Source organism: Ferruginibacter sp. SUN002, from assembly GCF_050611725.1.
GTDB lineage: Bacteria > Bacteroidota > Bacteroidia > Chitinophagales > Chitinophagaceae > Ferruginibacter.
On the sequence record NZ_JBODJB010000001.1, the window covers coordinates 2,987,812 to 3,045,482 of the forward strand.

Annotated in this window: 60 protein-coding genes, 1 tRNA gene and 1 other RNA gene (2 of these 62 only partly in view); 22 read left to right on the top strand and 40 right to left on the bottom strand. The window is 36.0% G+C overall.

Annotation, left to right across the window (positions count from 1 at the left end; all coding sequences use genetic code 11):
* Positions 1 to 1,075 carry the 3' portion of an acyl-CoA mutase large subunit family protein gene (locus ACQ33O_RS12695; RefSeq protein ID WP_430995964.1) on the top strand. It extends 488 nt beyond the left edge of the window, so only the last 1,075 of its 1,563 coding nucleotides appear in the window; its start codon lies beyond the left edge, outside the window; it ends in the stop codon at positions 1,073 to 1,075.
* Positions 1,076 to 1,081: 6 nt separating this feature from the next.
* Here the strand turns inward: ACQ33O_RS12695 and ACQ33O_RS12700 are convergent, their stop codons facing one another.
* The 4 genes from ACQ33O_RS12700 to ACQ33O_RS12715 all read right to left on the bottom strand — a co-directional run bounded on the left by ACQ33O_RS12700 (position 1,082) and on the right by ACQ33O_RS12715 (position 5,157).
* Positions 1,082 to 2,143 carry a hypothetical protein gene (locus ACQ33O_RS12700; RefSeq protein ID WP_430995965.1) on the bottom strand — a complete coding sequence of 354 codons (1,062 nt, stop codon included), beginning with the start codon at positions 2,141 to 2,143 and terminating at the stop codon, positions 1,082 to 1,084.
* 134 nt (positions 2,144 to 2,277) lie between these two features.
* Positions 2,278 to 3,576, bottom strand: coding sequence for a radical SAM protein (locus ACQ33O_RS12705; protein ID WP_430995966.1), 1,299 nt, complete (start codon positions 3,574 to 3,576; stop codon positions 2,278 to 2,280).
* A gap of 10 nt (positions 3,577 to 3,586) precedes the next feature.
* Positions 3,587 to 4,114, bottom strand: coding sequence for a hypothetical protein (locus tag ACQ33O_RS12710; RefSeq protein ID WP_430995967.1), 528 nt, complete (start codon positions 4,112 to 4,114; stop codon positions 3,587 to 3,589).
* Positions 4,114 to 5,157, bottom strand: a complete 1,044-nt coding sequence (locus tag ACQ33O_RS12715) for an arginase family protein (protein WP_430995968.1) — start codon at positions 5,155 to 5,157, stop codon at positions 4,114 to 4,116. Before ACQ33O_RS12715 ends, ACQ33O_RS12710 begins: the two co-directional genes overlap by 1 nt.
* A 104-nt stretch (positions 5,158 to 5,261) precedes the next feature.
* On the opposite strand from ACQ33O_RS12715, the gene ACQ33O_RS12720 reads away from it, so the two are divergent.
* The 6 genes from ACQ33O_RS12720 to ACQ33O_RS12745 all read left to right on the top strand — a co-directional run bounded on the left by ACQ33O_RS12720 (position 5,262) and on the right by ACQ33O_RS12745 (position 12,410).
* Complete coding sequence (locus tag ACQ33O_RS12720; protein WP_430995969.1) at positions 5,262 to 5,666, top strand: cytochrome c maturation protein CcmE; 405 nt, start codon at positions 5,262 to 5,264, stop codon at positions 5,664 to 5,666.
* A gap of 105 nt (positions 5,667 to 5,771) precedes the next feature.
* Positions 5,772 to 8,345, top strand: coding sequence for a cytochrome c biogenesis protein CcsA (gene ccsA / locus ACQ33O_RS12725; RefSeq protein ID WP_430995970.1), 2,574 nt, complete (start codon positions 5,772 to 5,774; stop codon positions 8,343 to 8,345).
* A 12-nt stretch (positions 8,346 to 8,357) separates the two neighbouring features.
* Complete coding sequence (gene bshB1, locus ACQ33O_RS12730) at positions 8,358 to 9,086, top strand: bacillithiol biosynthesis deacetylase BshB1 (RefSeq protein WP_430995971.1); 729 nt, start codon at positions 8,358 to 8,360, stop codon at positions 9,084 to 9,086.
* Positions 9,087 to 9,155: 69 nt separating this feature from the next.
* The gene (locus ACQ33O_RS12735; RefSeq protein ID WP_430995972.1) at positions 9,156 to 10,223 is read left to right on the top strand and encodes a fatty acid desaturase family protein; all 1,068 of its coding nucleotides are present in this window, start codon (positions 9,156 to 9,158) and stop codon (positions 10,221 to 10,223) included.
* A 73-nt stretch (positions 10,224 to 10,296) separates the two neighbouring features.
* A complete protein-coding gene (locus ACQ33O_RS12740) occupies positions 10,297 to 10,710 on the top strand; it encodes a DUF1003 domain-containing protein (protein ID WP_430995973.1) in 414 nt (137 codons plus the stop codon).
* 50 nt (positions 10,711 to 10,760) lie between these two features.
* Entirely contained in the window at positions 10,761 to 12,410 is a 1,650-nt protein-coding gene (locus tag ACQ33O_RS12745) for a glutamine--tRNA ligase/YqeY domain fusion protein (RefSeq protein ID WP_430995974.1), read from the top strand.
* A gap of 54 nt (positions 12,411 to 12,464) precedes the next feature.
* On the opposite strand, the gene ACQ33O_RS12750 is transcribed toward ACQ33O_RS12745, so the two are convergent.
* Positions 12,465 to 12,887: a hypothetical protein gene (locus tag ACQ33O_RS12750; RefSeq protein WP_430995975.1), complete on the bottom strand. Its 423-nt coding sequence runs from the start codon at positions 12,885 to 12,887 to the stop codon at positions 12,465 to 12,467.
* Between the two features lie 128 nt (positions 12,888 to 13,015).
* Positions 13,016 to 14,293, bottom strand: coding sequence for a DEAD/DEAH box helicase (locus ACQ33O_RS12755; protein ID WP_430995976.1), 1,278 nt, complete (start codon positions 14,291 to 14,293; stop codon positions 13,016 to 13,018).
* A gap of 280 nt (positions 14,294 to 14,573) precedes the next feature.
* Between ACQ33O_RS12755 and ACQ33O_RS12760 the strand changes: the two genes are divergently transcribed.
* Genes ACQ33O_RS12760 through ACQ33O_RS12770 form a run of 3 tightly spaced genes read left to right on the top strand, consistent with a single transcriptional unit; the run spans position 14,574 to position 15,966 of the window.
* Entirely contained in the window at positions 14,574 to 14,909 is a 336-nt protein-coding gene (locus ACQ33O_RS12760; RefSeq protein WP_430995977.1) for a GNAT family N-acetyltransferase, read from the top strand.
* 51 nt (positions 14,910 to 14,960) lie between these two features.
* Entirely contained in the window at positions 14,961 to 15,326 is a 366-nt protein-coding gene (locus ACQ33O_RS12765; protein WP_430995978.1) for a hypothetical protein, read from the top strand.
* A gap of 28 nt (positions 15,327 to 15,354) precedes the next feature.
* Entirely contained in the window at positions 15,355 to 15,966 is a 612-nt protein-coding gene (locus tag ACQ33O_RS12770; RefSeq protein ID WP_430995979.1) for a hypothetical protein, read from the top strand.
* A gap of 81 nt (positions 15,967 to 16,047) precedes the next feature.
* Here ACQ33O_RS12770 and ACQ33O_RS12775 read toward each other — a convergent pair.
* Positions 16,048 to 16,118: transfer RNA gene (locus ACQ33O_RS12775), tRNA-Cys, on the bottom strand.
* Between the two features lie 72 nt (positions 16,119 to 16,190).
* Between ACQ33O_RS12775 and ACQ33O_RS12780 the strand changes: the two genes are divergently transcribed.
* The 5 genes from ACQ33O_RS12780 to ACQ33O_RS12800 all read left to right on the top strand — a co-directional run bounded on the left by ACQ33O_RS12780 (position 16,191) and on the right by ACQ33O_RS12800 (position 20,442).
* A complete protein-coding gene (locus ACQ33O_RS12780) occupies positions 16,191 to 17,072 on the top strand; it encodes a nucleoside phosphorylase (RefSeq protein ID WP_430995980.1) in 882 nt (293 codons plus the stop codon).
* 1 nt (position 17,073) lies between these two features.
* Positions 17,074 to 17,856 carry a diaminopimelate epimerase gene (gene dapF / locus ACQ33O_RS12785; protein WP_430995981.1) on the top strand — a complete coding sequence of 261 codons (783 nt, stop codon included), beginning with the start codon at positions 17,074 to 17,076 and terminating at the stop codon, positions 17,854 to 17,856.
* Between the two features lie 126 nt (positions 17,857 to 17,982).
* Positions 17,983 to 18,918, top strand: coding sequence for a magnesium transporter CorA family protein (locus tag ACQ33O_RS12790; RefSeq protein ID WP_430995982.1), 936 nt, complete (start codon positions 17,983 to 17,985; stop codon positions 18,916 to 18,918).
* A gap of 1 nt (position 18,919) precedes the next feature.
* Positions 18,920 to 19,381: an NUDIX domain-containing protein gene (locus ACQ33O_RS12795; protein WP_430995983.1), complete on the top strand. Its 462-nt coding sequence runs from the start codon at positions 18,920 to 18,922 to the stop codon at positions 19,379 to 19,381.
* 98 nt (positions 19,382 to 19,479) lie between these two features.
* The gene (locus ACQ33O_RS12800) at positions 19,480 to 20,442 is read left to right on the top strand and encodes a cytochrome c (RefSeq protein WP_430995984.1); all 963 of its coding nucleotides are present in this window, start codon (positions 19,480 to 19,482) and stop codon (positions 20,440 to 20,442) included.
* Between the two features lie 56 nt (positions 20,443 to 20,498).
* Here ACQ33O_RS12800 and rnpB read toward each other — a convergent pair.
* Positions 20,499 to 20,861: RNase P RNA component class A (rnpB, locus tag ACQ33O_RS12805), an RNA gene on the bottom strand.
* Positions 20,862 to 20,967: 106 nt separating this feature from the next.
* Here rnpB and ACQ33O_RS12810 point away from each other — a divergent pair.
* The 4 genes from ACQ33O_RS12810 to arsB are packed head-to-tail and all read left to right on the top strand — an operon-like array spanning position 20,968 to position 23,490.
* Entirely contained in the window at positions 20,968 to 21,300 is a 333-nt protein-coding gene (locus ACQ33O_RS12810; protein WP_430995985.1) for an ArsR/SmtB family transcription factor, read from the top strand.
* 17 nt (positions 21,301 to 21,317) lie between these two features.
* Positions 21,318 to 21,788, top strand: a complete 471-nt coding sequence (locus ACQ33O_RS12815) for a DUF6428 family protein (protein ID WP_430995986.1) — start codon at positions 21,318 to 21,320, stop codon at positions 21,786 to 21,788.
* Between the two features lie 11 nt (positions 21,789 to 21,799).
* Complete coding sequence (locus ACQ33O_RS12820) at positions 21,800 to 22,411, top strand: hypothetical protein (RefSeq protein ID WP_430995987.1); 612 nt, start codon at positions 21,800 to 21,802, stop codon at positions 22,409 to 22,411.
* A gap of 5 nt (positions 22,412 to 22,416) precedes the next feature.
* Positions 22,417 to 23,490: an ACR3 family arsenite efflux transporter gene (gene arsB, locus ACQ33O_RS12825; RefSeq protein WP_430995988.1), complete on the top strand. Its 1,074-nt coding sequence runs from the start codon at positions 22,417 to 22,419 to the stop codon at positions 23,488 to 23,490.
* Positions 23,491 to 23,505: 15 nt separating this feature from the next.
* Here the strand turns inward: arsB and hisIE are convergent, their stop codons facing one another.
* The 21 genes from hisIE to gldL all read right to left on the bottom strand — a co-directional run bounded on the left by hisIE (position 23,506) and on the right by gldL (position 44,079).
* Positions 23,506 to 24,102, bottom strand: coding sequence for a bifunctional phosphoribosyl-AMP cyclohydrolase/phosphoribosyl-ATP diphosphatase HisIE (gene hisIE / locus ACQ33O_RS12830; RefSeq protein ID WP_430995989.1), 597 nt, complete (start codon positions 24,100 to 24,102; stop codon positions 23,506 to 23,508).
* Positions 24,092 to 24,271: a hypothetical protein gene (locus ACQ33O_RS12835; RefSeq protein WP_430995990.1), complete on the bottom strand. Its 180-nt coding sequence runs from the start codon at positions 24,269 to 24,271 to the stop codon at positions 24,092 to 24,094. The genes hisIE and ACQ33O_RS12835 overlap by 11 nt, the downstream gene beginning before the upstream one ends.
* Positions 24,268 to 25,026 carry an imidazole glycerol phosphate synthase subunit HisF gene (hisF, locus tag ACQ33O_RS12840; protein ID WP_430995991.1) on the bottom strand — a complete coding sequence of 253 codons (759 nt, stop codon included), beginning with the start codon at positions 25,024 to 25,026 and terminating at the stop codon, positions 24,268 to 24,270. Before hisF ends, ACQ33O_RS12835 begins: the two co-directional genes overlap by 4 nt.
* Before the next feature lies 1 nt (position 25,027).
* Positions 25,028 to 25,744: a 1-(5-phosphoribosyl)-5-[(5-phosphoribosylamino)methylideneamino]imidazole-4-carboxamide isomerase gene (hisA, locus tag ACQ33O_RS12845; RefSeq protein WP_430995992.1), complete on the bottom strand. Its 717-nt coding sequence runs from the start codon at positions 25,742 to 25,744 to the stop codon at positions 25,028 to 25,030.
* The gene (gene hisH / locus ACQ33O_RS12850; RefSeq protein ID WP_229760742.1) at positions 25,744 to 26,331 is read right to left on the bottom strand and encodes an imidazole glycerol phosphate synthase subunit HisH; all 588 of its coding nucleotides are present in this window, start codon (positions 26,329 to 26,331) and stop codon (positions 25,744 to 25,746) included. The genes hisA and hisH overlap by 1 nt, the downstream gene beginning before the upstream one ends.
* Positions 26,331 to 27,473, bottom strand: coding sequence for a bifunctional histidinol-phosphatase/imidazoleglycerol-phosphate dehydratase HisB (gene hisB, locus ACQ33O_RS12855; RefSeq protein WP_430995993.1), 1,143 nt, complete (start codon positions 27,471 to 27,473; stop codon positions 26,331 to 26,333). The genes hisH and hisB overlap by 1 nt, the downstream gene beginning before the upstream one ends.
* Entirely contained in the window at positions 27,470 to 28,525 is a 1,056-nt protein-coding gene (hisC, locus tag ACQ33O_RS12860; protein ID WP_430995994.1) for a histidinol-phosphate transaminase, read from the bottom strand. The genes hisB and hisC overlap by 4 nt, the downstream gene beginning before the upstream one ends.
* Positions 28,526 to 28,543: 18 nt before the next feature.
* Complete coding sequence (locus ACQ33O_RS12865) at positions 28,544 to 28,903, bottom strand: four helix bundle protein (protein ID WP_430995995.1); 360 nt, start codon at positions 28,901 to 28,903, stop codon at positions 28,544 to 28,546.
* 29 nt (positions 28,904 to 28,932) lie between these two features.
* Complete coding sequence (hisD, locus tag ACQ33O_RS12870) at positions 28,933 to 30,228, bottom strand: histidinol dehydrogenase (protein WP_430995996.1); 1,296 nt, start codon at positions 30,226 to 30,228, stop codon at positions 28,933 to 28,935.
* A gap of 36 nt (positions 30,229 to 30,264) precedes the next feature.
* Entirely contained in the window at positions 30,265 to 31,116 is an 852-nt protein-coding gene (gene hisG / locus ACQ33O_RS12875; protein WP_430995997.1) for an ATP phosphoribosyltransferase, read from the bottom strand.
* 202 nt (positions 31,117 to 31,318) lie between these two features.
* Positions 31,319 to 32,335 carry a dipeptide epimerase gene (locus ACQ33O_RS12880; RefSeq protein WP_430995998.1) on the bottom strand — a complete coding sequence of 339 codons (1,017 nt, stop codon included), beginning with the start codon at positions 32,333 to 32,335 and terminating at the stop codon, positions 31,319 to 31,321.
* Between the two features lie 83 nt (positions 32,336 to 32,418).
* Entirely contained in the window at positions 32,419 to 35,112 is a 2,694-nt protein-coding gene (locus tag ACQ33O_RS12885; protein ID WP_430995999.1) for a 4-alpha-glucanotransferase, read from the bottom strand.
* A 370-nt stretch (positions 35,113 to 35,482) separates the two neighbouring features.
* The gene (gene tpiA / locus ACQ33O_RS12890) at positions 35,483 to 36,244 is read right to left on the bottom strand and encodes a triose-phosphate isomerase (RefSeq protein WP_430996000.1); all 762 of its coding nucleotides are present in this window, start codon (positions 36,242 to 36,244) and stop codon (positions 35,483 to 35,485) included.
* Positions 36,241 to 37,281, bottom strand: coding sequence for a putative sugar nucleotidyl transferase (locus ACQ33O_RS12895; RefSeq protein ID WP_430996001.1), 1,041 nt, complete (start codon positions 37,279 to 37,281; stop codon positions 36,241 to 36,243). The genes tpiA and ACQ33O_RS12895 overlap by 4 nt, the downstream gene beginning before the upstream one ends.
* Before the next feature lie 86 nt (positions 37,282 to 37,367).
* Positions 37,368 to 37,619 (bottom strand): type B 50S ribosomal protein L31, encoded by a 252-nt coding sequence (locus ACQ33O_RS12900; protein WP_430996002.1) that lies wholly within the window; start codon positions 37,617 to 37,619, stop codon positions 37,368 to 37,370.
* Positions 37,620 to 37,722: 103 nt separating this feature from the next.
* Positions 37,723 to 38,214: a YajQ family cyclic di-GMP-binding protein gene (locus ACQ33O_RS12905; RefSeq protein WP_430996003.1), complete on the bottom strand. Its 492-nt coding sequence runs from the start codon at positions 38,212 to 38,214 to the stop codon at positions 37,723 to 37,725.
* Positions 38,215 to 38,271: 57 nt separating this feature from the next.
* Positions 38,272 to 38,598: a DUF6370 family protein gene (locus ACQ33O_RS12910; protein WP_430996004.1), complete on the bottom strand. Its 327-nt coding sequence runs from the start codon at positions 38,596 to 38,598 to the stop codon at positions 38,272 to 38,274.
* Between the two features lie 32 nt (positions 38,599 to 38,630).
* Positions 38,631 to 39,746: an acyltransferase family protein gene (locus tag ACQ33O_RS12915; protein WP_430996005.1), complete on the bottom strand. Its 1,116-nt coding sequence runs from the start codon at positions 39,744 to 39,746 to the stop codon at positions 38,631 to 38,633.
* A 102-nt stretch (positions 39,747 to 39,848) separates the two neighbouring features.
* Positions 39,849 to 41,966: a hypothetical protein gene (locus ACQ33O_RS12920; protein WP_430996006.1), complete on the bottom strand. Its 2,118-nt coding sequence runs from the start codon at positions 41,964 to 41,966 to the stop codon at positions 39,849 to 39,851.
* A 30-nt stretch (positions 41,967 to 41,996) separates the two neighbouring features.
* A complete protein-coding gene (locus ACQ33O_RS12925) occupies positions 41,997 to 43,508 on the bottom strand; it encodes a GldM family protein (protein ID WP_430996007.1) in 1,512 nt (503 codons plus the stop codon).
* A gap of 70 nt (positions 43,509 to 43,578) precedes the next feature.
* Entirely contained in the window at positions 43,579 to 44,079 is a 501-nt protein-coding gene (gene gldL / locus ACQ33O_RS12930; protein ID WP_430996008.1) for a gliding motility protein GldL, read from the bottom strand.
* Between the two features lie 450 nt (positions 44,080 to 44,529).
* Here gldL and ACQ33O_RS12935 point away from each other — a divergent pair, with 450 nt between their 5' ends.
* Entirely contained in the window at positions 44,530 to 44,697 is a 168-nt protein-coding gene (locus ACQ33O_RS12935; protein ID WP_430996009.1) for a hypothetical protein, read from the top strand.
* 71 nt (positions 44,698 to 44,768) lie between these two features.
* Here ACQ33O_RS12935 and ACQ33O_RS12940 read toward each other — a convergent pair whose 3' ends face one another.
* Complete coding sequence (locus tag ACQ33O_RS12940) at positions 44,769 to 46,103, bottom strand: prolipoprotein diacylglyceryl transferase (RefSeq protein WP_430996010.1); 1,335 nt, start codon at positions 46,101 to 46,103, stop codon at positions 44,769 to 44,771.
* Positions 46,104 to 46,248: 145 nt separating this feature from the next.
* Positions 46,249 to 46,665, bottom strand: a complete 417-nt coding sequence (locus ACQ33O_RS12945; protein ID WP_430996011.1) for a BrxA/BrxB family bacilliredoxin — start codon at positions 46,663 to 46,665, stop codon at positions 46,249 to 46,251.
* Positions 46,666 to 46,972: 307 nt separating this feature from the next.
* On the opposite strand from ACQ33O_RS12945, the gene ACQ33O_RS12950 reads away from it, so the two are divergent.
* Positions 46,973 to 47,413, top strand: a complete 441-nt coding sequence (locus ACQ33O_RS12950; protein WP_430996012.1) for an Hsp20 family protein — start codon at positions 46,973 to 46,975, stop codon at positions 47,411 to 47,413.
* An 89-nt stretch (positions 47,414 to 47,502) separates the two neighbouring features.
* On the opposite strand, the gene ACQ33O_RS12955 is transcribed toward ACQ33O_RS12950, so the two are convergent.
* The 3 genes from ACQ33O_RS12955 to rpmI form a co-directional block, all read right to left on the bottom strand.
* Positions 47,503 to 48,900, bottom strand: coding sequence for an arginine decarboxylase (locus tag ACQ33O_RS12955; RefSeq protein ID WP_430996013.1), 1,398 nt, complete (start codon positions 48,898 to 48,900; stop codon positions 47,503 to 47,505).
* A gap of 114 nt (positions 48,901 to 49,014) precedes the next feature.
* Positions 49,015 to 49,359 carry a 50S ribosomal protein L20 gene (gene rplT / locus ACQ33O_RS12960; RefSeq protein ID WP_430996014.1) on the bottom strand — a complete coding sequence of 115 codons (345 nt, stop codon included), beginning with the start codon at positions 49,357 to 49,359 and terminating at the stop codon, positions 49,015 to 49,017.
* 50 nt (positions 49,360 to 49,409) lie between these two features.
* Positions 49,410 to 49,607: a 50S ribosomal protein L35 gene (gene rpmI / locus ACQ33O_RS12965; RefSeq protein ID WP_430996015.1), complete on the bottom strand. Its 198-nt coding sequence runs from the start codon at positions 49,605 to 49,607 to the stop codon at positions 49,410 to 49,412.
* Positions 49,608 to 49,844: 237 nt separating this feature from the next.
* Between rpmI and ACQ33O_RS12970 the strand changes: the two genes are divergently transcribed.
* A complete protein-coding gene (locus ACQ33O_RS12970) occupies positions 49,845 to 51,869 on the top strand; it encodes a M13 family metallopeptidase (RefSeq protein WP_430996016.1) in 2,025 nt (674 codons plus the stop codon).
* A gap of 35 nt (positions 51,870 to 51,904) precedes the next feature.
* On the opposite strand, the gene ACQ33O_RS12975 is transcribed toward ACQ33O_RS12970, so the two are convergent.
* From ACQ33O_RS12975 to recN, 6 genes are all read right to left on the bottom strand, one after another.
* Positions 51,905 to 52,165, bottom strand: coding sequence for a SemiSWEET family sugar transporter (locus tag ACQ33O_RS12975; RefSeq protein ID WP_430996017.1), 261 nt, complete (start codon positions 52,163 to 52,165; stop codon positions 51,905 to 51,907).
* Positions 52,166 to 52,220: 55 nt separating this feature from the next.
* A complete protein-coding gene (locus tag ACQ33O_RS12980) occupies positions 52,221 to 53,378 on the bottom strand; it encodes a tail fiber domain-containing protein (RefSeq protein WP_430996018.1) in 1,158 nt (385 codons plus the stop codon).
* 4 nt (positions 53,379 to 53,382) lie between these two features.
* Entirely contained in the window at positions 53,383 to 54,507 is a 1,125-nt protein-coding gene (locus ACQ33O_RS12985; RefSeq protein ID WP_430996019.1) for a tail fiber domain-containing protein, read from the bottom strand.
* Positions 54,508 to 54,516: 9 nt separating this feature from the next.
* Positions 54,517 to 55,698, bottom strand: coding sequence for a tail fiber domain-containing protein (locus tag ACQ33O_RS12990; protein ID WP_430996020.1), 1,182 nt, complete (start codon positions 55,696 to 55,698; stop codon positions 54,517 to 54,519).
* Between the two features lie 100 nt (positions 55,699 to 55,798).
* Entirely contained in the window at positions 55,799 to 56,611 is an 813-nt protein-coding gene (locus ACQ33O_RS12995; RefSeq protein ID WP_430996021.1) for an enoyl-ACP reductase FabI, read from the bottom strand.
* Positions 56,612 to 56,780: 169 nt separating this feature from the next.
* On the bottom strand, positions 56,781 to 57,671 hold the 3' portion of the coding sequence (gene recN / locus ACQ33O_RS13000; protein WP_430996022.1) for a DNA repair protein RecN. Its footprint extends 765 nt past the window's final position; 891 of the gene's 1,656 nt are visible here — the last part of the coding sequence; its start codon lies beyond the right edge, outside the window; it ends in the stop codon at positions 56,781 to 56,783.

Genomic DNA, 57,671 nt, shown 5'->3' on the forward strand with positions numbered 1-57,671 from the left:
AAATGACATTCTGAAAGAATACGCTGCCAGAGGCACTTACATCTATCCGCCAAAACCTTCTATGCGTATCATTACAGATGTATTTGAATGGTGTGCAAAAGAATTACCAAAATGGAATACCATTTCTATTTCGGGTTATCATATCAGAGAAGCAGGCAGTACTGCGGTACAGGAAATTGCTTTTACTTTAGCTAACGGAAAGGCATATGTTAAATCTGCGTTGGAAAAAGGAATGGACATTAATGTATTTGGCAAACGACTTTCATTCTTCTTTAATGCTCATAACAATCTTTTTGAAGAAGTAGCCAAGTTCAGAGCTGCCAGAAGAATGTGGGCAGGTATCATGAAAGAACTTGGTGCCACAGACCCAAAAGCTATGATGCTTCGTTTTCATGCACAAACAGGTGGTGCAACGCTTACGGCGCAACAACCTTTAAATAATATTTCAAGAGTAACCATTCAAACATTGGCGGCTGTATTGGGTGGCACACAAAGTTTACATACCAACGGATACGATGAAGCATTAAGTCTGCCAACAGAAGAAGCTGCAAGAATTGCGTTGCGTACACAACAAATTGTAGCATTCGAGAGCGGCATTCCGGATACTGTTGATCCACTTGCAGGCAGCTACTTTATTGAATCGCTTACCGATGAAGTTGAAAAAGAAGCTTTGAAATTAATTGAAAAGATAGATGCAATGGGTGGCAGTGTTGCAGCCATTGAACAAGGCTTTATTCAAAATGAAATTGCTAAAAGTGCCTATGAATATCAACGACAAATAGAAAGCCAAGAAAAAATTATTGTAGGCGTTAATAAATTTAAGGTAACGAATGAAGATGCTGTACCCGGTTTTAAGATAGATGATAGTATCCGAACCACACAGAGCAATAAACTTAAAGCGCTTAAAGCCAAACGTGATCAATCAAAAGCTGCTAAATGTTTACAGCAAATACACGAAGCAGCCATCAACAATAAAAATTTGATGCCGGTTGTAATTGAGGCAATTGAAAACTATTGTACGCTTGGTGAAATTTCTGATAAATTAAGAAAAGTTTTTGGAGAATACAAGGGATAAGCATATCTACAACACTTCTTTTACTTTTTTCCCGTTTCGATAAGTGTAGATATAAAAAGTAGCTCCCAGATCATGATAACGATCCTCTACCTGTTTTTTAATTTTAAGATACACTCTCCGCTGAGGATAAGCTGGCACCATCATTTCATCAAATGCCCATTGCCTGACATTGATCATGCTTGAATTACTGTCGCAAGGTGATTTACCTTCATCGGAATATCTGTTTAGAGGAACATCTTTATTTATCGGCAAACAGATATAAAGATCTGTTGGTCGGCTACTGAATAAACTGGAAGACAAAAAATAATCCCACCCGCCAAACAAACTAAAAAATGGCATGATACCAAACAAAACCACGATCAAAGGATTCCGGTTCAATTCCAGAATTTTAAACGATAATTTTTCTTTAATATCATCCGATAATAGAAAAATAAAATAAGCGATCATCGCCACATTCCACGGCCATATCACATGATCGTAATTTAATCCGAATGGACCAAATATGACGAGGATGATCAAATGCATCACAATTAATAAAATTGCCGAATGTTTTCGGGTACGCTTTGATAAAAGTCCCAGACCCAAAACAATTTCTATCAACCCCAATAAATAACCGGCGTTATAAATAAATGGATTGTGCCCCAGATCATAACTAACACCAAATTGTTTTGATAAGAGCAGAGTATACCAGATCGATTGAAGAAATGCAGGATTTATTTTTCCTAGTCCGCTATAAAAATAAATGCTTGCCAGTAAAAAGATGAACACGGGCTTTATATCCTTTTCATTCTTTTTGTTGAACATAAAGATCAACAGTGTAAAAATATATTGGTATTCCCATGGCTGCCAGCGATTCTGATCCAGCAAGCAGGAAGCCACTTCTATTGTGATCAATGCTATTTGAAAAAATCTATTTCGTGGATATCGAAGCAATAACAGTAAAGCAACAATAGAAGCCCCGAAAAGATCGGTATGTATGAAAGCCGGAAGGCGAAGAAAATCAAATGGAGGAACCAAAGGGAATAATCTATCTGCTAGCCATAATTTCCAACAGATCAGCTTTGCCATGATCCAAAATAAACAGGTAAGCCTTATAAGCTGGTTGTTTTTTTCGATAAGGAGTATCCTGGTGGGGGGCATAGTTGTGGTATATCAAATATAATGATTTTATTTGATGTAACAATTGCGACAACCTGAAAATTCTAGTGAGCAAAATCAACATCAAAATCTCCTTTGATGCGTTCCATTGATGGATTGAAATAGCCAAACTTAACATTCGGGAACTCTTCATGTATCAGTTCCATAAATTGTTTTACACCCATGCACTCGCCGGTATCGGTAACCCCGATCTTACCAAGATACCAATCGGGATCAATATTAAAATTACGCCATTGGATCATACAGAGGTCTGTTTCTCTGATCAGTTTTCTCAATGCTTCATACTCTTCAACACTATCCGTCATACCGGGAAAAACAAAATAATTGATACTTGTCCAGCCTCCATAGCTACGTACTATTTTCAAACTTTCAAGCAGATCTGAAAAAACATAATTATTCGGACGGTAATATGGATTGTAGATATGTTCTCTTGCAGAATTCAAACTAACCCTCATACTGTTCAACCCTGCTTCACACAAAGCTTTTACCGCATCGGGCTTACTGCCGTTGGTATTGATATTGATACTTCCTTTAGAAGTATGCTTTCTTATCTCAATGATACTATCTCTTATGGTTTCCCACATCAGCAAGGGCTCACCTTCACAACCTTGTCCAAAGCTCACCAACGGATAAGGTGCCGTTTCCAAATGCGGTACCGTAAATTCAACGATCTCTTCTGAGGTAGGCTTAAACGTTAGTCTATCTTGTGTGCTCACAATGGTTTCATCCTGTGGTTGAAAACTGATACAACCGATACAGTTTGCATTGCAGGCAGGAGACGCCGGAACAGGACACTCCCATCTGCCCAAGGCAAAATTCCTTGCAGCCGGACAAGTGTATGTCATGCAGCAATTTTCCATCAAATGTTTTACCAAACGGTTATGCGGATACGCTTCTAACAAATTAGCAGCACCTTCTTCAATTTTTTCATCATCATATCCTTCACATTCCTGACGAATATCTTGTTCGATTCTTACAGCAGGCACATAAAATTTATCATCTAACCAACCAGCTGCAGTGTAACAAAACAATGGTAAGGTTGGAGCATCTTCTTTTGTTTCATAAGCTGCAATGTATAGCCCGGTATGTGCAGGCGGAATGAACGCCGCAACGGCCCATCCTTTTTCACATAAACGCATTTCCCCTGTTTCAACATCAATACCAATACCTCTTCTACCGGGCAATTCATACAAATTACCACCGAATGGCAGTTCGATCCAATCCTCTACAGCAACAGGCACTGCATCCCATCCGCTACGACCGGTTACATACAGTGATGTATCTTCAAAAATATTTCCTTCTCCGTCGGAATATAGAATGTATGGCGATTGTGTTATTGACATATAATGCAAGTTAACTTTTGTTCACTAAATGCTGAGCACAATATTGATTAAACTTTTGTTCATCAACCGCAGCTTCTGCATTTATTTCTGTTTGAATAAAATGATTATCGGTCAAACTGATGGTAAGCAATTCATCTTTTAAAACAATATGCTCAATTGCAACCCAGGCATAATTTTTCTTTGTCATCGATTTCTCCAGTACTACACCAGATTCATTGACCAGTATCACTGTATTTTTTCCAAATATTTTTTCAAGAAGAAAATACAATATAAGAATGAATGCAAAATAAAATGTTTGTGTTGCCAAGCAAAGCATCACAATACCTATTATCAAAAATACATGTCTATGTATATTGAATGACTGTTTGATCTTTTTTACAAAAATTGAAATAGCTGCAAATAATAATCCTGCGGCAATTGCCAGTACACCGTAATTATATGTTTGCAAAAAAGCAGCAGTTGCAGCTGCTGCAAACAATACCCTGATAAAAATTATATCGAGGTCTATCTTATTATTTTTTAAGGGGAAAGAATACATTAACTATTACTTGCCATCAACAAATTACAAAGATCAAAGAGCACCCTTGCTCCTACTTTTTCATCCCACTCATCTCTGCTGATACCGATCTCATTCAAATTGAAACCGATTATCTTCCGGCCGCTTTGTAAAACACGATTGAATAAATAAAATACCTGTGCCGCCTCAAAGCCACCATAAACCGGTGTACTTGTATTCGGACAAAGCTTTGGATCCAATCCATCTATATCATAGCTCAATACAACTTTATCGGGTAATTGATCTACGATCTCATCTGCTATATTTTTCCAGTTCTCCCCTTCAGCCAATTTGTTTTTAATAGATACATCAAGAAAGGTTTTGATCCTACCATTAGAATCTGAAATATAATCCCACTCTGCTTCGCAAAAATCTCTGATACCAACCTGCACTAATTTTTTAATACTCGGTATCTCTTCCAAAGCATTATACATTGCCGAAGCATGAGAATAACAAAATCCTTCATATGCTTTTCTTAAAGAGCAATGTGCATCTATCTGTAAAATGCCAAATTCCCCTTGCGCACTTGCCAGTGCTTTATAATAACCGATCGATGTACTTAAGTCTCCACCCAGTAAACCAACCAGCTTGTCAGAAGCAAACAAGCTTTTTGTATTGTCGTGTACCCAGTTGTTGAGCATCAGGCTACCTTCGTTGATCTCTCTGATGGTTTTACACATGAATTTATTTTCTGTCAACACCCCGCCATCTGTAATATAATTGATGTAGAGCTCTGCCTCTTTACGCAGATAATCGCTTTTAAGCAAGATCTTTCTGTCAGGTTCAAGCATGTGATAACCCTTACGCCATTGATCTTTAAATGTGGTATCGAACAATTCCACCAAAAGGCTGCTTCTGAAAATATGCTCGGGAGCCCTCGCTGTACCCTCGTGCCGGCTTACCGTAACCTCCCAGGGAACGGGTAAAATAATCAACTTGGCGTCTTCTTTTGTAAAGGGTAATCCAAAAATATTATTATTGGGACTGCTTACTGCATTGGGGTCAAAAGTGGATAGATCTGTCATTATTACTATAAAAGGAAAGCAAATATACTAAATGTGAAAAAAGGTTCAACAATTCTCTTGTTAACACAGTTTTGGAGTAACTTTGCGTCGAAAAATAAAACGTTATGAAACGTACACATATTGTGCTGTTGGTAGCTATTGCCATTGCAATTGGGGCATTGATAATGACTTCGGTAGATTTCTCTACTTACGATACCATTGCTTCCGCCAAAGAAAAGCAAGGTAAATTCGTTCACCTGATCGCCAAATTAGACAAAACTGCTCCTCAGGATTACGACCCTGCCAAAAATCCTAATTATTTTGCTTTTACCGCCACCGATAGTTTAGGAGGAAGCACAAGAGTTGTTTACCACAATACTAAGCCTGCTGAATTTGAACACAGTGAAAGAATTGTGTTGAAAGGGAAAATGCAGGGAGAGGTTTTTGAATGCAGTGAGATACTTTTAAAGTGCCCGAGCAAATACAAAGACGATAAGAAGCAATTAGAGAAAACAGTAAACCAGAACTAATAGTTTAAAAGGTTTAAAACGTTAAAAGGTTTAAAACGTTATTAACCAGGTAAAGCTTCAACTTATTGAACCTATTAAACGTATAAAACTTATTAAACAAACTCTATGCAATTTGACGGCGAACATTTGTGGATTGGAAAGATCGGACATTTTTTTGTACTGCTTGCCTTCATTACTTCACTACTCAGCACTGTTGGGTATTTCATTGCTTCTAGAAAAAATGATATTCTTGAAAAAAAATCATGGATCAATTTTGCAAGGACAGGCTTTTACATTCAGGTTGTTTCTTTATTAATTGTTTTCGGATGTATCTTTCAAATATGCTCCAATCATTACCTCGAATATTTGTATGCTTATAAGCATACTTCCAAAGAACTTGAATTTAAATATCTGCTGGCTTGTATCTGGGAAGACCAAAGCGGCAGTTTCTTACTATGGTCTATCTGGCATTGCATACTCGGCATCATACTTATCAGAAAAACAAAAGAATGGGAAGCACCTGTAATGACAGTAGTGAGTATTGCACAGGTTTTTCTTGCCATGATGATCATGGGAGTTTATATCCTAGGAACGAAGATCGGCAACAGCCCGTTTGTACTTACGAGGGATGAAATTCCCGGTCCATTGTTTGGACAGAAAGATTATCTGATAAGTCTTGCGAATATACATGCCGAAAAGAAAATGGGATTAAATGTATTACTCCGTAATTATTGGATGGTAATACATCCGCCAATATTATTCCTTGGCTTTGCATCTACCATTATTCCTTTTGCTTATGCATATGCAGGTATTCAAACAAAACGTTTTGGTGATTGGGTAAAACCGGCACTTCCATATGCGTTGTTCAGCGCCGCAGTTTTAGGCGTTGGCATTATGATGGGTGGAAAATGGGCCTACGAATCATTATCATTCGGCGGTTACTGGGCATGGGATCCGGTAGAAAATGCATCTTTGGTTCCATGGCTGATACTTGTTGCAGGCCTGCACACAATGGTCATCTACAAAGCAACGGGACATTCACTTAGAGCAAGTTATCTGTTTGCCATACTCACATTCGTATTTATCCTTTACTCTACTTTTTTAACCCGTACCGGAATATTAGGCGACACATCTGTACATGCATTTACGGAAGCAGGTAATGCCATGAACAATTTAATAAAAACCTTTTTATGGTTTTTCACTTTGGGTTCGCTTGCCTTGTTTTTTATCAATTATAAAAAAATACCGGCACTGCATACCGAGGAAAAAACAAGCTCAAGGGAGTTTTGGATGTTCATTGGTTCATTGGTATTTTTTCTTTCTGCTATTTTCATCATTGGGTTAACATCTTTACCTGTGTATAACAAGATATGGGGCTTAAAAGATCTGATCATAAAGATCAATGGTGGACCGCTTGCTTTACCCGAAGATCCCGAATTTGCTTACAACAAAGTAATGGTAATGGTCGCCATCATCATAGGCATACTAAGTGCAATTACACAATACTTCAAATACAAAAACTCTACAACAGAATATGTTATTAAGAAACTTGCATTGCCTACATTAATAGCTGCAGGAATAACAATTTTATTGTCTGTAGTATACCCTATTACTTACTACAAGCAAGGGCCGGGCTTTTTAGGTGCTGTTTATTTTGCTTTGTTTGCAACAATTTATGCTGTTGTTGCAAACGGCGGATACATCATAAGTGGATTGAAAGGAAAATTCAAGAGTGCAGGTGGTTCTGTTGCACATATCGGCTTTACATTAATGATAGCGGGTATGCTGATATCATCGGGCAATAAAAAGATCATCAGTGAAGACAGGTTTAAAAACTTTGTCATTCCAATGGGGATCGATCCGTTGACAAAACAGCAAGACAATGCCATGGAGAACATGAACCTTGTAAGACAGGTTCCTTCTAAAATGGGGCCTTACGAAGTTACCTATCTGCATGATAGTATTGGTCACGAAAGCAATAGAAGATTTTACAATTTATCTTTTGTAAGAAAAGACAGTGCCACAAAAAAAATTACTGAATCATTTTTACTGACTCCTGATGTTTATCTGATGAAGGATAACAACATGAGCAGTAATCCCGATACAAAAAATTATTTAACACATGATGTGTTCACTTATATTTCTTATGCATTGAATCCCGAAAAAAATCAAGACACTGCTAAATTCAACATCAGTGAAAAAAGGATCGGCGATACCATTTTTTATTCAAAGGGGTATATGATTTTGAATGATGTTGTTAAAAATCCTGAAACAAATAAATTCAAGATCGAACCTTCCGGACCCAGTGTACTTGCAGATATTACGATCGTAGCAAAAGACAGTACAAAATACCGTTCAACACCAATGCTGCTGATAGATGAAACAAACCCTAATAATCCGAGTATAAAGCAGGTAGACGATACCATTTATGCACAAAATATTTTTGTAAGATTTGCAGGTGTTACCGACGATAGAAAAATAAAGATCGGCGTAAAAGAATCTGAAAACATGATTGATTTTGTATCGATCAAAGCCTATATCTTCCCTTACATCAATTTAGTGTGGATAGGATTAATCGTTATGGCGATCGGATTAGTGATGAGTACCATCCGTAGAGCAAATCTTTCTTCTTTGGCAGGGAGTATAGCCCTAACCGTTATTTCAATTGCATTATTTTATATGTTCTTATTGGCTAATTAAAATCTATCGTTCATGAAACTTGATATACTTGCTTTTGCCGTACATCCCGATGACGCAGAACTTTCCTGTGCCGGGACACTTATTACCGAAAAAAAGAACGGTAAAAAAACCGGCATTGTAGATCTTACTCAAGGGGAATTAGGCACAAGGGGTACTGCCGAAATAAGAAAACAGGAAGCTGCCGCTGCTGCCAAAATACTGGGTGTTGATATCAGAGAAAATCTTCAACTGGCAGATGGCTTTTTCGCTAACGATAAAGCACACCAGCTTAAAGTAATTGCCGCTATCAGAAAATATCGTCCGGAAATCATTTTGTGCAATGCACCTGAAGACAGACATCCTGATCATGGCCGAAGTGCAGAACTTGTAAACGATGCTGCTTTTCTGTCCGGATTAAGAAAAATAGAAACATTTGATAATAATGTTGCTCAGGAGGCATGGCGACCAAAATATGTCTTTAATTTCATTCAGGACAGATACCTGCAACCTGATTTTGTTGTTGATGTAACGGAGGCATTCGAACAAAAATTGGAATCGATCAAAGCCTATGGAAGTCAATTTTATAACCCGGCATTGAACGAACCACAAACCTATATATCCACTCCGGATTTTTTAGATAGTGTTATTTACAGGGCCAAAATGTTCGGAAAAATGATCGGCGTAAAATATGCGGAGGGCTATATCAGCAAAAAAATGCTGGGAATCAATAGTTTTGATGTGTTAATCCGACAAGACACTTGATAAGTAGTGCATTACTTTTAACATCTAAACCCATAAAATTAATGTACCTTGCAGCCCTAATTTAAAGGCATGTCAACACCAAAGTTTATCCATAATAAAACCCACTTCCATCAGGACCTTAAGAAAAGGGTTAACCAATATTTTATAGATAGAAAAAAAGCAGCCACAGGCAATTTTGGTTTACATTTTAAGGCACTCTTCTTTTGCTTAAGTTATATAGCGTTATATTTTCATTTAGTATTTTTCACGCCGCCTGTATGGTGGGCCGTTTTTGAATGCGTTTTAGTAGGTTGTTTTACTGCAGCTATCGGTTTCAATGTGATGCATGATGGCGGCCATGGAAGTTTCAGCAAACATAAATTTGTAAATAGAATTGCCGCCTTATCTGTGAATTTTTTAGGCGCCAGCAGTATTATGTGGGCTTCAAAACATAATGTGATCCATCATACCTATACAAATATTGATGGTATTGATGATGATATTGAAGCAAGACCTTGGTTACGTTTATGTGAAACACAAAAAAGATACAAAGCACATAAATTCCAGCATTTGTATTTTTGGGTGCTATATTCTTTACTTCACATTCTTTGGATATTCTTAACTGACTATCAGAAATATTTTAAGAAAAAAATTGGCACCGTTCCTTTACGTCCACTTAAAAAAAGAGAACACATCGCTTTTTGGGCAGCTAAGATCGGCTACATTGCATTCTTCGTAGTAATCCCCATCATTCAGGTTGGTTGGCTGTATTGGTTAGTTGGATTTTTAATTGCTACAATGGTTACAGGTCTTTTGATCAGTATTGTTTTCCAGTTGGCACATACAGTTGAGCATACTCATTTTCCTTTACCTACAGATGAGAATAAAATTGAAAACGATTGGGCCATTCATCAAATAGAAACAACTGCAAATTTTGCTACAAGAAATAAATTGATTTCATGGCTGGTTGGCGGTTTGAATTTTCAAGTAGAACATCATTTATTTCCAAAAATTTCTCATGTACACTACCCTGCTATCAGCAAGCTGGTAAAACAAACCTGCGAAGAATACGGACTAAAATACATTGAGTATCCAAAAATGAGACATGCCATTGTATCACATGTACATTATTTAAAAAGATTGGGTCAGGCTGACTAATAAAAACATAAACTTGAAAAAGGCTTTTGTAATACACAAAAGCCTTTTTTGTTACTTTTAAATAAAAAATACAATGACTAGTACATGGCACGATAAACACGTAGAAACTTTAAGCGCAGGTGATAAAATAGCCGATCTAGTTGCTACGGGCATGGGATCCTGGAAATTCATCATCTGGCAAACAATAGTCGTATTAATTTGGATGACTTTGAACGTGATCGGTTTTGTCAGACATTGGGATGCATATCCTTTTATTTTACTGAACCTTATTTTTTCTACTCAAGCGGCTTATGCAGCTCCTATTATCATGATGAGCCAAAACAGACAAAGTGCTAGGGACAGAATACAGGCGCAGGATGATTATCAGACAAATATTGATGCCAAGAAAGAAATTGAAGCGTTACAAATTCAGTTAAATAAATTGGAAACAGAAAAATTGGATAAAATAATTCAAATGATTGAGCAAATGAAACAATCGAAAGCATAATCATAATATAATATCTTACCGTAAATTTGTCCCATAACCAGAAAACTAAGATGAGCGAAGAAAAAAGTTTAAACTTTATTGAAGAAATTATAGAAGAAGATCTAAAGAATGGCAAATACAAAAACATTCTTACCCGCTTTCCACCGGAACCCAATGGATATTTACATATAGGACATGCGAAAAGCATTTGTCTCAATTTTGGATTAGGATTAAAATATGGCGGTCAAACAAACCTACGTTTTGACGATACCAATCCCGTAAAAGAAGATACAGAATACGTTGATAGCATAAAAGAAGATGTGAAATGGCTCGGCTTCAATTGGGCCAACGAATATTATGCAAGTGATTATTTTGATCAGTTGTATGATTTTGCTCTACAACTTATTAAAAAAGGATTGGCTTATGTAGATGATTCTTCCGCAGAAGAAATTGCCGCCCTAAAAGGTACACCTACCGAGCCCGGAAAAGATAGTCCGTATAGAAGCAGAAGTATTGAAGAAAATATTTCATTGTTTGAAGAGATGAAAGCCGGAAAATATAAAGACGGCGAAAAAGTATTGAGAGCAAAGATCGATATGGCTGCAACGAATATGCACATGAGAGATCCGCTGCTATATCGCATCAAACATGCACACCATCACCGTACAGGAGATGCATGGTGCATTTATCCGATGTACGATTTTGCTCACGGGCAAAGTGATAGCATTGAAAATATCACACATAGCATTTGCACATTAGAATTTATTCCGCACAGAGAATTATACGATTGGTTAATAGAAAAATTGGAAATTTTTCCTACTAAACAATATGAATTTGCCCGTTTGAACATGACCTATACGGTAATGAGCAAACGCAGATTATTGCAATTGGTAGAAGAAGGACATGTAAGTGCCTGGGACGACCCTCGTATGCCTACTATCAGCGCTATGCGTCGTAGAGGCTTTACACCTGAAAGCCTTCGTAATTTTTGTGAGAAGATCGGCGTAGCTAAAAGAGAGAACATGATTGACTTCAGTTTACTGGAGTTTTGTGTAAGAGAAGATTTGAATAAGTCTGCTTTGAGAGCTATGGCTGTATTGGATCCATTAAAGCTAATCATCACCAATTATCCCGACGGACAAACAGAAGAACTGATCAGTGAAAATGGGCCCGATGAAGCTTATGGCACCAGAACCGTTCCGTTCAGCAAAGAACTTTGGATAGAACAGGAGGACTTCATGGAAGTACCTGCAAAAAAATGGTTCCGCTTTGCACCGGGTGCAATGGTTCGTTTAAAGAGTGCTTATATTTTGCGTTGCGATGATTTTGTGAAAGATGCCAACGGAAAAGTAACCGAGATCAAATGCACTTATTTCCCTGAAAGTAAAAGCGGTAGCGATACCAGCGGACTATCTGTAAAAGGCACCATCCATTGGGTAAGTGCACAACATGCGGCTCAGGCAGAAATAAGATTGTACGACCGTTTATTCAATGTAGAAAACCCATCGTCTGAAGAAGGTGATTTTAAAGATTATATCAATCCCAATTCTTTACAGGTAATACCAAACGCATACATTGAGCCTTCTTTGAAGACTGCAGCTATTGGTACACGTTATCAATTCTTACGCAAAGGATATTTTTGTTTAGATAAAGATACTACTGCAGATAAATTAGTGTTCAACAGAACTGTTACTTTGAAAGATGCATTTGTGAAAAAATAGAAACACTAATCAAGCAAATTTATAAGGATCAATACGGATTTTTATACGCTACAATCAGCTCATATCAACCTGATCCGTGTCTCTATTTTCCCTCAATTTCAAATCAGGAAACACAGCAGCAGCAAGCATTAGAAATACAGACACCACCATTAAGTAAATCCCAATTTTCTTCTCAGGGCAATAAGCCATATAACAAGCTGTAAATAACACATATGTTTTAAGCGCATAGCCCACACACAAAGCACATAAAAATAAATTGGCCCTACGTGCCCATACTTTCGGCAACAACATAAAAACAAATATTATTGATGTAAGCAAGATCAATAACTTACCGGGTCTTCCATACCTGTTTTCGAAACTGAATAAACCCGTAAAAGTTTTATCAATATCAGCATAGTATGCCCAAGGCAAAAAACATGATACAATCAAAGTAATACAAGCTACTAATCCAAGCCAATGCAAAATTTTAGGGATCATATGAGGTTAAAATATTTAATTATTGAGCACTGTTTCAATTTGGAAATTTGAAGATTTGGAAATTTGAAGATGCAAGATTACTTGAAATCTACATCATTCTCAAATTATCAAATCTTCAAATTATCAAATTATCCTTTCGGTCTTGTTCTGCCGCCATAACTCGGTCTGCTAGCTCTTTCAGCATTATGAAAACTTCTTTTAGAAGGTTTCTTAGCACCAAAACCTCTCCCACGTTTAGGGCCACTGTTGCCGGGAAGCGGTGTAGAAACAGTAACTTGAGCCGGGTACGGATGAGCATCACTAACAGGAATGGTTTTGCCAATTAATTTTTGAATATCCTTCAGTAAGTCTCTTTCATCCGCATCGCAGAAAGACATAGCAATACCACTTGCCCCTGCTCTACCTGTACGACCAATTCTGTGTACATAAGTTTCAGGCACTTCAGGTAATTCGTAATTAATTACATGTCCTAGTTCATCAATATCAATTCCTCTTGCAGCAATATCTGTTGCCACCAATACTCTTAACTTACCATCTTTAAATTGATTCAATGCATGCTGACGGGCATTCTGCGATTTGTTACCATGAATGGCTGCAGCAGTAATATGTTCTCTGTGTAAGAATTTTACAATTTTATCTGCTCCATGTTTGGTACGTGAAAAAACCAATACGGTTTCAATAGCAGGATTTTTTAAAAGATACAACAACAACAAAGGTTTGTTCGTTTTATCTACATAAAATAAATTCTGCTGAATGATATCAACTGTTGAAGACACAGGTGTAACCTCTACCTTACTTGGATTCGTCAACAATACATTTGCCAGTGTTTGAATTTCAGGTGGCATAGTTGCAGAGAAGAAAAGTGTTTGTCTCTTTGCAGGCAATTTGATGATCACTCTTTTTACATCATGTATGAAACCCATATCCAACATCCTATCTGCTTCATCTAACACAAATATTTTGATGTGTTGCAAGCCAATAAAACCTTGATTGATCAGGTCCAGCAATCTGCCGGGTGTTGCTACCAAAATATCTACACCTGCCTTCAATGCGTTTACTTGATGCATTTGCGATACACCACCAAAGATCACAGTATGTTTTAATCCGGTGTATCTGCCATAAGCTGCTAAACTTTCGTCTATCTGTATCGCTAACTCACGGGTAGGTGTAAGTATCAATGCTTTTATTTTTCTTATGCCGGTTTCTTTTTCTTTCGATAAAAGTTGTAAGATAGGAATAGCAAATGCTGCAGTTTTTCCTGTTCCGGTTTGAGCACAGCCCAACAAGTCTTTTTGTTGCAATACTATCGGAATAGATTGTTGTTGTATAGGTGTGGGTGTTGTGTATCCTTCTTCCGTTACGGCTTTGAGGATCGGATCTATTAGATCTAATTGATTGAATGTCATTATATATTTTTATGACTTTGAAGCTGAGGAGACGTTGTACTTTCTAAAACAGCGGGAAAATTATTTATTCCACATCGGCTTACAACCTGCCGTAATTATTGCTCTTTGAATGAGCTCTTATTGAGAGTGGAACACAAAGGTAGGCTTTTATTATTTAATGGGATATTTAAGTGTTTATTGAACCAGAAAGACACAAAATTACAAAGGGGCACTAAGACTTTGTATTTATTCGTGTCTTTGCACCTTCGTGGTTTAACTTTAATACAAGATTTGGTTTTTCATGGCGGCATCAAAAAAATATTTTTCTATCTTCAACAAAACAAAACCCATGGATATACAACATAAAGAAGAAGGCCATAAAGGCTCTTTTTACATAGAACAGGAAGGTAAACAAGTGGCTGAAATGGTTTATTCACTTTCAGACGCTAACTTGCTGATCATTGAGCACACAGAAGTAGATGATATATTAAAAGGTAAAAACATTGGAGCTCAGTTAGCGCATGCCACTGCCGAATATGCAAGAGAAAAACATTACACTATTATTCCTTTATGCCCTTTCGCCAATGCATTCTTTAAAAAAAGACATGAGGCATATAAAGATGTTTTGAGAAGCTAGCGAATATTAAAAATAAAAACTTACTTAACATTGTAATAATAAACCTCAACTATGGAAGCATTATTTCCGGCAATGATGCAGACACTTACAGAAGCTTCAAAAAAACTGGATAATGGAGAGTTGGATAATGTACGAATGGATACACTTAATTTTTTACATGCAAGGATCTTACAACTCAATGGTGTTTTAAAATTTGAACATGATTTTACAAATAGATTGATACCCGACATCATTGATTATGCTTACCTGCTTCAAGAAAATGAACAAGCTTGTAAAGAATTCATAGAGTTTCAATTCTACAGGCCTACCATGTTCGGTGAAGAAGATGCGTACACAAAATACGAAGCGCTTTTTCTGCAAGAAGTAATACAAGGCATCATTGACAACAGTAACGATATTATTCATCCTCCTGCTTAATTGTTATCTTTATTTAAAGACATCCATCATGAAAAAAATAACTGCATCATTTATTTTGACCTTTATTGCATTGTTTTCGTATGCTCAAAAAAACATAGTATTAATAAAACCAGGCGAAAGTGTAGGTGAACTTAAACTTGGCATGAGCCCTGCTCAAACATACAATATTTTAAAAGGAAATATTACATGGAGAACATATCAGGAAGAACTTAGCATATTTACTGAATATGCTGCCAGAAAAATTTCAACCGATAGCCTTCCTCAATTCATTATAGGCTTTGATAGTTGTGCCGCCTACATGGGTGAGGCTCCAGAAAACTTGCCTGTATATAAACTTTATTTCAAAAACGGGCAATTGATCTATTTCATTATTACTTCTTACGAACCATGGATAATACCCGAAGAAAAGAAAATCACACAAAAAAATAGGGTTGGCTTATTTACCGGCGTGTTGGAATGTGCAGAGAAAATGAACAGCGATTATATTTCTCTTAAGTGTGGTGATTATGATGGCGAATACATTTACTATAAAGAAGGAATTCAATTCATCTTTGATGAACAAATTATAAGAACCATTTGTGTATTTACTCCATTACCCGATTACAAAAAACTGGTGGCAGATAAAATATCCAAACAGTAAGCTACCGGAAATCTTCCTAAACTCATTTTGATCTTTTACGGGACTAATAAAATCAAAACCCTCTTAAAAAAGAGGGTTTTGAGGTCCCGAGCGGATTCGAACCGCTGTGGAAGCTTTTGCAGAGCTCTGCCTAGCCACTCGGCCACAGGACCATTTTGTTTTTTAGAGTTGCAAAAATAAGGTATTTTTATGCATAATTAAATTCTTAACGTAAAAAATGCTGTATGAACCGAATTGCAGATTCTGAACTGATTATCAATAAAAGAGGTGCTATTTATCATTTAGATGTACGCCCCGAAGAACTGGCAGAAACTATTATTACCGTTGGTGATCCCGATAGAGTGAAAGAAGTGAGCAAACATTTCGATAAAATAGAATATAAGAACCAACACAGAGAGTTTATTACCCATACGGGATATATTGGTAAGAAACGCATCAGTTGTATGAGTACGGGTATTGGGCCGGATAATATTGATATTGCCCTGAATGAAGCCGATGCTTTGGCCAATATCGATTTTGAAACAAGAACCATTAAAGAAAAGCATACTGCCCTAAACATTATCCGCTTTGGCACTTGCGGTTCTTTACAAAGACATGTATCGGTTGATACTTTTGTGGCAGGTACACATGGGCTTGGATTAGATAATGTACTGCACTACTACCGAATGGAAAACAATGAAGAAGAAAGACAATTATTGCATGCGTTCAATACACATACACAATTGGCAACCGGCCCCGTTGCTCCTTACATTTCTATGGCAAGCGGTAAGTTGTTGAAAAATTTTACTGATAAATATCATCAGGGAATTACAGTTACTTGCCCGGGTTTTTACGGACCGCAAGGAAGGGTTTTAAGAATGGGGTTGGCATATCCCGGACTGATAGACAAGTTGACAACTTTTGAATTTGGCAATCATCATATTGCAAATTTCGAAATGGAATCTTCAGCCATTTACGGTTTAGGAAAGATAATGGGACATCATTGCGTTAGCTTAAATGTAATTGTTGCTAACCGCATTGCTAAAGAGTTTTCAAAAGATGGTGCTGCCGCAGTAGAAAGTCTGATCAAACATTCATTAGGTATTATTGCAGATTCAAGTATATAAAATGAAAATTCAATTCTTTAAATATCAGGGAACCGGAAACGATTTTGTAATCCTGAATAATATGTCAAATCAAATTACTGATCTATCAACTGAACAGATCAACTTTTTATGCGACAGAAAATTTGGCATTGGTGCAGATGGGCTAATGTTATTAAGTAAAAAAGAAGGCTATGATTTTGAAATGATATATTACAATGCTGATGGTAATGAAAGCAGCATGTGTGGTAATGGAGGCAGATGTCTGGTGAAATTTGCTTACCATCAGGGTATCAATAAATCTGAGTATCATTTTATAGCTATTGACGGAGAACATGAAGCAGAAATTGACATGGATGGTACCGTTAGCTTAAAAATGAAAGATGTAGATGAAGTTGAAGAATACGGACACCATGCCGTTTTAAATACCGGTTCACCGCATTATGTAAAATTCAGCAGTAATGTAAAAACAAAAGATGTATTTACAGAAGGTAAAGAAATTCGTTATAGCAAAGAATATGCGGAAAAGGGCATTAATGTGAATTTTGTAGAAACAATAGACGACGGAACCATTTATGTACGTACTTACGAAAGAGGTGTAGAAAACGAAACACTTAGTTGCGGTACCGGCGTAACAGCGGCTGCATTGGTAAGTGCACACAATGAAAATGGTTTCAATGAAGTAAAAGTAAAAACTCCCGGAGGAAATTTATCTGTTGAGTTTGATAAAATAGATGATACACATTTTAAAAACATCTGGCTTTGCGGACCGGCAGAGTTTGTGTATAGCGGAGAAATTGACATATAATTGCTGCATTTACGATTTGAGATTTTGGATTTACGATTTTGTTCAAATTGTTAGAGTATGTCTATTATTGAGTAAGATAACATGCAAAAGAAATCGTAAATCGTACATGCCAAATCGTATATACAAATGATACAATACTTCAAAAACTTAGATAGCAAAACGATTGAGATTGATAAACCCGAAACGGGTACTTGGGTAAATGTTTTACCTCCGTTAAAACAGGAAGAATTTACTGAACTGAGTGAGTCGCTGGATATACCTTTAGATTTTTTGAAAGACTCACTGGATATAGATGAAAGAAGTCGTTATGAAATTGACGACAATGTAAAATTGATCGTTATAAAAACGCCTACTGAAAACAACTCTTTCAACGACAGCGACGCCTACTATATTACGATCCCTATTTGTATCATACTTACGCACAATCAAATTGTAACGGTAAATTCATTCGAGAACGAAGCCATTAAAAAATTCCTGAATACTTTTCAAAACAGACATCCTGATAAAAAGAATATGATGGTCTTGAAAATATTTGAAAAGATCACTACCAATTTTCAGGATTACTTGAAGGAAATTAATCTTAGAAGAAACACACTTGAACAAAAACTGTACGATGCTAACAGAAATGAAGAATTGCTTCAATTAATGAGGATACAAAAAAGCCTGGTATATTTTATTACCGCATTACGTAGCAATGAATTGCTAATGATGAAACTGGCCCGAACCAATGTAATGCAGTTGAATGAAGAAGAGAAAGATATTTTGGATGATCTGATCGTAGAAACCAGTCAGGCATTGGAAATGGCCAACACTTACACTAATATTCTGAGCAGCACTTTAGATGCATTTGCAAGCATCATCAGCAATAACCAAAACGAAGTTTTAAAAAGATTAACAACACTCACTATATTTTTAAGTATCCCTGTATTGATTGCCAGCATTTATGGCATGAATACACCTATTCCATATAAAGACAATCACCTTACATTTTGGATACCGGTAAGCATTTCATTTATCATTTTGATATTTGTGGTATTAAATTATTTAAAAAGAAGAAAATAAAATGATCACTCTTAGAGTTTACGGCATTTTGATAAATGAATTGAAACAAGTGCTGGTTAGCGATGAATATATACGTGGAAACTATTTTACAAAATTCCCTGGTGGCGGATTGGAATTTGGCGAGGGAACAAGAGATTGTCTGCAAAGAGAGTTCATGGAAGAAATGAATTTGAAAGTAGAGATCGGCGATCACATTTACACAACCGATTTTTTTCAAATAAGTGCATTTAATACCGCTCAGCAAATAATCTCCATTTATTATTTTGCAAAGGCATTAGAACCAATCTCAGTTCCGTTACGCACTACCCCATTCGATTTTGATGAGCTGCAATTAAAAGTATATAGCGAAATACAACAAACTGAAACATTTCGCTTTGTAGATTTTAATACCTTTTCTGAAGAAACGGTATCTCTCCCTATTGATAAGATCGTTGCTAAGCTTATTAAAGAAAAGTACAGTTGATAGACCTACCTCGATTGTTATAAAATTCTTGCCAAAAAATTATTAGAATTAAAAAAAAGTTGTTTCCTTGTAGGATAATTAAACCAAAACCTTGTCTTATGTTCAAAAAGATCCTCAAATGGATAGGCATTATTTTGTTGTTTATCATTATCGGACTAACCATAACGGTAATGCTTAGGCAAAATATACAATTCGATGCTCCATATCCGTCTATACATGCTGTAAAAGACAGTGCTGTCATAGCTCGTGGGAAATACCTAGTATATGGTCCTGCACATTGTGCCGATTGCCATGGTGCTGTAGGCTCCGAAGCTCAAGTTAATGCCGGAGTAGAAGTTCCCCTTTCAGGCGGATATGTTTTTCAAATACCGCCGGGTGATATCCATGTACCTAATATTACACCTGATAAAACTGGTATCGGTAAACTAACTGATGAACAAATTGCCCGTTCGTTGCGTAACGGAGTTGGGTATGACGGAAGAGCCATTTTCGATTTTATGCCATTCCATAATACCAGTGATGATGACCTAACAGCTATTATATCTTATTTGCGTACAACCAAACCTGTTAGCAACGATGTTCCCAAACATAGTTTTAGTCTTTTAGGTAAGATATTAAAAGCACTGGTAATTAAACCAACAGGACCTACAGGTGATGTTCCAAAATCCGTTACGCCTGACTCTTCTATTGAATATGGAAGATACCTTGCAACAAGTGTAGCAAACTGCAGAGGCTGTCATACAGAGAGAGACTTGAAAACAGGTGCGTTTGTAGGACCCGATTACGCCGGTGGATTTGAAATTGAATCTCCTGTAGATAAAAAATATATTTTTCATACGCCCAATATTTCGCCTGATAAAAAAACAGGCCATATAGTTGATTGGACCGAAGAAATGTTCATTAGTCGTTTTAGAAAAGGAAAATTAATTCCGCAATCACCAATGCCATGGGGGCCTTTCGGCAGAATGACCGATATGGAGTTAAAAGCCATTTACAAGTATTTAAAAACCGTTACCCCTGTTGAAAGAAAAATTGAAAAAATACTAGAAGTAAAAAAATAACGGTCGGATCTGGATCAAATAAAAATGTCACATCGTTAGGTGTGACATTTTTATTAAAAAACCATCAGCCTGTAAGCCGGATTCTGTTCCCCCAACAAGTTAGGGGTGGTTATCATTTATCTGGCTGCAACATTACTGTTGCAATCTTGCTGCCTACCCTTCAACTCGGACGAGCCGCCCTCAAACGCTGATATACGTGGCATTACAGCACATAAGGTTTACCCGTTACTATGGTTACCCATAATGACTGTGAGCTCTTACCTCACATTTTCACCCTTATCTCGCCTAAGGCGAGACGGTAATTTTCTGTGGCACTTTCTCCCCCAACAAGTTGGGGGCCGGCCATTAACCGGTATGTTGCCCTTTGCTGTCCGGACTTTCCTTCCCGCCTTAGGCGGGACGATAACCCGGCTGATAGTAATGCAAAGGTAGTTTTAATTTATTTTATGGTTGTTTTAAGGATAATTAAGAAAATATTTGTCGTTTTAAATCTTTATCGTAATATTGCAATATACAATTAAAGATATGGGAGCAACGAAGACAGATTTTTTTTCAGAAAAACAAAATGAAATAGCCAATATCATGAAAGCTTTGGGCCATCCTGCAAGGGTAGCCATCATTGATTATTTGTTGACTGTAAATACCTGTATTTGTGGAGATATAGTAAATGTTTTGCCCCTTGCACAACCAACAGTATCGCAACATCTCAAAGAATTAAAAAATGCCGGTTTGATAAAAGGTAATATTGAAGGCAATGCAATCTGTTATTGCATCGACGAAAAAACCTTTGTGAAATTTCAAAAATATTTAGGCGACATTTTCACGAAAATTCAAAAACAAAAAAGCAATTGTTGTTAAATTAAAATATATAAAAAATGAAACTATCTGAAATTAAAAATCATCTGGCCACTGCTACATCAGTAAATTTTAGTCTTCCAAATGGAAGTTTCGTGCCGGAACATTTTCATGTCACAGAGATAGGCATTCTTACTAAACACTTTATTGATTGTGGCGGTACCATTCGTAAAGAAGATAAAGTAAATTTTCAATTGATGGATGCTAATGATTATGACCATCGCTTGAAACCACAAAAATTGTTAAACATCATCGCTTTATCTGAAAAGAAATTAGGCATTGAAGATCTTGAAATAGAAGTAGAATACCAGGCTGATACGATCGGTAAATATGGATTGGACTTTAATGGTACTAATTTTGTACTAACCAATACCAATACGGCTTGTCTTGCGAACGACCATTGCGGTATTCCTCAAGGAAAACAAAAAATAAACTTAGCTGAATTAAAAAACGAAGCGGCTTGCTGCACACCTGGCGGTGGTTGCTGCTAATAAAATAAAATATGTATAAAGAGATCGAAGAACATTGCAACAAACTCATCAATCAATTTGATGAGATATCAGAAGAGCGAAAATTAATATTGCAAAAAATAGCTGCACACATACAAACTAAGCTTGATAAGAACGAAGCTGTTCAATTGGTATATGTGTGTACACACAATTCCCGTAGAAGTCATTTTGGCCAAGTCTGGGCTGCTGTTGCAGCCGATTTTTATGGCATAAAAAATGTCTACACTTTTTCAGGAGGAACGGAAGCTACAGCATTCAACCCGAATGCAATCAATGCATTGGTAAGAACAAAATTCATTGTAAGTAAAACCACAGAAAGCAATAATCCGATCTACAAAGTGCAATTTGGAGAAGATAATTTTGTTACTTGTTTTTCAAAAACATATAACGATAAAGAAAATCCGGCAAATAATTTTGTTGCGGTAATGACCTGTTCTGATGCGGATGAAAATTGTCCATTTATTACCGGCTGCGACTTAAGAATAGGAACGACTTATGAGGATCCGAAAAAATTCGATGGCACTCCCTTACAAGATGAAAAATATCTTGAAAGAAGCAATCAAATTGCAGTAGAGTCTTTATACATTTTTTCTTTGATCAAATAATTATTATGAGTGGCGACAATTGTGCTCCTGCAAAAAGAAATCAATTAGGTTTTATAGATAGATATCTCACTCTGTGGATATTTTTAGCAATGCTATTGGGTGTAGCTGTAGGATATTTATTTCCATCATCAGCCAATTTTATCAATTCATTTTCTACTGGTACAACTAATATTCCTTTAGCAATAGGATTGATATTAATGATGTATCCACCTTTTGCAAAAGTGAGATACGATAAGTTAAAGGAAGTATTTAAAAATATAAAAGTACTCGGTGCATCTTTATTGCTGAATTGGGTAATTGGTCCGATATTGATGTTCTTCCTGGCTATTATTTTTCTTCATGGATACCCGGAATATATGGTGGGACTGATTCTTATAGGGCTTGCCCGCTGTATCGCTATGGTTATTGTATGGAATGAATTAGCAGAAGGCAGTCGTGAATACGCTGCAGGTTTAGTTGCATTGAATAGTATCTTTCAGGTATTGTTGTACAGCGTATACGCATATGTTTTTGTAACTGTGCTTCCTCCAATATTTGGCATTAAAGGTGCTGAAGTAAATATAACGATCGGGCAGATTGCACAAAGTGTTGCTATCTATTTGGGCATTCCTTTCGTGGCCGGTTTCATAACCAGATATATTTTAATAAAATTGAAAGGAGAAGAATGGTATCAAACAAAATTCATCCCTCTGATCTCTCCTATTACATTGATTGCATTATTGTTTACTATTCTGATCATGTTTAGCTTAAAGGGGGAATTAATTGTACAGATACCTTTTGATGTGTTACGAATTGCTCTACCCTTGGTGATCTATTTTGCAATTATGTTTGTAGTAAGTTTCTTTATTGGTAAAAAGATGGGAGCAGATTATTCAACCAATGCGTCAATAGCATTTACTGCTGCCGGCAATAATTTTGAATTGGCCATCGCTGTTGCTATTGGTGTATTCGGAATCAATAGTGGCCAAGCTTTTGCCGGGGTAATTGGCCCACTGGTAGAAGTACCGGCATTGATTGCGCTGGTGAATGTTGCTTTTTGGCTACGCAGAAAATACTATTCAAAAAATCGGCCGCAATAACAGAAGATTTTTTAATTACTTTTTATGCCTACTCTTCAATACATCGATCACATCTTTTAACTGAAAGCCTTTGGCTTGCAGTAATATTAAATAATGGAACATCAGATCAGCAGCTTCGCCTAGGAATAATTCTTTGTTATCGTCCTTCGCTTCAATAACGATCTCCACAGCTTCTTCGCCAACCTTTTGAGCTATCTTATTAATTCCTTTATTGAATAAAGATGTCGTGTATGATGCGTCAGAAGGGTTATTCTTTCTGTCTTCAATTATTTTTTCTAATTGAAATAAAAAATCATTAGAAGTATTCGTTTCACCCCAGCAAGTATCAGCACCTGTGTGACACACAGGCCCAACAGGCGTAGCTTTGATCAGTAATGTATCGTTATCACAATCTGTTGTTATATTTTTCAACAATAAGAAATTGCCACTCTCCTCACCTTTTGTCCATAAGCGATTTTTACTGCGACTAAAAAAAGTAACTTGCTTCAATTCTTGCGTTTTTGCTACAGCGGCTTCATTCATGAAGCCAAGCATTAAAACTTTACCTGTAGTATCGTCTTGCACAATTGCAGGAACTAGTCCGTCAGCATATTTAGAATAATCAATTTTCATCGTTGGTATTATTTACAGTTGAATCTTTTTTATTTTGTAGCATTTCAATCAGCTCATCTTGCTTTTGCTGCAACCGTTCTCTTCTTTCATCATTTCTATTCGCTTGCCTGTTACGCATATACGCAAACAACATTAGTGACAAACATCCTAGAAATATGTATAAGATCATAATCTTATATTAACCTTTTGTTGAGACAAATAACTTTTCAATTCAGGAATTCCAATTTCTTTATAATGAAAAATACTTGCTGCTAATGCCGCATCAGCTTTTCCCCCTTCAAACACATCTTTAAAATGTTCCATTGTTCCTGCACCACCCGATGCAATGATCGGAACAGGCAATAATTCCGACAGCGCAGATGTTATGTCTAATGCAAAGCCTGCTTTAGTGCCATCATTATTCATAGAGGTCAATAATATTTCTCCGGCTCCCAGATCAACCGCTTGTTTTGCCCAATCTATTGTTCTGGTTTCTGTCTTGGTTCTGCCACCGTTTAAATATACATACCACTCTCCATCTTCTTCCTTCTTTGTATCAATTGCTAAAACAATACATTGGCTACCAAACTCCTTACTCATATCAGAAAGTATCTGCGGATTTTTATAAGCTGATGTATTAATTGAAACTTTATCTGCTCCATTCTTTAATAAAACTGATACATCTTCTACAGTACTGATACCCCCACCAACAGTAAAAGGAATATTAATTGCAGCTGCTACTTTTTTTACCAGTTCTACTAATGTTTTTCTTTTTTCTACCGTTGCGGTAATATCTAAAAATACTAATTCGTCTGCTCCTTGCTGTGAGTATAACAAAGCCAACTCCACCGGGTCTCCTGCATCACGTATATCAACGAAGTTTACGCCTTTTACAGTTCTTCCTTCTTTAATATCCAGGCAAGGTATAATTCTCTTGGTTAACATGTTAATTGATTGCCGCTAATTGTTTCAAAGTAATTTTTCCTTCATAAATCGCTTTTCCAATGATAGCACCACCACAACCGATCTCTTTTAATCGTAATACATCATCGAAATTACTTACACCACCACTTGCTATTAGATTAATTTCAGGATGTTGTTCCATTATTTTTTTATACAAATCGATAGAGGGGCCCTCCATTACACCATCTTTAGAAATGTCGGTGCAAAAGATATGTGTTGCACCCAGGCTCAATAGTTTCCCTATGAAATCATAAATATTTAAGCCGCTATCTTCTAACCATCCGCCGATTTTTATTTTTTCATCTAACACATCTGCGCCGATCAAAAATTTATCAGCTCCAAACTCCATCAACCATTCTTCAATTACCTGTGGTTGCTTCACCGCCAAGCTTCCGATAGTTACTATATCTCCACCTGCATTTAAAATATCCGATACATCAGAAATCGTTTTTACACCCCCACCAAAATCAATGATCAAATCTGTAGCTTCAGCAATTGATTCTAATACTTTGAGGTTAATGATCTTCCCTGCTTTAGCTCCATCTAAGTCAACAACATGCAAGCGTTTAATGCCTGCTGCTTCAAATTCTCTTGCTACTTCTGCAGGATTTTCGTTGTAGATCTTTTTCTGTGCATAATCACCTTTTGTAAGGCGAACACATTTTCCATCTATGATATCTATTGCAGGAATGATCTCCATTATTTGATATTTATAAAGTTTTTCAAAATTGTTTCTCCAACAGTTCCCGATTTTTCAGGATGAAACTGTACTGCATAAAAATTATCTTTTTGTAATGCCCCGCTGTAAGGAATAATATAGTCTGTTGTTGCTACTGTAGCATTGCACAATGCTGCATAATAACTATGCACATAATACACAAAAGCATTTTCCGCCAACCCATTAAAAAGAACAGATTTATAATCGTAAATATTATTCCATCCTATTTGTGGCACTTTTTCTATATCCGACTTGAATAGCTTTACTTCTGTATCAAAAATACCTAATCCTTTTGTGTCGCCTTCTTCTGTATGATTGCACATCAGCTGAAAACCAACACAGATACCTAATACGGGCTGCGTCAATCCTTTTATAATTGTATCGAGGCTATTATCCTGCAAAGATTGCATTGCCGCTTCTGCATGACCAACTCCGGGGAAGATGACCTTATCAGCGCTTTGCAACAAAGCTTCATCATTTGTAACAATTGATTCCACACCCAATCTATCCAAAGCATATTGAACACTTTGAACATTACCGGCATTATATTTTACTATTGCTACCTGCATTATAAAATTCCTTTTGTTGATGGCAAAGCGTTGTTATTGATATCTCTTTTCACAGCCATCTTTATTGCTTTTGCAAAGCCTTTAAAAATAGCTTCTATTTTATGATGTTCATTTTCGCCTTCAGCTTTAATATTCAAATTGCTTTTTGATGCATCGCTGAACGATTTAAAAAAGTGAAAGAACATTTCTGTCGGCATCTCTCCGATCTTTTCTCTTTTAAATTCAGCATCCCAAACGATCCAATTTCTTCCGCCAAAATCAATAGCAACCTGAGCAAGGCAATCATCCATCGGCAATAAGAAACCGTAACGCTCAATCCCTCTTTTATCTCCCAACGCTTTTGCGATAGCCTCACCTAATGCAATACCGGTATCTTCAATGCTGTGATGTTCATCGATGTGAAGGTCACCTTTACATGTAACATTCAGATCAATATTACCATGACGAGCTATCTGGTCCAACATGTGATCGAAGAAAGCTAAACCTGTATTAACAGAAGCCTTTCCAGTTCCATCTAAATTCACTTCAATGGAAATTTTTGTTTCGTTGGTATTACGCTCATGCTTAACAATTCGTGGAGGTAATTTTAAATATTCGTAGATAGCTGCCCATTGTTTTGTTTCCAGCGCAACTGTACTGTTTCTTAATTCTGCGATTGAATCTTTTACTTCTGCAGCGCCTAATGTATCATCTCCATTCAACCAAAATGCTTTGCAACCAAGGTTTTTAGCCAATTGCACATCAGTAATTCTATCACCAATTACAAATGAATTGGCAAGATCATATTCAGGATTGTTGATGTATTTTGTAACCAACCCTATATTTGGCTTACGTGTTGGCGCATTATCTTTTGCAAAAGTTCTATCGATAATTACTTCAGAAAAACCAATCCCTTCATTAGATAAACTGTTCATCACAAAATTATGCACGGGCCAAAAAGTATCTTCAGGAAATGAAGCAGTCCCGAGTCCATCCTGGTTGGTGATCATTACCAATTCGTAATCTAACTCAGTAGCTATTTTACGCATATAATAAAACATATCAGGATAGAATGCTAATTTCTCGAAAGAATCTAACTGATAAGTTGGTGGAGCTTCGTTGATCAAAGTACCATCTCTATCTATGAATAAGACTTTTTTCACCCTTTATAATTTTTAAGTGTTTGTATTAATAAAATATTTTCAGCAGGCGTACCAACTGTGATACGTAAACAATTTTCACACAAAACTTCTTTTGTTCTGTTACGCACTACAATTTCATTATCGGTTAAATAAGTATATATTTTATCTGCATCATTTACTTTTATTAAAATAAAATTGGCATCACTAGGAAATATCTTCTCTACGAAAGACAAAGTACTCAATTCCTTTACCAATTTATCTTTTTCTATAACTACTTCTTTGATCCAGTTATTTACCTGGTCTGTATTTTGCAGTGCTAGTAATGCTAATTGTTGTGAAGCATCGTTTACATTATACGGAGGCTTTGTTTTGTTCAACAGATCAATGATATCCATTGAAGCATAAGCCAGCCCCAAACGCAATGCTGCCAATCCCCATGCTTTCGACAATGTTTGCATCACGATCAAATTGGGGTATTCGGTTAATTCCTGAATAAATGTTTTTTGTTTCGAATAATTGATATAAGCCTCATCAATGATCACTATTCCCGGAAAATTATTCAGTAAAATTTCTACATCTTCCCTGTTCATATTATTACCAGTAGGGTTATTCGGAGAACAGATGAATAAAAGCTTAGTGTTATCATCAACGGCATTTAATATTCCTTCAACATCTAATTGAAAATCCGGCGTAAGGTTTACTTTTTTTATAGCCACATCATTGATGTTTGCACTTACTTCATACATACCATAAGTAGGCGGACAAATGATCGCATTATCAACCCCGCCAGGATTACAAAAAATACGATATGCCAGATCGATCACTTCATCACTTCCTGTACCAATAAAAATATTTTCTGCAGGAACTCCTTTAATTTTTGTCAAAGCAAATTTTACTTGCCATTGCAATGGGTCCGGATATCGATTGTAGCTTTCTCTTTCTAATGGAGAACCATAAGCATTTTCATTGGCATCTAAGAACACAGAAGCTTTTCCCGTAAATTCATGTCTTGCAGATGAATAAGGTTTTAAGCTTTTTATATTTTCCCGTACTAGTTTATCTAAGTTGAACATAATTATAAAAAATTGAATTTAGAATATAGAATTTAGAATTTTTTGATTGTAAGACTCCAGCATTTTACCAACTTCATTTAACAACAGTCTTAAATCTTCATTCTCTCCATATCCTAGATCATATGATAAAATTAAATAGTATTGACATTCTTCTAAAGAACCCTGAGCAATATTCATAAACCTCGCTTTATCAGCCTTCCCTCTTTTTTTATAGCCTTCTGCTATATTAGCCGGAATAGAAACAGCGGCTCTTTTAAATTGAGATGATAAAGCATATACTTCTTCCTTCGGAAATGTCTTTATGTATTTGTAAACTCCTAGCACAAACTGATGTGCTTTTTGCCAAACAATTAATTCCTGAAACTTTTGTGTTGTCATTATCGGTCAACTTCTGTATTCTATATTCTTTATTCAATATTCTTAAGACTATCCAATCTTACAGTTACTGCATTCTTATGAGCATCCAGCCCTTCAGCAGCTGCCATAATTTCTACCGTATTTCCAATATTATTAATTCCTTCCTTTGTTAATTGTTGAAAAGTTACTTTCTTAAAAAAACTATCCAACGAAACACCACTGTATGCTTTCGCATAACCATTGGTTGGTAATGTATGATTGGTTCCTGAAGCATAATCACCGACACTTTCAGGAGAATAGTGACCAATAAAAACACTACCGGCATTGGTCACTTTTTCAGACAAAGACAATGCATTATCAGACGCAATGATCAAATGCTCTGCAGCGTATTCATTCAATAATTCGAAAGCATCGTCGACATTTTGGATAACGATATATCTACTGTGTTGCAAAGCTTTCGCTGCAATATCTTTTCTTGATAGATCATTTAATTGTTTTTCTACTTCAGCTTGAACAGCCTTAACTAAGAACTCAGAACTGGCAACTAAAACAACCTGACTATCTGCCCCATGCTCTGCCTGGCTTAACAGATCAGCTGCTATGAACGAAGCATTACTTGTCTCATCCGCATACACAGCTACTTCACTGGGGCCTGCAGGCATATCAATCGCCACACCAGCTTTATTTACTAATTGTTTAGCGCATGTTACATACTGATTTCCAGGACCGAATATTTTATACACTTGTGGAACTGTTGCTGTTCCATAAGCCATAGCACCAACAGCTTGTACGCCACCGATCTTATAAATATTTTTTAGGCCGATCAATTGTGCTGTATATAAAATAACAGGATTTACTTTCCCATCTTTACCAGAAGGAGTACAAACAACAATTTCCTTGGAACCTGCCAGCACAGCGGGCACTCCCAACATCAACAAAGTGGAAAATAAAGGTGCAGAACCTCCCGGAATATACAATCCTACTTTTTGAATAGCGATCGATTTTCTCCAACAAAATACACCTAGTGTTGTTTCAACTTTTGATACTGCTTCTTTTTGTATTGTATGAAATGCTTCGATATTATTTTTTGCTTGTTGAATAGCTTGCTTTAATTTTTCATCAACCAACAAAACAGCTTCTGCTATTTCTGCTTCAGTAACTTTTAAATCATTCAGTTCAACACCATCAAATTGTGCTGCATATTTTTTTACTGCAACGTCTCCATTTTGTTTAACATCATTTAAAATATTACCTACAGTAGCTTCTAACGAACTGCTATCAAAAGCAGGACGCTGCAGAATTTGATTCCACTCACTTCTCTTCGGTTCAATATAAACTCTTTCCATAATCAGGCTCTTATCCCCTTTTAGGGGGTTAGGGGGTTAAACGATCATCTTTTCAATTGGAAGAACAATAATTCCCTCTGCTTCAAAACTTTTTAGTTTTTCAATGATATCCCAAAACTCATTTTCAGACACAACGCTTTGAACGCTGCTCCAACCTTCTTCCGTTAAAGGCACGATAGTAGGGCTTTTCATGCCTGGCAAAGCCGCTGAAATATTTTTTAACTGATGATTGGGAGCATTCAGCATGATGTATTTATTATTCTTGGCCTTTTTAACTGCGTTGATGCGTAACAATAATTTATCGAGAATTACTTTTTGCTCTGTGGTTAAATTTTTATGAGAAGTTAAAACCGCTTCAGATTTTAATATTACCTCTACTTCTTTTAACCCGTTTGTAAAAAGTGTACTACCACTACTTACTAAATCGCAAATAGCATCTGCTAAGCCAATACCCGGAGCAATTTCCACCGAACCACTGATCTCATGTATTTCTGCATCGATCTTTTTTTCTGTCAGATATTTTTGCAAGATGGTTGAATATGTGGTTGCTATTTTCAATCCTTGCAGATCTTCTATAGATTTATATTGAATACTTTTAGGCACTGCAATACTCAACCTGCATTTACCAAAACCCAAACGATATACAAGATCGATGTCTTTGTTTTTTTCCAACAAAACATTTTCACCAACGATACCGATATCAGCAACGCCATCATACACGTACTGAGGAATATCATCATCTCTTAAAAAATAAATCTCTAAAGGGAAATTATCTGCAACAGTTTTCAATTGCTTGTTTCCATTACTAACTTCAATACCACACTCTTTTAAAAGTTTGATAGAATCTTCGAAAAGTCTTCCTGATTTTTGAATTGCTATTTTTAGCATAGTCTATTTTTTAATATTTTATCTAACCTGGTTATAAACAAAAAGGGCTTACCTTTTTAAGTAAGCCCTTTTTGAAATATGTTTTTTACATACATACCAACATAGCTTACCTTACGGTAATAAATGATGATGATGTATGTGAGTAAATTGTTTCATTGATGGTGCAAAGTAAAGACCGAAAATTTATTTTGCCAAATAAAATTTAGAAATTCCCGGAAATCAAGCCTAATCCGGGAGAGTCTGTATATAGAATCCGGCCAAAATCGAATTTTACCCCTTCTGCAGTATCCTCCTCCAACAACAGCGTTCCATCCATATCTACATAATCCAGCAGCGGCGCTAATTGAGCAATGGCAGCCGTTCCAACAGAACTTTCATTCATACAACCTATCATTACTTTCATATTCAGCTCTCTGGCTTTTTTAATCATATTGCGGGCCGGGGTAATGCCACTGCACTTGGTAAGTTTGATATTGATACCATGAAAATGCTGATAACATTTTTCAACATCCGATTCCTTCACACAGGATTCATCAGCTATCAATGGTAACGGTGAAGCATCAAACAATGCCTTCATCCCATCCCAATCATCTTTTGCCAATGGCTGTTCAATAAATTCTACACCCAGCTCTTTTAATAAAGGAATTTTTTGCAATGCCTGCTCCAGTGTCCAACCGGCATTCGCATCCACTCTGAAAATAGCATCGGTATGGTTACGCAATTCAGCCACCATCTCAATATCATTTTCTACTCCTACTTTTATCTTATAGATCGGCCATGGTTTTTCTTTCATCTTCGTAACCATTTTATCTATTGAATCTATCCCGATAGTGAAATCGGTCAGCGGTGCTTTAGATGTATCTAAATTCCATAGCTGGTGCAATTGCTGACGTTTTATTTTTCCATACAGATCCCAGCCGGCCATATCCAATGCACAAACTAAAAAAGGATTCGCCGGAAATAAATGGTGTAAGTAATGCCAGTATCTTTCAGGATCGGAGAAAGCAAACTTTTCCACGAAAACTTTTTTCCGTTCAAGGTCCTCAATCATTTTTTCCACCGTGATATTGTAGTAATTGATAGCAGGTGCTTCTCCATAACCTACAAAACCAAAATGCTCCAATTCAACGATTAAAGTTGGCTGATGTGTTTTAGTTCCTTTAGAAATAGTGAAAGGGTGCTTAAAAGGAAGATTGTATGATTGGTAAGAAACTTTCATTTTTTCTGAGCAAATATAGAACGACACAGGCATATACTTACATAGGTAATTTCTATCTTGCTATATGCCTATGTGGTTATTAATTATCGTCCGCTTGCTTTTACCAACCCACCAAACTCTGTATTGAATTCCGTCTCTTTGATCAAATCTTCAAAGGTCATGTGCATTCTGTATTGCCAGTAATGCTTAGGATTGGCCGGCACATTAATACGTTCATCGTTAGGATTGTCTCTTCTGAGTTTATCATTAATGCCCAAAATATCCTGCAATTGGAAAATGCTCCACATAGCCGGAGAGAATAAATGCTGTACAACGATCTCTTTATTGATCCATGCATCGCAGAAATAAGGAGCACCTCCGTAATGGCCTAATTCATTATTATAAAATCGTTGGGTTTTAACAGCATCTTCTTCCCACCACCCTCGAATGGTACTCATATCATGCGTAGAAGGTGTTACTACCGATAGGTACGGAGCATCTGCAGGATGAAAAAATTCTTTAGTCGAATCTTTAGGCATACGCTGTATCTCCAAACTCAACATACCTAATTGCTGCATTACATCAGGTACACAATCAGGCACCATACCGAGATCTTCGCCACATACCAACATATTGGTACTTCGTTTTAGTTCAGGCAATTTATGTAAGGCTTCTTTTTTCCAGAAATCATCCTGACGACTATAGAAATAATTTACATACAATTCCTTCAACTTGCTCTGAGTATGACCATCGAGGTATCTGAAAGAACTTGTTTGATCTGCATTGATCCTGAAATGAAACTGCTGACCGCCGGAACCTTCTTCTTCGATCAGAATAATATTACTGATAAGATCAAACAATCCGTATTTTATTTTATGCTGAAAGTCATCGTTAGGTTGACCGGCAAAATATTGCTCAACCTTGCGTTGCGTATTAAATTCTTCTTTCAAATGATAATTACCATCATAATTATTGAGGAAATTATCTTTTACATAATGTACATCATAACCAAACACCTCATACAACACCGAATCATTTATAAAGGGAGCACAATAACGGTAATGGTCAATTGAAATATTATTTTGGTGAAATTCACTGATATGCACCGGTATTGCAGGAACAAATTTTCCCATAATACCTTCTACTGCATGTACAGGAATACTCCAGATACGAAAGAAGCCGAGAATATGGTCAATTCTGAATGCATCAAAGTATTCACTCATTTGGTGAAAACGCTGACGCCACCATGCAAAACCATCTTCCTGCATTTTTTTCCAGTTGTAAGTTGGAAATCCCCAATTCTGTCCTTTGATTGCAAAATCATCGGGTGGCGCTCCTGCTTGTGCATCCATATTATATAACTCAGGAGCCATCCATGCATCACAACCGTACCTGTATATACCGATCGGCAGATCTCCTTTAACAATGATACCATTTTCATGAGCATATGCAGTTGCTTCTTTTAATTGAATATGCAAATGATACTGTATGAAATAATGCAACGCAATCTCATCATAATGTTTTTCGGATGAAGCTGCCAATTGCTCAATTTCATTTTTGCTGTATATGCTGTTGGTTGGCCATTTACTATAATCAGATACCCCGTATTTATCTCTCAGATAACAAAATGCAGCATATGGTATTAACCAATGTTTATTTGAATCGAAAAATGCTTTAAAACCAGGGTCCTTTAAGAATTCTCTTTTTTGAAGATTGTATAATTTTTTTAAGGCTGCAAATTTTATTGCCATTACCGCATCATAATCTACTGCCGGTAATACATTCAGTCGTTTTTGGTCTGCAGATAAAGCTTTTACTACATCTGCATTAATCTCTCCTGCTACTTTTTCAAGATTGATAAACAAAGGATGTAATGCAAAAGCAGAAATAGCAGCATATGGATAAGAATCCATCCATGTATGCGTTGCCGTTGTATCATTTACCGGTAATAGTTGAATTAGCTTTAGTCCGTTTAGTTTTGACCAATCCACCAATTGTCTGATATCTGTAAACTCTCCTGTACCAAAGCTTTTGGTAGTTCGTAAACTAAATACCGGGATAGCTACACCTGCTCCTTTCCAATTTGGAAAAGGCAATTGAGCAAAGCCGTCATGCAAAATTGTGAGTTTTCCTTTACCTGTTCCACCTTGCATTGCCCTGTTACCTCCGGCTTCAAAAAACCTTACTTTTTTATCGGTAATTCCGTAAACTGCATATTTATATAAAACGGGAAAGCTCTCATCAGCTAGATCTATTTTTACAGACCACCAATTACCACTCTTGTTTAACAATAACGGCTTATCCGTTTTCCAGTTGCCCAAAGTATCATTACTGCCAATCACACATATTACCTCATCTTCTTTCAAAAGTGGTGCTTTTACTTTAAGCTCATGTGTATATGATTTAACTGTGGCAACTTTTGCAGTAGAAAGTGTTTTTAATAATACCTCTTGAAATGGTTGTGTAAAAAAAGCATTTTCAACCTGTCCGGCATGATTCCAGAAATCTATTGTTGTGATTTCTTTTATTGTAGTTTTTGATACATCAATTATCCTATCATCTCCCCATTCTATTATTTCTGCGCCGGTGTTATCCCTATAAATAAACTTGTATTGTAAGGAACCTTTCGCAATATCTTTTTCAGATAAATCAACTTTAGCCAGCCATAATTCTTCATTGAAAAAGTATAAAGGAATTGCTTTGGAAATATTATTATTTCCTAAAGCATCGCAATCGCCTGAAACATATAAACGCTGTCCGTACTTCGTAGAATAACGAAGATAAAAATTCACAATCATGTAAAAATATAATTAAGGGGTTGCAATATATAACTTTTGTAATACAATGTGTAAAAAATACACAATAAATTTCTTATTGTGGGATAATATTACTTAAAATATTACCCAGAATAAAATTAATTGTCTCATTTCCATTATTTTTGCCAAAATTATCTGCAAATGGAATCTACAAAAAAATCTTCAGCATTATATTGGGTATTGTTTTTTGTTTCGGTAGCTGCATTCTTTTGGGTGTACAAAATTGGAGGCGGTTACTGCTCAATGGTACTTCCCTTTAACTGCACTTTTTTCGCTAAGGCATTGGATTTAATGTAATATAAAAATGGTTATGATTGCTACTATGCATAGTAGCAATCATAACCATTTTTACTTATTTCAAACTATTAATGATAGCTGCAAATTCTTCTGCTATCAGTGAAGCGCCGCCTACAAGGCCTCCATCTACATCCGGTTGACCAAATATTTCTTTAGCATTTGCTGCTTTTACACTACCTCCGTATAATATACTGATACTATTGGCTATTGCGCTGCCATATTTTGTTGTCAATACAGCCCTTATATGAGCATGCATTTCTTGGGCTTGTTCGCTTGTTGCAGTTTTACCTGTGCCAATAGCCCAAATAGGTTCGTAAGCGATCACAAAGCCGGTTAATTGCTCCGCAGATAAATGAAACAGACTTTCGATCAGTTGATTTTCTACAAAACTGTTTTGAGTACCTGCTTCTCTTATTTCAAGAGCCTCTCCGCAACAAAATATAGGTTTCAATCCATATTCAAAACAAAGATTTACTTTTTCAGCTAGCATAGCATTTGTCTCATTAAAATATTCTCTTCTTTCACTGTGTCCAATGATCACATAATCAACACCTATGCTTTTCAACATTTCTACACTAGTTTCGCCAGTATACGCTCCTGATCTTTTGTTAGAACAATTTTGTGCAGCAACATAAATGTTTGTTTTACCGGCAAGCTTAGTTTTAATGCTGGTAAGATATGGGAACGGAATTCCAAAAACTACTTCCTGGTTTTCTGTAAGCGTGTGTGGAATAGCCAATAGATCATTCAACAATGCTTCCCCTTGTTCAAGTGTTAAATTCATTTTCCAATTTGCTGCCGCTATTTGTTTTCTCATTTTATATTTATTTTTTGATTGTAAAGTTCGCTTAAAATTTCTTTTTCCTGCTGAGTAATATTTTTTGTTTTCAGTTTTTTCCAGTTATCAATATCTTGCAATGCCTTTTCAATATCATATTCTCCTCCACCCCACGAAAAATCGGGTACATGTTTTGCCGGGAATCCCTCTCCGAAAATATTACAGCAAACACCAACAACAGTACCTGTATTAAAAGATGTATTGATAGCTGCTCTGCTATAATCACCCATCAACAAACCACATTTAGTGCCAACCTTAGTATAACTCTTCTTGCTGTTATCCCATACGTTGACATCACCAGCGGTATTTTTAAGGTTTGAGTTAGATGTGCCTGCTCCAAGATTGCACCATTCTGCCAACACACTGTCTCCTAAATAACCATCATGCGCTTTATTACTATAGCCGAATAAAACTGAATTCTTTATTTCCCCACCTGCAACCGAATAAGGACCAATGGTTGTTGCACCATATATCTTACTACCCATCTTTAAAGTGGCCCCTTCGCACAAAGCAAAAGGTCCACGGATAAGATTTCCTTCCATTACAACTGCATTTTTACCAATGTAGATCGGCCCAGTTGAAGCATTTAATATACTGTGCTCTATTATAGCACCTTCTTCAACAAAAATATTTTCAGGGGCAATTAATTGATTGGTTGAAGATATAGTTTGAGATGATCTGCCCGCTGTGATCAATTCAAAATCATTTCTTAGTGCCCAATCATTGAGTTGAAAAATTTCCCAGGAATGATTGATTACTTTAACATCTTCAGTACTATCTAATGCAGTAAAAATATTGTCACCTGAAAAATCAAGCTGTTCTACATAATTTTTGGTTGGAATAATATTGGAAGGTATAGCTATAGAATTTGCAAATTCTACCTTCAATACAGAAAAAATCAGTTCCCATTTTTGTTTTATAGTTAAAATACCAATCCTTATATCTTCTACATTTCTTGTAACTGCAAAAGGGTAAAGATTATTCCGGGAATTTCTATCATCAAAGGTTACTTGCATTGTAGCTAAATTACAACTCATTTTTAAATAAAAATCCCTTCGGGAAACCGAAGGGACCATTATATTTTTTCAAAAAAGTCAATTGCTTAGTTAGCTTTCTTTTCGTAACGTTTTTTAAATTTATCGATACGACCTGCAGTATCAACCAATACATTTTTACCTGTATAGAACGGGTGAGATGTATTAGAAATCTCTAATTTAATTACAGGGTATTCAGCTCCTTCAAATTCTACTGTTTCTTTTGATTCAGCAGTTGAACGACTTAAAAACTGGTATCCATTACTCATATCTTTGAAAACTACAAAGCGGTAATTTTTTGGGTGCAAATCTTTCTTCATGATTGTCAATGTTTTATGCATGGATTTTGCCATGCGATTTTTTAGAGGAGCAAAGGTAGCTAAATTATAGCAATTTTCAAATAAATATTGACTTTTGAACGTGTTAGCTCTTCATATTTACCACCTGCAACGCAATACCCAGGTTCCAGCCTTTAGATGCCTGAATTACTTCCTGCAAATCATCTATTTTTTTTCCGGTTATTCGAATGATATCGTCCATAATGGCTGCCTGTACTTTTAGCCCGGATTCCTTAATAAGTTTAACTACTTTTTTAGCATCTTCCTGTTTAATCCCATTGCGTACAACGATCTCCTTTTTAGTAACCTTACCACTCTGATAAGCTTCTTTGCTTAGATCATAGATCTCTGCAGCTAGACCTTGCTTCATGCTTCTACTGATCATTACATCAACGATCTGATCAAGTTTCATTTCGCTTTCGGCTTCAAGATTAACTTTAAAATCTTTTTTATTCAGTTCAATTACAACATGAGATCCCTTAAAGTCGAAACGATTAGTAATTTCTTTGTTGACAACATTGATAGCATTATCTAATGTTTGCAGATCTACTTTACTGGAAAAATCGAATGATGGCATGGCTAAAAATTAAAGTGGTTAGATAGTGTTACAAATATAAAAAAGCTATTGGCTTTTTTAATCAATAAGTTTAAAATAAGTGACTTTAAAACGCTTCCGTACTACTTTGCCTTGTATCAAAGCATGACGAACAGCATTACAAAAACCATCAGCTGCATGAGCATCTCCATGTTCATCGATAGAGGTTCCATCAACAAAATAAGCCTTCCCTTTTATGCGTACAGCTAAAGAACAACCTTTTCCCGGTAACCCGAATTTACATTGTCCGCAACTTACTTCTGCTTTGATCAACTGTTTCAATGTATCGGGAGTTGAAGCAATGCCGGTTTGACCAAAAGTTGTGAAACCTGATAAACAAAATAAGAGTCCGATAAAAAATTTCATGATCGCTTTATTACATGCAAAACTAAGTTTTATTATTGAAGCCCTCTTCCTCCTGTGAGAAAACTATATAGTTTCGGAAAACCTTTTCTTAATATTGCAGCCTTTATAATTGCCAGAAAAATTAAAATTATCGGCAGTAAAATAAATATAAACATTCTGTAACCATTAAAATGATGCATTTCCAGCATAAATGCTTTAGTAGCATATAAAACCAATGGGGCATGTACTGCATATATCATAAATGAAAAAGCAGACAACCATACAAACCATCTTTTACCCATAAAAAATTTCACCAGCCTATTGCATCCATACCATACAGTAATTAATCCACTCAATACAACAATTTTATGCATGAACAAAAGCACAGGCTCTATGCCATTAAAATAGGATTGAAATGCTAGTATCGTTTTTATAACAGATACACTGATAAAAACAATGCCCCAAAGGTTTGGATTCAACCATTTATTGGCTACATCAATATTGAAATTCTTTTTTTGTAACCATACACCAAGAGAAAAAAACAGCAAGCCTTCACCTTCAAACAGGATGGAACCAAATGTTGCTATCCAAAGCAGTATCACTACAGAAAAAAATATCCATCTGACCATTGGATGTAATACACACCATCGTATAGCAGGATAAGCAAGATTATATATCAGCAACACTCTTATAAACCAAAGTTGATAAGACACAGGAAAGAATATCCATCTTGCCAGCACCTCATACCATTGATATTGATGCAACAACTTTGTGTGGTCACTGATCTGCATCATATGCGTTGCATCTACCACATTTCTGCTATAAGGAAATAATTCCAGTACATACGTTAAAAGTAAACCTACTGCACTCCATATCAGATAAGGATACAGTAAGGTTCTTACACGCTTACCAACCCTTTGCTTATGTAGTTTTGTATCTCCTATTGCAAACAGGTAGCCGGAGATCATAAACAGCATGGGTATGCGAAAACGAAATAATCCGTTTGCCAACCAGTATTCGGTAAAAGTTGTGAAGGTTAAAGGCTCATGGGGCATGGTCCACGGCTGCAAATAGTTTTCATTTAGGTTATACGCATGTACAAAGACAAGTAACGCCATTGATACAAAAGACCAAAACCTGAATTTTTGAGAATTGAAAGCTGAAAGCATTATGCATTTATTATCGAATTCAACAAAGATCTTAATTAAAGTTCCGTACAAAAAAATGGGCCAACATTAATGCTGGCCCATGTAAGTTATTAAAATTTAACATTAATCTTGCTCTCTGTCTCTTTTGTTTTTGAACCTATAGTTCAACGAAAATCCAAGCATATAGATAAAGTCTTTGTCTTTAGCATTTCCCCTTGCTCCGATATTTTTTCCGGGGTTTCTGAAATAAGAAGCCACATCAGGATTATTCGGGTTAGCCGCTCTTACAGTTGCATCAGAAACATACTTCGTTTTGCTGGCATCGTCAATATAATCAGTAAATAATTTAAAGCCTGTAAGTTCAGCGGATATCTTAAAGTTATCATTGATCCTGTAACTAACAGCAGCCATCATTGGAATTGTTACAGTTATGAGACTGTACTTTTTACCTCCGGGGGCCGTTTGCCCTTCGGTTCCAAATTGACGCAATTCATACCATGTACCATCAGCATACTGTGCCTTAGGGTTAAATTTTACCAAGCCCAACCCAATACCAAAAGAAGGATATATTTTTCTACCTAAACCATGAGCATATCTATTTCTGTTTAGGCTATATCTATCTGTAAAATTGTACTCTCCCATAAATGAAAGAGCCCAGATATTACTTTTAAAACTTAATGCTCTTCTATTATATAAACCGTAATCTTTAGCAGAAATATTGGTATAATCTAAAGCTAGTTTTGCAGAAATATTCCTGTTGATATGATATCTCAATTTCAGCGCAATTCCGTTATACCATTTTTCCTGATGCATCCAATCATGATTTAAATCTCCTGCATAACCACTAATTCCACCAAACAAAGCAACTTCCCATTTTCCAACTTTTATCGAGTCTAGCGGTATAATTGCATTCTGTGTTGTGTCAACAAGCATATTATGTTTTGCAATATCTATCGGCGCTAATGTTACATTTTCCATTTTGTAGCTTCTGCTACCACATTTTTCAAAGAAATCGATGATACCAACATTAACACTTGGAACAGAAACCCCATCGGTGTTCTTTAAATTTTCAATACTGATATAACCAATCGGCTCAGAAATAACGGTACTTTCAAAACCAAAATCAGCTTCATTACCGGCTGCATGGCTAAAATAGTAATTACCGTCAATTTGTTTTTTCAATATCTCTCCTGTGATCGTATCAATGAAATTGTAAAATACTTTATAATCTTTTTGATCTTTAGCAATAGATGTATTGAAATGGATTTTTATCTTCTTGCCTGCCAGAGAATCTACTGGTATTTTTTGAGACACTTTTTTGCCATTTTCGCTTAATTCTAACGGAAAAGCATGCACATTATAACCAGGTTCTTTCTGATCATATCTTTTTTCTACCGGATTTTTTGTGAAGTTATTCACTGTTACAAAATCTTCTTTAGGATTTAAGTAACCGATAGTACCATGATCGATCTGTTTCAAAGAATCTTGAGTAAATATGTAGTTGTCAGAAAACATATTGTTATATATCTTCATTGTGTATTTACTCTGGATATTATCCAATGCTACATAAACAGGGTTGCTTTCCGCTTTTGTACGGCTATCGAAATATAAGTTGTTTGCAAAAACGTTCTTTTCAAATGTATATTTCACCCTATATGAAGTTGCATTATACACCGAGATGTTAGAATAGTTATCTGCAAAAACGTTTTCTTTAAAAATAAATTCAATTGGTTGTTTATTAAGATAAAACTCCACCTCTTTAATAGAAACAGCATCATTGAATTCGTATGTATTGAAGAAGTCTGAATTATTAACTTCTACCCCACTTCTATACCAATTCTTTTCAAACAACAACGGCTTCAACAAAAACTTAAAACTTGCATAGCTAATCTTTATATCCTGATTAGGTGTACTGCCGCTAATTACTAAACCGGTACCAGATTCTTTACCACCTGCGCTTGAAAACTGAACTAGGTCATTAGCTGCACCGGTAACATGTAATCCACCTTTTACATTGATAGTAGCACCCGGCATAAAAAATAACTTTACGCCTGATTCTATTGTAAGAAGCGAAGTTTTAGCGATAACAACTTCTCCTTGTACAATATATTCTCCTTTTTTCAAGGTAATACTGCTATCATACCGTTCGCTTAATATTAAACCTGAAGTTGGTTTAAGCATCTGTGCTTCCACATTTGCGGCGATAAAGCAAAGCATTAAAATTGCAATAATCTTCTTCATCCCTGATAATTTGTATCTTTTCTTAATTAATTATATAACGCGATAAACAACCGTAGGTATTCTCCTTATCAATCCATCGGGTGTACGTATTTTAAAATTGTCAAGTACTATTACATCACCTCTTTTAACTTTCTGAAGTACTTCTTTTGTTTCCGCAGAAAAAGATGACCCACTGTTGCCTCTTACTTTAATTTCTCCAATAGGATTATCAAAAGGCACCAATGTCACATCAAAACTTTCGCAATTGTATACATCTGCAAATAAGTTGTTGGCTTCGTTTTTCAATTCAATTGACTTGGCAACTTTAACGATGTCTTTTGATATGATACCGCCTTTGTAACCCGACAAATAAACATCCGGATTGGGAAGCAAAATGATCTTGAATTCTTTTTCATCCAATAACTTTCTAGTGGCACCTTTTACAGCAGAAACGGTAATCTTAGTAAAGCCTTCTCTTTTAAAACGCAGATAATACTTGCCACTTTTGTTTATAATTTCTCCTTCGTTAACTGTCACTTCTTGTTTATAACCTGCAGGAATAGACGAAACAATGTCAACCGGATTATCAACCCCCAAGTAAAGGTCATCAAACGCTCCTTTCCCTATAACTGCATAAAGTTGTTCTTGTTTAATAATAACCGGCGGCTGTGGCTGTTGTGGATCCTGCTGTTCCATTGCTTTTTGATTAAATGTAGCTTGGCTTATTGCCTGACCATTTTTAATCAACGTTCCTGTCAACTTATTATTAATTACTTCAGTCAATAACCTGTTTTTAACGCTGTCGCTGCCAACAGCAGACCAATCTAATTTGATAGGCACTTCCATACCATTCAGCATTTTTACAACAAACATTGTATTATCAGGAGACTGAGTAGATATTTCCTCGATTTGTTTCTTAGAACGCATATTAGATACCTGAGTTAAAATATCTCTCGTTAGTACCATTAGATCAAGTTTCATCTTTTCTGTAGTTAAAAGCAAAACTGCTTTTGGCGTTTTTTCAAAAAAGAAAGCTGACCATTTTTTATCTGCGCCTTTTGAGTTTTTTATTTCCGTGGTAGTAGGTAATAAACTATCAATATTTTGTCTAAGATTTCCCAAACCTGCTTTGTCCATGTTGGTTTTGATCCTATCTAATGTTTGGCGTAACTGATTGGCTGAATTATTATAAATGAATACTTTATTAGCAATTGAAGCACTTCTAAAATTTCTTGGATACCCCGCTATACCTTTATATTGAGGTTCTACAAGAACTGTTTGAAAACTATCTAATTTTTTAATTACATATTCTATGCTATCAATAACACTCAATGTTGCATAATAAACAGTACTATTCGCTGCAATAAAAGCAGAGTCTTTACTAAGTGAATTCTTCAATACTTCATTTTCGGGCACCATCAACGTTTCAACCCTTTTTATAGATTTGGTTGAATACAATAATGAATCCAGCGAATTAGTTGGAGCATATATAAATGCAAAAAGTATAAAAACCAGATACATCAGGTTAATAAACTTCTGCCGAATTTTTAAAGCGTTTGTCATCTTTAATAAATAATTAAGAGAGATCCGAAAATCGAATGCTTTCTATTACAATATTTTTTTTGGATTTTTTCTAACCCCTTTTTGTTTTGGAGTTAAGCGCCGAAATAAAATCAGTATAGTACTGATTAATGTCAGCTAAATTGTCTTTTAATGCCTGCATCTCTTCTTTGTAACCAACATTGGCATTTTCAAGCTGACTAACGGTGCTATCAAGATTATTGATAGTAGCTTTCATTTGTTTGAATGAGTTAGCTATTTCACCTAAATTTTGCGATAATTCTTGCATATTGCTTCCTAAGCTAATAGCACTTTGATTGGCTGCAGAGCCCGATCTGCCTGCATCACCTTCTTTTACCAACTCAGGAAAAACTCTTTCCCATGAAAGTTCTTTTTCTTTTTTACTAAACAGAAAAGCAGAAACAAGGAATACCAGAATTTCAACAACCAAACCGGTGATGAATATGTAATCTGCGTAAGTGGTGTCTAAAACTTTAAACAGGGCTCCAAGTAGTACTACAGCAGCGCCAAAGGAATAAAATAGGTTGAAAAAGTCGAAATTTCTCACTTTCATCTTGGAAAAGGTTGGTTTATAATTAATTATAATAGCTTACAAATATAACTTTCCAAACCTATTTGCCGAAAAACGGGAGATTTTTAGAGGGCTTTATGCACATCAAAATGCCAATCTTACAAAAAAATTGATATTTTTGTAACAGCATGATTATCAACACAAATAAGGTGGTTTCAAACTAATCGTATAAAATAATTAATATATATAATTTTATTAAATGTTAATATCTTTAACATTTAGCTTGAAAAGTTGGTATCAAATATGGATAACTACGTGAATTAAATGTTAAAAAAAAACTAAAACCCCTCCGCTCTTCTAGACGCATTTCCTAGGATTTCCACATTTTATCTTCGATTTTTTAATCGGTATACTAAAACAGGTTTAGGAACGTTATGTTTTCACGGGGCGGTAAGCATTTTGCTCCATTTTATTAAATCCTAAAAAATAACTATGAAAAACTTAACTAACGGTATCAGTTCCACTTTCAAACAAAATCCATTACTCACCATTTTAACCGGCGTATTTTCAGTATACATTCTATCACTTTTAGCATTGGTAGTGATCGTTACAGTGGCCCCGGAAAGTTCTATCGGCAGCATGGTAGATAATTTATTTTAACAATAAACAACATATACAAATGCCACACCGCTTATTGCAGTGTGGCATTTGTATTTTGCAGCACTAATTTGTTAAGAAGTACTAGCTGAAGTACTTTTCAGCCTTTTTACAATTACCCACAAGACCACTCCCGATAATATCAATGCCAGCGCAATGATCTCCGCTTGCGAAAGATTAAAGCCTAAAAAAGGGTATCTGGCATTCACACGAATCGTTTCAATACTAAAACGTTCAAATCCATTAACAATAAGATAGATGGCAGCTAATACACCTGGAGTTTTTATTCGTTTGCGAATAGACCATAGAAATAAGAAAAGTAAAGTACAGAAAACAGTTTCGTAAAATGGTGTTGGAAATACCGGCGAGGGTAATACCCTATTGTAATCCCCTGTAGAACCCGGAATTTGAATTCCATCGGCATTAACATTGTTCGGATAATTATAAGCAACCATCCATGTTGGTAAAAATGATGGTGCTTTAAATGAAGCATGCGGCACTTCTGCAAGGCTGGCACTTTTCCTATCCGTTACAAATTCAAGCTTACCCTCTTTATCAAATACAGATCCGCTAAGAAAATAGGTACTGTATTGATTGAGTTGTTTTTCAAAACCTCCCGGAGCAGCCTGAACAACTTTTGCTGTTGAGTCTGTTATGTAAGCACTGTTATAAATACCCCAGTCGCCATCACCCGAAACATGGCAGCCAATTCTTCCTACTGCATAAGCAATCATTAAAGCCGGGGCAACAGCATCAGCTAAATGGATCGGTGGTATTCCCTTTTTAATAGCATATCTGGCAATGGCAATGGCTGCCAATATCAATCCACCGTAAAAAGTCAATCCTCTTGTTGAAAAAAATGTTCCTACTGGATCTTTAATAAAGGTGTTCCAGTTTTCAAGATTGTCGAACAGCTTAGCACCTAAAATCCCAAATAACAAACCGATAATTATGATATCACCAACCCTATCGTGTGGCCAAATACGCACTGTACGTCTTTCAGGAGTTTTAAGTTTTTGCTTATTCTTTTCTCTCCATTTCATACCAGCCAATAGTAAACCCATTGCTAAACCCGCCAGTATATTTCCATCAGCAGAAAAAATATAATCCTGAGCATTTACATCATCCGGTTTATTTAAAAACAAACCAATGAGTTTGTACCCAAAAACAAAGCCCGTTAAAAAATTAATTAGCAGTTCTATGAGAGATGCAGGTTTTCCAACAATAATAAATTCTTCTCTAGGAAAAAGTAAGCCTGCCTTTTCTTTGCGTTTCAATTCAGCTGCCAACACAATTGCCGAAACAATAAAACCCAGCGCTACCATCAAACCGAAAGTATATACAAAGCTCAATGCTTTCCATTCAACACCAAACCATTCTTTAAAAGCGTAATATAAATTGGGATACATCTATTAATTAAAAATGAAAAATGAAAAATGAAAATTCCGGTGCAATATATAGAAATATTCAGGCTCAGAAGAGATAAGTTCGTTAAATAAAAATCCCGTAAGTAATTACCTACGGGACCTTGTTATTACTAACCCAAGTAATATTTTAATTGCAGTACTGGTCAAATGCACCAATCAAATTTTCAGCGATCATTTGTGCACTTCTACCTTCAATATTATGTCTTTCGATAAAATGAACCAACTGACCATCTTTAAATAAAGCGATTGACGGCGACGATGGAGGATATGGCAACAAATGTTCTCTGATCTTTCTTACCGCTTCAACATCAAAACCTGCAAAGCTGGTAGTAAGATGTTTTGGTTTTTTAGAACTGTTGTGTACAGCCATTAATACGCCTGGTCTTGCAGTACCTGCACTGCAACCGCAAACAGAGTTGATCACTACCAATGCTGTTCCTTCTTCACCTAAAGTTTTTTCAACGTCGGCAGCAGTTAACATTTCCTGAAAACCATTTTCTGTTAACTCCTCTTTCATCGGTATTACTATTTCTTCCGGATACATATTTTTCGATTTTAATTAGACTGCAAATTTACATACTAAAACCAAATAAAGCATCGATAAACATCTATATGTTGAAAAGATGAGCAGAATTTATTGTCGGGATGATAGTAAGTGGTAATAAGAAAACGCTATCGAAATAGCAAGAAACATATCAAAAAGAGCCATTTTGTCTTTTAAATTTAAACAAACAGGACAAAATGACTTTAAAACAAACGTAAATAAGTCAATAAATCAGAAAAAAAGCATTGGAATACTATTTGAAACTAGCTGCATATAACATTATTAAAAACTTAAAATTTATACAATTATGACACTCGTAAGAACAAACAACCCATTTGCTAAAAATTTAGATGGATTTGTAAATGATTTTTTTAACGACTGGGCTCCTGCTTTAGGGAAAACAGTTAGACAAGATGTTTTCGGCTTTCCTCCGGTTAACATCAATGAAAAAAACGATGCATATCATTTAGAAGTTGCGGCACCGGGTTTTGACAAAGCTGACTTTGCAGTAAAATTAGATGGTAATTTATTGACCATTACTGCTGAGAAAAAAGAAGAAACAAAAGATGAAACCGCAAAGACAATCAGAAAAGAGTTCAGTCACAAAGCATTCAAACGCAGTTTTACAATTGATGAAAAAATTGAAGCTGCCGGTATAACCGCAAAATATGAAAACGGCATTTTAAATGTTGTATTACCTAAGAAAGAAGAAGTTAAAGCAATTGCTAAAGAAATTGCAATTCAATAATCGCAGTTTATAACTAGAGTATACAGTTGGTTTTGGTAAAACGAATCCCCCTTATTCCTAAGGGGGATTCACATTTTATAAATAAGAAATTAATATCCTAATATCTTCAACATACTTTGTGCAGTCTGCTCTTTTGCATACACCCAATCATGTAGTTTACCATTTTTATCATGGCCGATAATGATATGTTTAGGCGAAGGAATTAAACAGTGTTTGATCCCACCATAACCACTGATCTGATCCTGATAAGCTCCGGTATGAAAGAACCCAACATACAGCGGCTCTGTATTTCCATTACCAACTTTTGGTAAGAACACTTCATTGATATGTTCTTCACTATCATAATAATCATGACTATCGCAGGTAATACCGCCAAGGGTTACACGCTGATACTCTTCCTCCCATTTGTTGATCGGTAGCATTAAGAATTTCTCACCAATTCCCCAGGTATCGGGCAAAGTGGTAATGAAAGAAGAATCGATCATATACCAGATCTCTCTATCATTCTGTCTTTTTTCACCGATCACACTATAGATATGCGCCATACTTTCGCCTACCGTATAACTTCCAAACTCAGTAAAGATATTCGGCATTGGTACTTTATTCCTTACACAAGCAACTTTGATATTACGCACAATTTCATTGATCATGAATTGATAATCGTATTCAAAGCCTAATGAATGCTTAATAGGAAAGCCTCCGCCAATATTGATTGAATCTAATTCAGGACATATCTTCTTTAACTGACAATAAAGATTGATCACTTTATTCAATTCGCTCCAATAGTAAATATCATCTTTGATCCCTTTGTTCAGGAAGATGTGTAACATCTTCAACTGAAACTTATGTTCGTACCCTTCTATCTGATCAACATAAAATTCCAGAATATCTTTTGCTCTCATCCCTAACCGTGAGGTATAAAAAGGGAAGGTAGGTTCCTCTTCCGCTGCAACCCTGATACCAAGTTTGAACGGATCTTTTACAGATTTGTATGCCTTCAACTCTTCCATATTATCCAACACCGGAATAACATTTTTAAATCCGCTGTTCAATAATTTTACAATTCTGTTGGTATAAGGTTTTTGTTTATACCCATTACAAATGATAAAAGTCTCCTTATTTATTTTCTTTTTTTGATACAGTTTATTTACAATATCAATATCATAAGCAAATGAAGTTTCCAAATGAATATTATGCTTCAACGCTTCTTCAACAATAAATGAAAAGTGAGAGCTTTTTGTGCAGTAACAATAATTATACTTACCCTCGTATTTATGCTTTTTAAAAGCAACTTCGAACATCTTTTTTGCTTTATTGATCTGCATACCAATCTTAGGAAGATATGTTACCTTGAGGGGTGTACCGTATTTATCGATCAAAGCTTTAAGATCCTGTCCGTTGTATTGCAAATAATCATCCTTTACTTTAAAATCTTCCTGAGGAAAATTAAAGGTTTGCTCTACCAGGTCGGAGTAGGTATTATTCATATTATTCATCAGCTGCAATTGGGTTTAAGTATTGAAGTGCAAATGTAGTATAATCAAATAAAAAACCGGATATGATTGCTCATATCCGGTAAATATAATTGTCGGTTAACAGTACTATTTAACTTGAGCAACTAAAGCTTTGAAGCTTTCAGGTTCGTTCATTGCTAAGTCAGCCAAAACCTTACGGTTGATATCGATATTTTTTGCCGCTAATTTATGAATGAATTCGCTGTACGTAATTCCTTCTTCTCTTACTGCTGCATTGATACGTGCAATCCACAAAGAACGGTATTCACGTTTTTTCAATTTACGGCCAACATATGAATATGTTAACCCTTTTTCCATTACGTTTTTGGCAACGGTATATACATTTTTACGTTTGCCGTAATAACCTTTAGCGGCTTTTAACACTCTTTTTCTACGAGCCCTTGATGCTACTGCATTTTTTGAACGTGGCATATCTTAATAAATTAAAAATTAAAAATTAAAAATTCTAAAATTGATTGATACTATCTCAATCCTAATAAACGCTTAACAAAAGCATGGTTTGTAGAATCTACTACGCCGTCTTTTCTTAAATTACGTTTACGTTTTTTAGATTTTTTTGTCAGGATGTGACGTTTGAATGGCTTTTGAAAAGTGATCAAGCCTGTGCCCGTTACACTGAAACGTTTTTTGGCACTTGAGTTTGTTTTTACTTTTGGCATTATATAACTTGTTATAGTTACTCCCTGCTGGCGGTCCCGAACAGACGGGACGCTTTTTGAGCCTTGTGGGAAATATTCGAAAAAGATGATTACTCTTTTTCGGGCGGCAAAGGTAATGATTTACAGTGATTTTTAAAGGATTTTAGTTTGTTTTTTTGATTTTACGGCCAAATTACTACGTACCGCTTATAACAATATGGTTTTGAACTAATTCAGTACTACTTATTTTTGAGGGATATGAAAAAACTAACTGCTACTTTTTGCCTTATCCTCTGCATCGGGATACAGGCTCATAGCCAAACTTTGGTAATCAAAAAAAAGATCGATACCATCGGTATGGACCTTACCACTAAACCCGGTGATGATTTTTATAAATACGCCAATGGCAATTGGGTGAAAAATACAGATATCCCTCCTTCAAAAACAAGCTGGGGCAATTTTGCCATGCTTGCGGAGCAATCGTCAATAGCTGTGCAAAAACTATTGGAAGATGCTGCAAAAAACACTCGGAAAGGACGAAGTTATAAAATGGTCGGAGATTTTTATACCAGCGGTATGGATACTGTGAATGTAGAAAAAATGGGATACCAACCAATAAAAAAAGATCTGGAAAGAATCAGCGCCATTAAAAATACCGATGAAGTACTAGCTGAAATAGCTTACATGCATACCAAGGGCATCACAGCACCCTTATTTAATTTTTCCATTTATGCAGATGCGAAAGCAACCTCACAATACATTGCACATTTCGATCAGGGCGGTATTGTTTTACCGGACCGAGATTATTATTTAAAGGATGATAAAAGAAGTACGGATATAAGGAAAGAATATCTTTCTTACATAACCGATCTTTTTATATTAACGGGCACCGACTCTATTCTTGCTGCAGCTAATGCAGCTTCAATTATTGAACTGGAAACTCAACTTGCAAAAGTTCAAATGAGCAAAACAGATCTAAAAGATCCGCTGAAAACTTATAACAAGTTAGATGTATTAACATTCGGCAAACAATTAAAGTCAATTGACCTGAATACTTTGATGAAGAAAATGTTGATCGGCAATCAGAAAAACTTTTTAGCTAATAATGTGAATTTTATTATTACAGCAGACAGTTTACTCAACGCTCTCCCATTGCAATCCTGGAAGAATTATTTACAGTGGTACATTCTGAAAAGTGCTGCCCCCTATTTAAGCAACGATTTTGTTCAACGTAATTTTCAATATGGCAAAACTATATCAGGTCAGAAAACGATTACTCCAAGATGGCAACGCATCAGTTATTTAATTGATAATAGACTGGGAGATCTTTTAGGCAAACTTTATGTGCAAAAATATTTTTCGCCTTCGGCTAAAAAAAGAATGCTTGCTTTAGTAAATAATCTACAACAGGCATTTGCAGAAAGAATAAAAAAAGCTGACTGGATGAGCAATGCTACCAAAGCAAAAGCATTGCTAAAACTAGCCGCTTTTACAAAGAAAATAGGATACCCTGATAAATGGAAGAACTATGATGGCGTTGTAATTGTAAAAGACAATCTTATACAAAATTTAAGAACCTGTGCCGAATGGAATTATACATATAGTATAAAAAGATTGGGCAAACCTATCGATAAAACAGAATGGTACATGACACCACAAACCGTAAACGCATATTATGCCCCTTTAAGCAACGAAATTGTTTTCCCTGCTGCAATACTGCAGCCGCCTTTCTTTGATCCTGAGGCGGACGATGCATTTAATTATGGTAGTATTGGCGCTGTTATCGGACATGAAATGACACATGGATTTGATGACGATGGTAGAAAATATGATGCCGAAGGTAATTTGACTGACTGGTGGAACGAAGACGATGCAGTCAAATTTAAAATTCAAACGGATAAAATTATTGCGGTATTTGATTCCTTAACAGTTTTAGACACTTTACATGTAAACGGCAAATTAACTTCCGGAGAAAACATTGCCGACCTTGGTGGCTTGAGTATAGCATACGATGCATTCAAAAAAACTGCTCAGGGAAAATCAAACAAAAAGATCGAAGGCTTCACACCTGATCAACGCTTTTTTTTAAGTTGGGCTTATGCTTGGCGTAGCAAAGTGTTACCCGAAACCGCTGCTAGACTGATCATTGTTGATGTGCATGCTCCTAATGAACTCAGAGGAAATGAACCGCTGAAACAAATGGAAGCTTTTCATAAAGCTTTTAATATTAAACCGGGAGATAAAATGTTTATACCTGAAGAAGAAAGAATAAAAATATGGTAGGGTAAAATAAAGTACGGGAGTTATACTTCTGTTCTTTATGATTTCTTAAAAGTAAATTTGAAATACAGTAGCACCATTGACAGAAAACAAATGATACTATTACAAATGATCACAGGCAATATCCCTTTCATGCTTCCGTAAATAACCCAGATAACCGTACTGATAAATACGATCAAAATTGTCATCAAATTTAAATCACCAACACTTTTAGTTTTCCATGCCTGATAAACCTGCGGCATAAAAGTAATGCTGCTGAGAGCAGAGCCTGTATGCCCAATTACTTCTGTCCAATCCATAAAAATTATTTTTCTTTTCGATAATTGTATAAGCAAGGTACCGATTTTAGTAATCCTATTCGATAGCCAATTTTTTTTCGAGTAAGGTTAATTTTCTCATTAACTCCTCATTCTCTTTTTGTAGTTCCAACAACTGTAAATATTGTTCCTGTAGTGCTTTTATACCAATTACAAAAAAGCCGCTGTAATTCATTGTATGCAGATCTTTATGACGAGGGCCTTTACGGGCATGATCATCTATCACATGTACAAAACCGGGAAACAAAGTTTTAACATCCTGTGCAATGAAACCGATAGTTCTTTTATGCCCCGGATTATCGTTGATCATTTCATAACTATATGGTTGTAATTTATTCAGTTTTTCTAAAACGGATGGCAATGGTTCAATCAACTTTTTTAACCTGCTATCTGAGTATGCAGTATATCCTAATGAATTAATATATGCCTTAGTAACACCGTTGTATTCAAAGTTGAGAGAGCCATAAATACGCTGCCGCCAATTGTGATCATACTCGTTGGTCAAAGAAAAAGATGATGCACTGTTTGCAGTAGGCGCTGCAAAAATATCTACTGTTGCCGAACCAGTTGCTCCGGGGTTATTGATAATTAAACGACTGCTTCCTGCACCTAGGTATACATTTCCATTTGGCACTTGACTAATGTATAAACTCCCGCTGGTTCCACCGGGCCTTATATATGTATCCTCTGCAGTAGAATAATTAAAATGCGACCAGTATGAGGGAGAATACGCTTGAAAGACTGCTGTGCCATTCCAACCTTCTCCACGTGCTACATGCAAACTAGATCTTGGATTAGCTATCCTGATTCCTGTATTACCATTGTTGAGAATTGTAATAGCTCTAACGCCACTTGAAGTTCCGGTATTTCCGGCTCCGGTGCCAAGCATGTCAATAAAAAAATTTCCGGCTCCGGGATCGAAATATTCTATTAATGCATAACCGGTATTAATAAACGTACCATTACCTACGGAATAATCTCTAAATTGATTAAAACCTATAGTAGGCCAGTTTCTTTGCAAAGAGACCCCCAAACCATCGCTTCCGAAAAGAGTGCTGGTATTGCCATTGACACTAGCAACGCCTACTACTTCCAGTTTTGCACGGGTTGGCGTAGTAGTACCAATACCTATATTTTGTGCAATAACAGATGCTGTAGAAATAAAAAATACCAATATGGTCAAAAGAAATCTCATGCTTTTATTTTCTGATCGATCTTTTTTCTTTTATGATTGCCTCAATAATATTTAACCTTCTTTCGATGGTTGCCGATTGTTTTTGTAAATCATCAATTAATATCTGTTCTTCTTGAATTCCTTTTACAGCAATAGCACCAAACCCTGCATAATTAATTGATAATTTTTTTTCCTCGGAAGAATCACAAGAAACCACTTCAGGAAACAAGGGTTGTACTTGCTGAGCTATAAAGCCTGTAGAACGAATATGATTTGGATTATTATCTTTCATCTCATAACTGACAGGTTCCAATTGAATAATCTTATCAAGAACTGATGGCAAGAGCTGAATATCTTTTTTTATACGTTTATCTGAAAAAGCAATTAAAGCTCCATCACTTGGACGAAAGTAATATATGATAGATCCGTTATTGTATAAATAAAAATTAGCCGGAGAGCCAGCTACTCTCCATTCATATGTATGAGAAATGCTAGGCCTAATATCATGCACTTTTAAGCCTGTTCCTCCATACTGTCTTATTTCAAATGTATATACAGGATTGGTATAATTCACTCCCACTACAGAAGAACCATTGCCAATATAAACATTACCCGGACCATCATTTAAATAAACATTGCTAGTTGGTTTTCCGCCCCGTATGTAAGTGTCTTCTGAAGTTGAATAATTGATATGAGAATAATAATTTGTTCCTTCAAAAGTAGCCGTTCCCCAATCTCCTGTTCCTCTGCCAACATCCAGGGCGAATCCTGAATACGTGCCAATATTTATACTGGCACCAATTGGGCCAAGGCGAAATACCGGTTTTGAGATACCTAATGTTGAATTTGCCGTGCCGGAACTATAAAAATTAATTTGAAAGCCCAATGAATTATTTACATCATAACTCATTTTGGCTGCATAACCGTTAGACATATATTTATCCTGATAAAGATTAAAGCCAATAGATAGATCATTTGACGAAACAGATATTCCTTGTTCATCTCCAAATAATCCAACAGCATTATTGTTTGCATTTCCCGCCACTTCCAATATTGCCCTTGATGATGCAGTAGTACCAATACCAACTGTTTGAGCAACAGATAATACCGGCAACAAAATAATTATAATTAGAAAAATATTTTTCTTCATGATCACACTTTAAAATTTTTTGCCATCATTTACAATAGACTCAATTGCGTTTATTCTTTTACGTAATTCATCATTTTTTGATTGCATACTTTTTATTTTCTCCTGCTGCTCCTGTATTGCTTTTATAACTATAGGTGCCATTCCATCATAGTGCATAGTATAAAGGTCATCCAGTCCAGGATACCCTATCTCAGTGTCTTTACTGGTTATTTGTTGCGTAAGTTCCGGGAATATATTATTTACTTCCTGCGCTATAAAACCCAATGTTTTTGTATCAGTTATACTTCCATATTTCATTTTGTAAGTAACCGGATTCATTGATAAAACTTTAGAAAGAACAGAAGATAAAGAACGAACATCCTTTTTTAACCTTTTATCGGAAATAGGATAATACCCTCCATCGATGTAAAAAATATTTCCTCTATAAGCTCCGTTATAATATAAATAGTAATCGGAAGCAGCATCCGTAAGGTTTTTAGTTGTTACAAATTCCCAATTATGAAAGGTAGAAGGTTCTACCAATACTAAGCCATGGCCTCCATACTGTTTGATGGTTAATGTGGCATTGGCAGAGGTTGTATTGACAGATACGTTACCAAAACTTTTGCATAAATAAACATTACCGAAATTGACATCATTTACATACACATCACTTCCGGCCTTGCCTCCATTGAGATAGGAATTATATACAGTGGTAGACTGCTTTTGATTAAAGATTGTATTGTATGTGGTACCAACAAAACGAGTTGGCAGTGTATCACCAAGTGTAGCACCAATTCCAACAAATAAAGTAGCATCCTGCTCATAGGAACTTAAAGCAACATTTCCATTTTGTTGAATGGTCATAGATCGTGAAATTGCTGTAGCGGGTTGATTAGCAGAACCTTTTGTTCGGATTAGATCGAAATAAAGTCCACCATTAGCAGGATTAATATATTGAACCATTGCTGAACCCGAACCAACATAACGATTCTGATCCGTAGTATAAAGATTGAAACCTATAGCAGGAGGAGTTCTAAAAAATGTTACTCCCGGAAAGCCCTGTGCTTGAGTAAAAATAGCTACAGTATTGCCTATTGCTCCAGAAACTTCTAATTTCGCCTTATTAGGCAAGGCTGTACCAATGCCAACATTTTGAGCAATTGCAAAATGAGCAAATAATGTCGAAACAAACAATAGAAGGTATCTCATACAAGAAGGTTAAAATGCCATACTCAACAAAATACAAACCTAATATACAAAAAAAACAGGAAGTATGTACTTCCTGTTTTTAATTTTTATTCCGAGATCGTTATTTTTCCATTTGTTCAATTACTGCCTGTGTAACACCGGTGAAAGAAAATCCTCCATCATGAAATAAATTTTGCATGGTAACCATTTTGGTCAGATCGCTGAATAAGGTGACACAATAGTTAGCACAATCATCGGCACTGGCATTACCCAACGGGCTCATCTTTTCTGCATAATTGATAAATCCATCAAAACCTTTTACGCCACTGCCTGCCGTAGTTTTTGTTGGAGATTGAGAAACGGTGTTGACACGTACATGTTTTTTAACACCGTACTGATAACCGAAATTACGTGCAATGCTTTCTAAAATAGCTTTGTTATCTGCCATATCGTTGTAATCGGGAAAAACTCTTTGTGCTGCGATATAACTTAATGCAACTACCGAGCCCCATTCATTAATGGCATCTTCTTTCATAGCAGCAGCTAATACTCGGTGCAGACTTAATGCAGAAATATCCATTCCTTTATGAGAGAACTCGTAATTATTTTCGGTGTAGTGAATCCCTTTACGAACATTGATGCTCATTCCGATCGAGTGCAAGATGAAATCCACTCCCCCACCGAAATGCTCTTTCGCCTGTTTGATGAGGTTAGCTACATCATCATTACTACTAACATCACATGGAATAACAGGGGCATTTACTGCTGCAGCTAGTTTATTGATCTCACCCATACGCATGGCAACAGGTGCATTGGTCAATAATAATTCAGCCCCTTCTTCATGGCAACGCAATGCTGTTTTCCATGCAATTGATTTTTCATCTAATGCTCCGAATATGATTCCTTTTTTTCCTTTAAGTAAGTTGTATGACATGATTTATTCTTTATTTAATTTTTGTAAAAGTAAGATTAATAATTTACGATTTGAGATGTACGACTTACGATTTTCTTGAATACAAGCACACCAATTTTTTTAATTGAAAGGTTGCAAATATATAGAAATCGTAAATAGAGCACCTCAATTCCAAGAACCCTTGCAACACTTAATTTCCTACCATCTCTCTTGCATTTTGCAACGCAGCAGCAGTAGGCTTTTCGCCGCTCAGCATTTGAGCAATGGTTGTAATACGTTCATCATTATTTAAAATACGGATAGATGTTTTGATGCTATCTCCTTTAATGGCTTTATATACAAAATAATGAGCATCTGCTTTTGCGGCTATTTGTGGTTGATGTGTAATAGCAATCAATTGATGCCCTGCTGATAGTTCTTTCATAATAACTCCAACCTGCTTTGCAGCTTCGCCACTGATACCTGTATCTATTTCATCAAATATCAAAGTGGGCAATTGTAGCTTTTTCGCAACCAGCGATTTAATGCAAAGCATCAAACGACTTAACTCGCCACCACTGGCTACCTTACGCAACGGCTCAAAACGACCGCTTTTATTTGCGTCGAATAAAAATTCAATACTGTCGCAACCATAAATATTTAACGTAGTGTTTTCTAACTGTACCTTGATCTGTGCATTGGGCATACCAACCTGCACCAACAACGCATTCACTCTTTCTGCAAACGGCTTTGTTGTTTTAAGTCTGTTAGAGGAAATGCTTGCAGCCAACTGCTCACATTCTTGTAATAATTCAGCTGTTTCTTTTTCTTTATTTATAATGGCTTCGCCAAGATTAAGAATATCAGTTAATTTTTCCTGTAGCGATTCTTTGATAAGTAATAATTCATTCGTGGTATTTACATTGTGCTTCTTTAATAATTTATAACCAAGTGCTATCTTATCATTGACGATCTGAATTCTTTCAGGGCTGTATTGCACGCCACTATCGATCGATTCAAGCTCATCTGCAATATCTTTCAGTTCCAATTGTGCACTCTGCAAACGCTTTACTAACTCTGGTATTGAAACATGATATTCTTC

Bases quoted from the DNA above. Each gene is read 5' to 3' on its own strand.
- ACQ33O_RS12700 (WP_430995965.1), bottom strand. From the start codon at position 2,143: ATGGCAAAGCTGATCTGTTGGAAATTATGGCTAGCAGATAGATTATTC.
- ACQ33O_RS12705 (WP_430995966.1), bottom strand. From the start codon at position 3,576: ATGTCAATAACACAATCGCCATACATTCTATATTCCGACGGAGAAGGA.
- ACQ33O_RS12710 (WP_430995967.1), bottom strand. From the start codon at position 4,114: ATGTATTCTTTCCCCTTAAAAAATAATAAGATAGACCTCGATATAATT.
- ACQ33O_RS12715 (WP_430995968.1), bottom strand. From the start codon at position 5,157: ATGACAGATCTATCCACTTTTGACCCCAATGCAGTAAGCAGTCCCAAT.
- ACQ33O_RS12720 (WP_430995969.1), top strand. From the start codon at position 5,262: ATGAAACGTACACATATTGTGCTGTTGGTAGCTATTGCCATTGCAATT.
- ccsA (WP_430995970.1), top strand. From the start codon at position 5,772: ATGCAATTTGACGGCGAACATTTGTGGATTGGAAAGATCGGACATTTT.
- bshB1 (WP_430995971.1), top strand. From the start codon at position 8,358: ATGAAACTTGATATACTTGCTTTTGCCGTACATCCCGATGACGCAGAA.
- ACQ33O_RS12735 (WP_430995972.1), top strand. From the start codon at position 9,156: ATGTCAACACCAAAGTTTATCCATAATAAAACCCACTTCCATCAGGAC.
- ACQ33O_RS12740 (WP_430995973.1), top strand. From the start codon at position 10,297: ATGACTAGTACATGGCACGATAAACACGTAGAAACTTTAAGCGCAGGT.
- ACQ33O_RS12745 (WP_430995974.1), top strand. From the start codon at position 10,761: ATGAGCGAAGAAAAAAGTTTAAACTTTATTGAAGAAATTATAGAAGAA.
- ACQ33O_RS12750 (WP_430995975.1), bottom strand. From the start codon at position 12,887: ATGATCCCTAAAATTTTGCATTGGCTTGGATTAGTAGCTTGTATTACT.
- ACQ33O_RS12755 (WP_430995976.1), bottom strand. From the start codon at position 14,293: ATGACATTCAATCAATTAGATCTAATAGATCCGATCCTCAAAGCCGTA.
- ACQ33O_RS12760 (WP_430995977.1), top strand. From the start codon at position 14,574: ATGGCGGCATCAAAAAAATATTTTTCTATCTTCAACAAAACAAAACCC.
- ACQ33O_RS12765 (WP_430995978.1), top strand. From the start codon at position 14,961: ATGGAAGCATTATTTCCGGCAATGATGCAGACACTTACAGAAGCTTCA.
- ACQ33O_RS12770 (WP_430995979.1), top strand. From the start codon at position 15,355: ATGAAAAAAATAACTGCATCATTTATTTTGACCTTTATTGCATTGTTT.
- ACQ33O_RS12780 (WP_430995980.1), top strand. From the start codon at position 16,191: ATGAACCGAATTGCAGATTCTGAACTGATTATCAATAAAAGAGGTGCT.
- dapF (WP_430995981.1), top strand. From the start codon at position 17,074: ATGAAAATTCAATTCTTTAAATATCAGGGAACCGGAAACGATTTTGTA.
- ACQ33O_RS12790 (WP_430995982.1), top strand. From the start codon at position 17,983: ATGATACAATACTTCAAAAACTTAGATAGCAAAACGATTGAGATTGAT.
- ACQ33O_RS12795 (WP_430995983.1), top strand. From the start codon at position 18,920: ATGATCACTCTTAGAGTTTACGGCATTTTGATAAATGAATTGAAACAA.
- ACQ33O_RS12800 (WP_430995984.1), top strand. From the start codon at position 19,480: ATGTTCAAAAAGATCCTCAAATGGATAGGCATTATTTTGTTGTTTATC.
- ACQ33O_RS12810 (WP_430995985.1), top strand. From the start codon at position 20,968: ATGGGAGCAACGAAGACAGATTTTTTTTCAGAAAAACAAAATGAAATA.
- ACQ33O_RS12815 (WP_430995986.1), top strand. From the start codon at position 21,318: ATGAAACTATCTGAAATTAAAAATCATCTGGCCACTGCTACATCAGTA.
- ACQ33O_RS12820 (WP_430995987.1), top strand. From the start codon at position 21,800: ATGTATAAAGAGATCGAAGAACATTGCAACAAACTCATCAATCAATTT.
- arsB (WP_430995988.1), top strand. From the start codon at position 22,417: ATGAGTGGCGACAATTGTGCTCCTGCAAAAAGAAATCAATTAGGTTTT.
- hisIE (WP_430995989.1), bottom strand. From the start codon at position 24,102: ATGAAAATTGATTATTCTAAATATGCTGACGGACTAGTTCCTGCAATT.
- ACQ33O_RS12835 (WP_430995990.1), bottom strand. From the start codon at position 24,271: ATGATCTTATACATATTTCTAGGATGTTTGTCACTAATGTTGTTTGCG.
- hisF (WP_430995991.1), bottom strand. From the start codon at position 25,026: ATGTTAACCAAGAGAATTATACCTTGCCTGGATATTAAAGAAGGAAGA.
- hisA (WP_430995992.1), bottom strand. From the start codon at position 25,744: ATGGAGATCATTCCTGCAATAGATATCATAGATGGAAAATGTGTTCGC.
- hisH (WP_229760742.1), bottom strand. From the start codon at position 26,331: ATGCAGGTAGCAATAGTAAAATATAATGCCGGTAATGTTCAAAGTGTT.
- hisC (WP_430995994.1), bottom strand. From the start codon at position 28,525: ATGTTCAACTTAGATAAACTAGTACGGGAAAATATAAAAAGCTTAAAA.
- ACQ33O_RS12865 (WP_430995995.1), bottom strand. From the start codon at position 28,903: ATGACAACACAAAAGTTTCAGGAATTAATTGTTTGGCAAAAAGCACAT.
- hisD (WP_430995996.1), bottom strand. From the start codon at position 30,228: ATGGAAAGAGTTTATATTGAACCGAAGAGAAGTGAGTGGAATCAAATT.
- hisG (WP_430995997.1), bottom strand. From the start codon at position 31,116: ATGCTAAAAATAGCAATTCAAAAATCAGGAAGACTTTTCGAAGATTCT.
- ACQ33O_RS12880 (WP_430995998.1), bottom strand. From the start codon at position 32,335: ATGAAAGTTTCTTACCAATCATACAATCTTCCTTTTAAGCACCCTTTC.
- ACQ33O_RS12885 (WP_430995999.1), bottom strand. From the start codon at position 35,112: ATGATTGTGAATTTTTATCTTCGTTATTCTACGAAGTACGGACAGCGT.
- tpiA (WP_430996000.1), bottom strand. From the start codon at position 36,244: ATGAGAAAACAAATAGCGGCAGCAAATTGGAAAATGAATTTAACACTT.
- ACQ33O_RS12895 (WP_430996001.1), bottom strand. From the start codon at position 37,281: ATGCAAGTAACCTTTGATGATAGAAATTCCCGGAATAATCTTTACCCT.
- ACQ33O_RS12900 (WP_430996002.1), bottom strand. From the start codon at position 37,619: ATGAAGAAAGATTTGCACCCAAAAAATTACCGCTTTGTAGTTTTCAAA.
- ACQ33O_RS12905 (WP_430996003.1), bottom strand. From the start codon at position 38,214: ATGCCATCATTCGATTTTTCCAGTAAAGTAGATCTGCAAACATTAGAT.
- ACQ33O_RS12910 (WP_430996004.1), bottom strand. From the start codon at position 38,598: ATGAAATTTTTTATCGGACTCTTATTTTGTTTATCAGGTTTCACAACT.
- ACQ33O_RS12915 (WP_430996005.1), bottom strand. From the start codon at position 39,746: ATGCTTTCAGCTTTCAATTCTCAAAAATTCAGGTTTTGGTCTTTTGTA.
- ACQ33O_RS12920 (WP_430996006.1), bottom strand. From the start codon at position 41,966: ATGAAGAAGATTATTGCAATTTTAATGCTTTGCTTTATCGCCGCAAAT.
- ACQ33O_RS12925 (WP_430996007.1), bottom strand. From the start codon at position 43,508: ATGACAAACGCTTTAAAAATTCGGCAGAAGTTTATTAACCTGATGTAT.
- gldL (WP_430996008.1), bottom strand. From the start codon at position 44,079: ATGAAAGTGAGAAATTTCGACTTTTTCAACCTATTTTATTCCTTTGGC.
- ACQ33O_RS12935 (WP_430996009.1), top strand. From the start codon at position 44,530: ATGAAAAACTTAACTAACGGTATCAGTTCCACTTTCAAACAAAATCCA.
- ACQ33O_RS12940 (WP_430996010.1), bottom strand. From the start codon at position 46,103: ATGTATCCCAATTTATATTACGCTTTTAAAGAATGGTTTGGTGTTGAA.
- ACQ33O_RS12945 (WP_430996011.1), bottom strand. From the start codon at position 46,665: ATGTATCCGGAAGAAATAGTAATACCGATGAAAGAGGAGTTAACAGAA.
- ACQ33O_RS12950 (WP_430996012.1), top strand. From the start codon at position 46,973: ATGACACTCGTAAGAACAAACAACCCATTTGCTAAAAATTTAGATGGA.
- ACQ33O_RS12955 (WP_430996013.1), bottom strand. From the start codon at position 48,900: ATGAATAATACCTACTCCGACCTGGTAGAGCAAACCTTTAATTTTCCT.
- rplT (WP_430996014.1), bottom strand. From the start codon at position 49,359: ATGCCACGTTCAAAAAATGCAGTAGCATCAAGGGCTCGTAGAAAAAGA.
- rpmI (WP_430996015.1), bottom strand. From the start codon at position 49,607: ATGCCAAAAGTAAAAACAAACTCAAGTGCCAAAAAACGTTTCAGTGTA.
- ACQ33O_RS12970 (WP_430996016.1), top strand. From the start codon at position 49,845: ATGAAAAAACTAACTGCTACTTTTTGCCTTATCCTCTGCATCGGGATA.
- ACQ33O_RS12975 (WP_430996017.1), bottom strand. From the start codon at position 52,165: ATGGATTGGACAGAAGTAATTGGGCATACAGGCTCTGCTCTCAGCAGC.
- ACQ33O_RS12980 (WP_430996018.1), bottom strand. From the start codon at position 53,378: ATGAGATTTCTTTTGACCATATTGGTATTTTTTATTTCTACAGCATCT.
- ACQ33O_RS12985 (WP_430996019.1), bottom strand. From the start codon at position 54,507: ATGAAGAAAAATATTTTTCTAATTATAATTATTTTGTTGCCGGTATTA.
- ACQ33O_RS12990 (WP_430996020.1), bottom strand. From the start codon at position 55,698: ATGAGATACCTTCTATTGTTTGTTTCGACATTATTTGCTCATTTTGCA.
- ACQ33O_RS12995 (WP_430996021.1), bottom strand. From the start codon at position 56,611: ATGTCATACAACTTACTTAAAGGAAAAAAAGGAATCATATTCGGAGCA.